Source organism: Rhizobium sp. 2MFCol3.1 (assembly GCF_000377565.1).
GTDB lineage: Bacteria > Pseudomonadota > Alphaproteobacteria > Rhizobiales > Rhizobiaceae > Rhizobium.
The window spans coordinates 115,344-164,905 of record NZ_KB898366.1 but is presented as its reverse complement, the minus strand read 5'-3'; the positions used below and the strand labels follow the sequence as shown (position 1 = coordinate 164,905).

Sequence of the window (49,562 nt, the reverse complement as noted above, 5' to 3'; positions counted from 1 at the left end):
GGACCTGGCTTCGACTGAGGTCGAGCCGTTCGGCTGCCTGGACGACGCTCAGACGTTCGTCACGGATCTTCTGGATGAATTCGAGGCGATGCAATTCTTTCTGCGACATGGTGATCAAAAAGGACATGACGACTCCGACCGCTCATGGTCTCGACCAGACTGAAGATCGTCATCCTTGCTCCCAACGTTGGCTTTGACCAGTGCGTCGAGAGGCGAGACTGTCGCATCTCTAACTGGCCCAACTGTCGCATTACTAAATAGCCCTTACACAACGTTATCGCATAAGATAGATTATGGAACATAGTCGCGCGGAAATACTGGACGTGGGTGCTGGCCGCCTCCATACACGACGCTCCGAATAGCACGCGAATAGCACGCACATAGCGAACGCCAAACGCTTCGTCGTGCCGCTATTGAAACCGCTGCTCCTTGCCCGCAACCGGTGAGACAAACAGGCTTTCGCCGATCTCGACCCGGCGATCGCCATCGGTGCGGACAACCAATGACGGCAATCCGGGAACATCCAGATACACGATCGCGTCGGCACCGAGCCGTTCGACATAGCGGACAGCGCCTTTCCATTTGCCGTCGGTGGTCGAAAGCGTCAGATGCTCCGGGCGGATGCCGTAGATCCGGCATCCCTCTTCTGCGGCGATCTGGCCTTCGAAGAGGTTCGTCTTCGGAGAGCCGATGAAGCCGGCGACGAAAGGCGTGGCGGGATTGTTGTAGAGCGTCATCGGCGAGCCGACCTGTTCAATGGTGCCGCCGTTCAAGACGACGATCTTGTCGGCCATGGTCATCGCCTCCACCTGGTCATGGGTGACGTAGATCATGGTCGCGCCGAGCTTCGCGTGGAGTTCGGTGAGCTCGATGCGCATTTGTGAGCGCAGGGAGGCGTCGAGGTTTGAGAGCGGTTCGTCGAACAGGAAGACCTTCGGATTGCGAATGATCGCCCGGCCGATCGCGACGCGCTGGCGCTGCCCGCCTGAAAGCGCCTTCGGCTTGCGATCGAGGAGATGCGAGAGCTGCAGTGTTTCTGCTGTCTGCTTGACCTTCTCCGCGATCTCAGCCTTGGGCCGCCGGGCGAGCGACAGGCCGAAGCCGATGTTTTCGGCGACGGTCAGGTGCGGATAAAGCGCGTAGGACTGAAACACCATCGCGATGCCGCGCTCGGATGGTTCGGCTGCCGTCACGTCCTTGCCGTCGATGAACATCTTGCCCGAAGTCGATGTCTCGAGCCCGGAGATCATGCGCAGCAGCGTCGATTTTCCGCAACCGGACGGGCCTACGAAGACGCAGAATTCACCCGCTTCGATCTTGAGATCGATGCCCTTGATGACATCAAGGCTGCCGAAGCTCTTGCGGACATCCTGAAGCACGACACTAGTCATGAATTACCCTTTCACGGCGCCGGCGGTCATGCCCGCCACGATCTGCCGGTTGAAGAAGATGAAGACGATGAGCGGCGGGATGGTCACCAGCAGGATGTTCATGAACAACAGATTGAATTGTGTCTGAAACTGCCCCTGAAAATTATAGAGGGTGAGCTGCACGGTAACGTTTTCGCGGCCTGGAAGATAATAGAGCGGGTTGGTGAAGTCGTTGAAGATCGCAATCGACTGCACGACGATCACGGTGACGGTCACTGGTTTCAGTAGTGGCAGCACGACGCGGAAGAAGATCTGCAGCGGCTTGGCACCATCGACGATCGCCGCTTCGTCGAGATCACGCGGGATGGCGGCGATGAAGCTTCGAAACAAAAGGACCGTGAACGACAGGCCGTAAGCGACCTGAATGAGGATCATGCCGGATATGGTCTTGAAGAGATCGAGCGACTGCAGCACCCAGATCGTCGGAACCACTGCGGGGGGGATCATCAGACCGGCCAGCACGAAGCCGTAGATCACGGTGTTCCAGCGCGAAGGACGCCGCTGCACGACATAGCCGACCATGGCGCCGAAAAGCACAAGCAGTGTTACCGCGACGACTGTGATGACCGTCGAGTTGAAGTAGGCCAGGAAGAGCATGTAGTTCCGAGCTTCGATCACATCCATGAAGTTTTGCCAAAGTTGCCATTCGCCCGGCCATGTGAAGGTCAGCGCCTGGGCCTCCTGCCTTGTCTTGGCGGCGGTCAGAAAGACGAACAGAAATGGCAAGACGAAGATCACGCCGCAGGCGAGCATCGCCGCGATCCCGCTATAGAGTTGGCGCCGCGTCAAAGGTCGATCTCCTTGCGGTTGAACCAGGCGGTGAGAGGCAAAACGATCAAGCCGATCAGCAGGAAGAGAATGACGTTTCCGGCGGTGGAAAGGCCATAGAAGCCCGCCTGGTACTGCTTGTAGATGACGCTTGCCAGAACATCCGAGGAGAAGCCGGGGCCGCCCTTGGTCATGGCCCAGATCAGGTCGAAGCTGCGCAACCCGCCGATCAGCGACAGCGTGACCACGGTTACGGTTGCCGGCTTGGAGAGCGGCACGGTTACGCGGAAGAACATCTGCCGGCGTGTCGCGCCATCGATGCGCGCAGCTTCGTAGTAGTCAGGGCTGATGGAAGCGAGGCCGGCGATATAGATGACGGTCGCAAGGCCGATCCCCTTCCAGACATCGACGAAGACTATGGAATAGAGCGCCAGCGCCGGATCTGTGAGCCAGCCGGGGCCGTGAATGCCGAGCGCCGCCAGAGCGACGTTGATCAGGCCACGGGTCGGATGCATCAGAACGGAAAAGGTGATGCCGACGCCGATGGTGGAGACGAGAACGGGGAAAAAGATGATCGTGCGCAGCGCGCCTTGCGCCCATATCCCCGACGTCAGCAAAACGGCGAGCAACAGACCGAGTACGGTCTTGGCTGCGGATGTCGTTATGGCATAGATCACAGTGTTGAGCAGCCCCTTGATCAGGAACGGCTCGCGGAAGAACTGCTTGTAGTTCTCCAGCCCGATAAACTCGGTATTGAAGAGATCCCAGCGCGTGAGGCTGAACCAGAAGGATGCGATGGTGGGCGCCAGAAAGAGCGTGGTAAAGACCACCGCCGCTGGAAGCACGAACCAGTAGGGATAGGGGGATTTGCGCGCGACCATGGCGGTTCCTTGAGCAACTGACCCACATCCCGCGGCATGGCCATCGGGATGTGGGCCGCAGTGGTTACCAGTTCGGCAGGCCGAGCTGCTTTGCCTGCTTTTCCACGTCCTGGTCATAAAGTGCTGCGGCATCCTTGGCCGAGCGGATGCCCGTCCCGACCTCGACGGCGATCTGCTCCAGCGCCGGGCCCTTGACCGGCGAGAGAAACTCGAGAGCCGGGCCGGCGCGGCCTTCGGTCTCGAAATAGGGCAGCATGTCGCTGACCGCCTGCGGGACATCCTTCGGCAGTTCGCAGCCCTTGATCAGATAGGGGCCAGACGGCACGGCCTTGGCCATCAGCTCGCAGCCTTCCTTGGAGGCGACGAAGTCGAGGAAATTCTTCGCTTCGTCGAGATGCTCGCCCTTGGCCGAGAGATAGAGTGCCGCCGGCATCCAGATCGTCAGCCCGTTCTTGGCCGCATCGGTGCCGGGAACCGCGAAGAAGCCGACGTCCTGCAGATTGTCGGGGAAGTTCTGCTGGATGTTGCCGATGCCGAAGGTGAGGCTCGGATAGTGTGCCGCCTCGCCTGTCGATACCATGCGCATGCCGTCATCGAAGGTGGCGGCGCCGAAATCCTCATTGAAGAATCCGGCCTTGGCGACTTCCTCCACGTGTTCGAAGCCACGCAAAGCGGCCGGCGTGGTCGCGTACTTCACTTTGTTGGCCGTATAATCCGTGGCGAAATCAGGCACTTCGGATTGAACGTTGAAGAAGTCGGCCAACACGAAGATCTGTGACGTCCAGGTCGTCCCATAGGTCTGCGCCAAACCTACCTTGCCGGCGGCCTTGATCTTCTGGTTGTTGGCAATGAAATCGGCCCAGGTCTTCGGCGGCTGGAGGCCGAGTTCGGCATAGATCTTCCTGTTGTAGAAGATGCCGCCGCCCATGGCCGGTCCGAAGGGGATGCCGCGAACATGGCCATCGGAAGCGCTGACGACCTTCTTGAACGTGTCCAGGATGCCTGCGGCCGAGGGAAGATCGGAAAGGTCGGCAATGGTCTGCTCCGGCTTCAGTGCCTGGAACAGCGAGCCGCTGTTATACTGGAAGATATCCGGCATCTCGCCGGTCGCGAGCCGCGTCTTGATGATGTTGTCGCCTTCCGACCCGCCGGCACGCTGCTCGACGTCGAATGTGACCTCGGGATGCTTCTCGCTATAGGCCTTGGAGACGGCGTCGAACGAAGCAATCGTCTCCGGATTGGTGTCGATCAGGACGCCGAGCGTGACGTCGGCCCAGGCGGCGCTGGCGGACAGGGCCAGCATGCTTGCGGCGACAATGCTATATCTCGTCATTCTCATGGTCAGTTCCTCCTCTTGAAGACCAGAATGATTTCAGCTTTTGGTTGTGGCAAGGCCAAAACCCGATATCAGATCGAAAACTCGATCACATGTCGACCGGCGGGTATCGCAGCCGAGGTGCCGGGCGCAACGGCTTGCCCGTCGATGCGCAGTGCGCGGCGCTCCGGTGTGGCGTTCATCCGCGCGGTCATGCCCTCGGGGATGACGAGGTCGCAGGTCGCCTGCCCTGCCTCAAGCATCCACTTTACCTCCACCCGGCCGAAGCCCGTGTCGTGCCAAGCCGAAACCGGCGACAGTGCCGGAAGAATCGCCGGGTCGAACAACACCTCGCGGAATGCCGGGTTCTCCTCCCGCGGCTTGATGCCGGCGACATCCTCGAACAGCCACTGGCAGACAGCGCCATAGGCGTAGTGGTTGTAGCTGTTCATATCTGGATCGTAGATCGTGCCATCCTCGGCCAGCGCGTCCCAACGTTCCCAAATCGTGGTTGCGCCGCGCTCGACCTGATAGAGCCAGCCGGGAACCTTGCGGTTGAGAAACATCTTTTCGGCGAGATCATGCATGCCAAGGCGGGTAAGCGCCGGCAGCAGCGCCGGGGTTCCGATGAAACCGGTGCCGATGACGCCGTCGGTCTCCTCGGCCACCGTGCGGAAGTACGCACGACCCGCTTCCTCATATTCGGCAGGCACGAGCCCGTAGAGAAACGCCAGCGCCCAGGACGTCTGGTCGTTATGGGCGATGCGGCCCGATGGCGAGAAAAACTCGTGCTTGAAGGCCTGCCTGATCTCGGTCGCCCTCGCCTCCAGCTGTTCGGCTTCACGCTCCTTGCCGATGACGCGGGCGATCTTCGCCGCGAGTTCGGTCGAGATGAAGTGATAGAGCGTGGCCGCGCAATCATCCGCCACGGTCGGGCGTGGCTTGCGGTTGTCGCCAACCGGCTGCAGCCAGTCGCCGAAGGTAAATCCATGCTCGCCCCACACGGCCGGCGGGCGAATGACCGGTCCCTCGGAGATGTTCCAGAGATAGTCGAGCCAGCGCAGCATCGCCGGGAAGCACTCCTCAAGTGCTGCCTTGTCGCCATAGTGCAGATAAAGCTGCCATGGGATGATGACGATCGCGTCGCCCCAGCCGGTGGAGCCTGCCCAATCGCCGCGACCCTTGATCGGGTGAAGGCGCGTCGGATCGGGAGAAAAGTGCGGGACGGCGCCGTTCGGGCGCTGATCATGTATCACATCGCGAAGATATTTGCGCAAGAAGGACTGGCTGTCGGCAAGCCAGCATGCCGTTCCGGCAAACACCTGCGCATCGCCGGTCCAGCCAAGCCGCTCGTCACGCTGCGGACAATCCGTCGGGATTTCGATGAAGTTCGAGCGCTGCGACCAAATGGTGTTCTCGACCAGCTGATTGACCGCCTCGACTCCGCAGGTGAAGCCGCCGGCAACGACGGGCACCGAGGAGATTGGTACCATCTCGATTGCCAGCAACTCGACGTGTCCCGCCAAGCTGACGCGGGAATAGCGGAAGCCCATGAAGGTGAAGAGCGGCGCGTAGACCTCTTCTCCTTCGCCGCTCAGCGTGTAGACAAGCTCGGCGCGGGCGCTGCGATAGTTGCGATTGTCAAAATGACGGTCCGGACCGAGCACTTCCGAATGCTCGACGCGGACCTCTGCCCCCGCCTCGCCGCGCACGCGGATGCGGACATAGGCGCCGGCGTTCTGGCCGAAGTCATAGACCATGCGGCCGTCGCCTTCCTGCCATGTGTCGACCGGCTTGAGGGCGGAGAGTTCGCAGACGGCAGCCGTTTCATGCGGCACCAGCGTCGCCTTGTCGAAGGAAAGAATCTCCACGCCGCTGCTGTCGCGAACATCAATACGCGCGTCATAGTCCTCGCCGAAATAGATGCCGTTGCGCACGACAGGCGTGAAGCCGCTTCGCCAGGTGCCGTCGGTCTGCAGAAGGACAGTGTCGCCGCTTCGGAGATCCGCCAACGCCCCGACCCTGTCTCCCCAGCAATTGACGATCGGGTTGGAGGCCCACATCAGCTGGCTGCGGTACCAGCCGTCGCCAAGCCAGATCTCGATCCGGTTTTCACCGGCAACCAGGAGATCGGAGACCTCATAGGTCTGGTAGGCGATCCTGTCGTCGTAGCAGGTCCAGCCTGGCGTCAGGAGGTCAGTGCCGACGCGCTTGCCGTTGATAAAGGCCCGGTAGAGGCCGAGCGCCGATATGCGCAGTGTGGCCGTTTGCGGAATGTCTTGGAGGCTGAAGGCGCGCGAAACGAAGGTGCCGGTCGTCCCCTGCCCGGCGTCGCAGGACGGCGCGATCATGGATGCGCCGGACCAGACGTGGCTGTCGGCGGACACGGTTGTGCCCTGTGTCGCGATATTCACACTTGATCCTCCTCCAACCGTGCTCCCACACGGTGTATATCGTTCTATGTATATCATTCTACAAATCGAATTGCGTGGCAAGCGCTTTTTGCCTATACTTGCAAACGACACCGGAGAGAGAACATTTCTGCATGGATTTTCAGGACGTTAGCAAACCCAAGGACCGCATCACCATCCGCGATGTGGCTGTTGATGCCGGGGTTTCGGTGGCCGCCGTCTCAAAGGTCTTGCGCAGCGCCTACGGCGTCAGCGAGAGCTTGCGTCAGAAGGTCGAGACATCGATCGAAAAGCTCAACTATCGACCATCTGTCGCTGCGCGCGCGATGCGCGGGCGAACCAGCACGGTGGGCGTTCTGGTTATCGAACTCGCAAACCCGTTTCTCGCCGGCGTCGTCGAGAGCGCTCATGCAGCGCTGCTTGGTAGCGGCTACAAATCGCTGATCGGGATCGGGCATTCCGCCAGTTCCATCGAGAGCTCGATGATCGAATCAATGATCGACAACCGCATGGACGGGGTGCTGATCATCGCGCCGCGCATATCGGGCAAGGTGCTCGATCGCTATGCCAAGCAGATCCCGATCGTCGTCATCGCGCACCATGAAAGCGATGCGCAGACCTATGATTCCGTCAATTCGGATGACCGCAAGGGAGCTTTCATCGCGGTGGAGGCGGCCGTCGCGAAGGGATACAGCGATATTGCCATGCTCGGCTACGACCTGTTGGATTCGCCGCCGACCGTCGTCGCCATGCAGCGCGAACGCGGCTATCTCGAAGCCGCCGAGCGCTTCGGGCTGCAAGGCCGCATCATTCGCCTGCCGCCGGTGTCCTCGGATCGGCATGCGGAAATGGCGGCGTTCCTGGAAATGCCGGATCGGCCGCGTGCTGTTTTCGTCTGGTCGGATCTCGACGCCGTGCCGCTCGTCAACATGGCCCGCATGCGTGGGGTCAGGGTCCCTGAGGATCTGGCGATCATAGGCTACGACAACTCACCCGTCGCCTCGATTCCGCTGGTCGGTCTCGACAGCATTGACCAGAATCCGGCCGAACTTGGCCGCATGGCGGCCGAAATGCTGCTCAGCCGCATCAACGGCCGCGGCCACGCCGAGCATTGCCTCATCGAACCGCGGGTCGCGGCGCGGGGTAGCCTCTAACTCCGCTATCGGTGGCTGGGGTCGTTGGGCACCAGCGGCTCCTCGTCCTTTACCTTTGCGCGGCGGCAGATGAACAGGCCGGCGAGCACGATGACGGCGGCGCCGAGCACGAAGAACGCGCCGAGGGAGCGGATCAGGAGCACTTGACCGAGGGAAAAGCTCGCCACCAAGAGGTGCATGCAGCCGCCAAAGACACTGCCTCACGAGTATTCTCGGGCGCCTTAGCCGTCCGCTGTAAGAATAGTAACATTACCGCAAAGACGTTACCCCGGTAACCTGGACGTGTTTCCCGGCTAGACAGGCCACACGGAACAAAAGTTAACGCCTATCGTTGTTTCCCCGAGATGTATTCCGGAGGTGGCGATGGCCATGACCTTTAAGATAGTAGCACCGTTTTTCGCGACCGCTGTTTTGGTCGCCTCGTCCATTGGAACGGCCCACGCTTTCAGCATGACAGGTGCCGCCGATGGAATGCAGGCGCGGTCGCAAGGCGCCATTGCCGCGTATACGCAGGAAGGCGCTGTCGGGGATAGCGACAATTCCGTTTTGTCTCCCGCTGAGATCAGCCATATCCGCTGGTGTGCCGAGCGTTATCTCTCCTACCACGCGACCGATAACACCTATGAAAGCTCGGCCGGCAAGCGCTCGGCCTGTGTTTCCCGTTGAGGCATTCCAGATAGGTGCCCGGCGTAGCGAGCGCCTGGGAAAATTCTCAAGCTTCGCCAGGCATTCGCCGGAACGCTCGTTGCGCGCTATGAGATCGCCGACGACCCCCGAAAGCACGACCGAATGTTCGCTCGGCAAGCCATTGATGGAGATTTACAACCCTGTGCTTCAGCCCTGGTCCGGCCAGGCCGTCGCAGTTCTCGAATTTTACGAGACGGCCGAAGGGCTGCGTGAAAGCCTGACGCGGGCGAGATTGTGGAGCTGGTTTGGCGTCGCAGGTCTCACTTCCGTGTTCTTCGCCGTCCTTTCAGGGCTGGTTTTTCGCGGGAGCCAGACAATCCAGGACCGACAAATCACGATGCCCCTCATATTCAAATACGCCTCATCGGGAGGCGCGAGTAGATGCCTGAAACGCCTCAACGTTCCAAGCCGTTATCTAGGGCTGGTTTTTGCCGCTCCAAGCTGCGCGACAGCCTGGCGAGCGAGCCAATCGGCGTGGTCCCGATCGCGGCAGATGCCTCTCTTATAGGTTGCTAATCATGAAGGCGTAGCGTATAACGCGTGTACCGGCGCTCTCCAGTGCGACGAAAGGCGCCGATCTCCACGAGCTGCTGAAGGTCGCGTATAGCTGTGGCGCGCGATACGCCCGTGATCGAGATGTAATTCTCCGCGCTGAGACCGCCTTTGAAACCGGCAATACCCTCCCGGAAAATGCGTGCAACAACCTTCTCTTGTCTCCCACTAAGTCGGCCTCGAAATTGATCGTAGAACTTTGCCTTGCGAATGAAGAAAGCTGTTCGATCGATCGTCGCTTGTTGAGCTTCAAGGATCGTCTGGGAAAAATACGCTACCCAACCGTCGATATCGAGCGACCGCTGGTGACGCTCGAGTTCCAGATAGTAGGCTTTCCGATGCTTCTCGATTGTGAACGCAAGCGAGATGAGGCTTGGTTGTCCCACGTTTTGAGCGAGTGACTTCTCAGCAAGAGCGCGCCCAATCCTGCCGTTGCCATCCTCAAAAGGATGTATGCTCTCGAAGTAGAGATGTCCGATGGCTGCGCGCGTCAATGCCGGCAGTTGGAGCTGCCCATTTGGCCGCGATTGGTTGAACCACGCGTCGAAATGCTCCATTTCCTGGGCAAGCCGGCAAGATGCAGGCGCCTCGAAGTGGATCGTCGGTTTGTCCAGTCGACCCGACACGATCTGCATTGCGTCTTCATGCCGGCGATAGGCACCGATCACGTCTAGATGTCGATTGCCTGCCATCAGCATCGTGTGCCAGTTGAAAAGCTCTTCTTTGACCAGATCCCCACGCCAGTTTCGATAGACATCTGCCATCATCTCCGCAATCCCACGCTCCTGAGGACGTACGGGGCGGTCGTCGGCACTCAGTCCGAACTGCCGACGAAGCGAGCCTTTGCCCGATCAAGATATTCACCTTCAATTTCGGAGGTTTTGATAGCTTCGTCGCTCAGCAGCTCTATGCGCAGATGACTGCTGTCATCGTCATTAAGGTGTCGAACGGCTCCTATCAGCTCGCCGGAAGCCTGCAGAAATCTCTGCTCCGATGCGAGCATGGCGGAAGCATCATACTTGAAATTCGGCCAGTCGGCGTTCTGCCAATTCCACTGCATGAGTTATAAGCGCCTTTTCTATAGCTCATAAATATCGAATTTCTTGAGTTATTGCAATCGCGGCTATCGCTCATGCCTCGAACGCCGACTGGAAGCGATGGACCGGCTCCATGCCGCCGGTGGCTATCGGCTGAGCGCCTGAGGACGGCCAACGCGACCTAGTTCACGAGCCGCTCCGGCCGCAACAGTCAGGCCTGACGAAACAGTCCGCGCATGAAAAATCTGATCAAAGGCGTCGTTGACAGAGGGCTGACCTTGTCTTTCATGAGACGAAGCGCCACCTATCCGTCCCACCTCACGGCTCGCTTTGCTGCAATTGATAGGCTCATCATGTTTCACCTAGTCTTCGGGCTGCCCTGGCTCGTCGTAGTTTTGCGCTTCCTTATGCCTTTGCCATGGCTGTGGTCCCTCAAGGTGATAATCGCGGCCATCCTGTTGATCGCATCTCAGTATCATCTGGTCAGCCGCATTTCCTCAGGGTCCGTCTTCTCCCCCGAATTTCCACGTGCACTGGTGATCGCCTTCAACGTCCTATTCGGCGCGATCGTCATGCTCGCTGTCTTTCAGATCGCACTCGACATCGTTTCGCTCGGCGTAGCGCTTGTAAACAGGAGCTTCCCGTCCGTTCCACCTGAGGTCAGATACGCGATTGGCATTGTCGCATTTCTGCTCTCCGGCTTTGCGGTCAGTCAGGCCGTCCGCGTTCCTCCGCTGAAGACCGTCGAGATCGCGATACCGAGCCTCCCAGGCGCGTTCGAAGGCTATCGGATGCTCCAGCTCACCGATCTCCACATCAGCCGCCTGTTTCCAAGATCGTGGGCCGAGGAAGTGGTCAGGCGCTCCAACGATCTCCAGCCGGACATTACACTTGTGACCGGAGATTTCATCGATGGCAGTCTCGATGCGCGCCGCGAGGACATTGCACCGATCGCCGGGCTCGAAGCTCGAGACGGTGTTTTTGCGATACCCGGCAATCACGAATACTACTTCGGTTACGAAGGGTGGATGAAACATGATGCGGGCATGGGGATCCGCATGCTCCTCAATCAACACGCCGTCATCGAACGCGGAGGCGATAAAATTATCGTCGCTGGCCTTACCGATCTCGCGGCGTTCGGCACCAACCTTCCCAGACCTGATCTCGACAAAGCATTGAAGGGAGCGCCAGCTGGGGTGCCGATCATACTGATGGAACATCAGCCGAGACTGGCGAAGCGCTCGGCTGCGCAAGGTGTGGCACTCCAACTTTCCGGCCACACCCACGGAGGTATGGTCCGCGGCTTGGACCTTCTCGTTTCCCGCGCCAACGATGGCTACGTCTCAGGTCTCTACCGCGTCGGAGATATGCAGCTTTACGTCAACAACGGCACCGGACTTTGGCCAGGCTTCGCGCTTCGTCTCGGACGGCCGTCCGAGTTGACCCTCATTACCCTGCGCCGAGCCCCGTAGCCCGATCTCATGGCTCGACTGCCCGCCAGTCAAGACGATGCTCACACCATGCTGTTAACGCGCAGATTGATCGTGTGGCAATTGGGTCGCGCTCACAATATATGATTTTTATAATCAACTTTACGATTGCGTCCGTCTGCTCCCAGATGGTAGCAGCCTTTCATGACCAGCGCTCATCGCCCCGAAATTCTCGATACGTTTCTCCATGTGCGCACGCGTCTTTCGGCCGTCATCTACCGGCGAGTTCAATGCTCTGCGACCACCGCGGACTTACTGCAGGACACGTTCCTTCGATTTTGGGAGCGGCGGTCGTTGTTGCGGGAAGTCGCCGATCTGGCTGGCTACTTTATGACAACAGGTCGCAATCTCGCCCTCGACCATCAGCGGCGCAAGAGGATCGCGCCTTTCGTGGATGGAATCGATGGATTGGAGGCCGTATCTGACCCATCTCCATCCGCCGAGCAAATCGCGATCGGAGTGCATGAGCTGAGGCGCATCGCCGCGATCATCGACGACATGCCGCCCCGCGCCAGACAGGTCTTCCTGATGTCCCGCGTCGATGGCCTCAGCTATGCGGAGATCGGGACCCATCTCGGGATTTCCTCAAAGACGGTTTTCAGCCATATGGTGGTTGCGCTTGAACGTCTGCGAAGCGAGATGCTTTCAGACAATTAATCACCGGCGACCGGATCGACACTATAGCGGGCGGAAACCGTGAGAAATATGCACGACCCCATCGGAAAATCGCAGCAAGCATCAGCCAATGCGTCTCGAAGCGCCGCCGAATGGTTTGCGCGTTTGCTGGATGACAGTGCAACACCGAATGATCTGGCAGATTTCAGAGCATGGCTGGAAGCCGATCCGTCGCACGCAGCAGCCTATGCCGACATTGAGCGGCTTTGGCTCGGCGCCGGCATGGTGCCGGACAGATCGGAACCGGTGCGCCTTTCGCGTCGCAAGCTGTTGAAGACGGGCGGCGCGCTTCTGGTAGTTGCCTCATCCGCCCTCGCTACGGCCGCCTACATGCGCCCCCTGCCCGCGGACTTCAGGACAGGGAAAGGCGAGACCAGAACCGTCACGCTACCGGATGGATCGACCGCCGAGCTTTCCACTGCATCGGCCATCTCGCTTGCCTACACGGCGACACAGCGCGTCGTCACCCTGGTGGAGGGAGAGGCATTTTTCACAGTCGCAAGCGACAGCTCTCGCCCCTTTGTCGTTAGTGCCGGGACGCTCAAGACCGTTGCACTCGGAACGCAGTTCTCGGTTTCCGAAGAAGACGATCGCATCATTGTCGCTGTTGCCGAACATTCGGTCCGCGTGTCCTCACCCTTTGAGGCCACCGAAGTGCAGGAGGGTCAATCCGTCGTGTTTGCCAACGACAGGATCTCCAAGCCATCCGAAACCGATGTCGGGTCCCGGCTTTCCTGGCGCGACGGCAAGCTGGTCTTCATCTCGACGCCCCTGGAAGACGCCGTTCGAGCGTTGTCGAAATGGCGCCGCGGCAAGATGATCGTCATGGACAGCGGGCTTGCAAGACGGCCGGTCACTTTGATCGTCGACATCAGGCGGGCGGGCAATATCCTTCAAACATTGGAGCATGGCCTGCCCATTCGCGTAGACACCTATTCTCCCTGGTTGGCGCTGATCTACCCACGATAAAAAATATTCAAAACGCACTCAGGTTTTTTCCGATCTCGTTCGTCCCCTTGTTTGAAGCCCCGCATCACCGGGGTCCGACTTTGTTTCCAAGGGGGCGTGAGTGTCTGTGTTGAACTATTTCGGAAGAGATCGTCGAAGCAAGCTGAAGATGGCGCGTGGGGTTCTTCTGGCGACCTGTGTCGTCTTTTTCCCGATTACGGCATCGACGACGCTTCATGCCCAAACCGCCGGCAAAAGCTATCAATTCTCGATACCGAGCCAGTCGCTATCGGCCGCGCTCGTCCGCTACTCATCGATCACGGGCGTCGACGTCGTTTTCGATGGCGCAATGCCTGGCAACCTGCGCACGTCAGGGCTCTCGGGTGACATGCCTGCCGAAGCCGGGCTGTCGCGACTTCTGGCTGGAACGGGTCTGTCCTACCACTTCTCGTCAGCGAATACTGTCGTCCTGGTCAACCCGGCCGGAGGCGTCAGTGTTGCTCCCTCGGATGGGTCGACCATGCTTCAGCCGATCAGCGTGACTGGTGAGAATGCGCTCGGCCCCGTCGACGGCATTGTTGCCAGACAGAGCGCGACTGGAACGAAGACCGACACGTCGCTCAAGGAGACACCGCAGGCCATCAACGTGGTCACCAAGGATCAAATGACGGCGCAAGGCTCCGCGACACTGACGCAGGCGCTGCGCTATACGCCTGGCGTCATCAGCCAGTTTGGCGACGATTCGCGCTACGATTGGTTCACCATCCGCGGCTTCCGCCCGGGGCGTTATCTCGACGGCCTTCGCTTGCCCTTCGGCTCGCGTGGCTATGCGCAGCCACGCGTGGAGCCCTACAGCCTGGAGCGAGCGGAAGTCCTGAAGGGCCCCTCGTCCGTCCTTTATGGCCAAGGCGAGCCGGGTGGCTTGATCAACATGGTGTCGAAGCGACCGAGTGCAACAGCCAAGAACGAGGTCGAGCTGCAGCTGGGGACCGATAATCGCGTCCAGACGGCATTTGATCTCGGCGGCCCAGTCGGCGGTGACGATGCCTTCCTCTACCGCATCGTCGGCGTCGGCCGCATCACCGATACCCAGTACGATTTCGTCAAGGAACGGAAGGCCTACATCGCGCCGTCGTTCACGTTCCAGCCGGACGCAGCAACGTCCCTTACGGTTCACGCCGACTATCAGAAGATCTATTCGCCGGGCGGTGGTGGCGCGCCAGCGCTGCCCGCAAACGGCACGCTTTACACCAGCATCTATCCCGAGTTGTCGCGCGGCGCCTTTCCCGGCGCACCCGGCTACGACTATTACAAGAGCGACCAGGCATCGGTCGGATACGAATTCGAGCACGAGTTCGATGATACGTGGACCGTTCGCCAGAACCTGCGTTATTCCTACATCGGAACCGACACGCAGCGCGTCCAGCCCTATTGCCCGACCGCGGTGTGCAATCCCGCAGGCTTCTATCGCTACGCCTGGGCTTTCCCCGAAAGTGCGCGCGCGGCCACCGTCGACAACCAGGCCGTTGCCAAATTTTCGACTGGTGCGCTTGAACACACCGCTCTCTTCGGGCTCGACTACTCCTACGAAAGCAGCCGCTACGAGGAATCCGCGCTTGCGGGCATCCTGACGCCTTTCAACGCCTACGATCCCAACTACGGCGCCAGCACCGTCATGAGACCGCCTATCGCGACGAGAATTGATCAACATCGCAGCCAGCTCGGCATCTATGCCCAGGACCAGATCGAGTGGGACCGCTTCGCGTTTTCCATCGGTGGCCGCTATGACTGGGCCAACACCGATACGCGGACGCGGACAAGTTCGTCCAACACCCTCGTCGACCAGACCGACGGACGTTTCACCTGGAAGACGGGCGTCGTCTATAATTTCGACAATGGAATTTCGCCCTACGCGGGCTACTCGACATCCTTCAACCCCGCCAGCGGTACGGATCGGCTCGGAAATGCCTTCAATCCGACGACGGGCGAGCAGTTCGAAGTCGGCGTGAAATACCAGCCTGAAGGCATGAACAGCTTCGTTACGCTGTCCGCATATCACCTCACTCAAGACAATGTGCTGTCGCCAGATCCGATCAATACGAATTTCCGGGTCCAGACGGGCCAGGTCACGATGAAGGGCGTCGAGATCGAAGGAAAGGCCGAGCTGAGCGATGCCTTCTCGGTGATCGCCTCCTACGCCTATACCGACAGCGAAATCACCAAGGATAATCCGAATGCTGCAGGTGTCAGCAACGAAGGCAACCGCTTTGCCTTCGTGCCACGCAACCAGGCGTCCGTTTGGCTCGACTACGCCTTGCAGAGCTCGACCAACTGGGACGGCCTGAGCCTGGGCGCCGGCGCGCGCTACACGGGCCAGACATTCGGCGACAATGCCAACAAGTTCGACATCCCGAGCTATACCGTCTTCGACGCCGCCGTGCGTTATGACTTCGGCAAGGCCAATCCAAAGCTGGAGGGCCTGAAGGCATCGATCAACGTCAGCAACCTGTTCGATCGCAAATACGTGTCGACCTGCATTGCGGCGACCGGATGCTATTGGGGCGAAGGGCGCACCGTCTACGCCACCTTGAAATACAGCTGGTGACGGTGGCGAAGTCCCCACAACCCTATCCCGGTCAACTGACGCGGCGGCAATTTGCCGCCGCGTTCGCGGCGTTCATGATGCCGCGTGTTTCGTCGGCCGCGCCTAGTGCCCCCAAAATCGCGGTCCTGGATTGGGGCTGGGCCGAAAGCCTTCTTGCGATCGACGTCGCACCGCAGGCTGTCGCGGAAGCGCCGCTTTATGGTGACCGCGTTGTCGTGCCAGCGCTTCCGAAAGGCACGATCGATCTTGGCCTTCGTTCGTGGCCCAATATGGAGCTGCTGAGGTCGCTGCAACCGGACCTGATCTTGTCGCAGGCCAATTACGGCGTCTCTGAAGCGCGATTGCAGGACATCGCGCCGACCATGGCGCTGCCGCTTTATACCGCCGAACAGCAGCCCTTGCGGCGATCGCACGAGGCGTTGATTGCGATCGGCCAGCGTATCGCGCACAGCGCAGCAGCCGAAGCGTTCCTTGATCGCAGCTATACGAGGCTCGACGCCATCAAGACAGAAATGCGCACCTATGACGGGCGCCCGTTGCTGATCATCAAATTCACGGATGACCGCGTTATCGATATCTACGGCGCCGGAAGCCTGTTCGACGACGTGTTGGCAACGATCAGCATCACAAATGCCTGGAACGAGCCCACCAACAATTGGGGCTTTGCGACCGCCGGCCTCGACGCCATCGCCCGACACCCTGAGGCGCGACTGCTGATCATCGAACCCGGCCCTCCCGATGCGTTCCTTAAAAGCGCGCTCTGGCGGTCGCTGCCTGCGGTGCAACGTGGCGATGTCGCCAGCATTGCGCCGACCTGGGTGTTCGGGGCGTTCCCATCGGCCATGCGCTTTGCCGACGTTCTTCGAAAGGCCCTTGGTTTTGCGTAGGAACCCATTCTTGACGCCTGCCCGCGCCTATTGCCTTGCCATGCTGGTGGCGCTTGTTCTCTGCCTGATGGGCCAACTGAGATATGTCTCACTTGATCGCCTTTTCGGGGCGTTTTTCGATCCAGACCTCACACTCTTTGGCCAGGCCTATGTGCACTTCTCCCTGCTGCCTCGCATGGCGGTTGCCGTTCTTGCCGGAACCGCCCTCGGTTTCACGGGCACGATCTTCCAGCAGCTCCTGAAAAATCCGCTGGCAGAACCGTCGACGCTCGGCGTTCTCTCGGGCGCTCAACTGGCGGTCACGGTCGCTTCCCTCACCGTTGCCAGCGTCTCTGCCGAGCAGCGCGAAGTTGCCGGCATCATTGGTGCATTGGCGGCCGTCGCTCTCGTTTGCGGACTTGCGGCCAGGAGCGGTTTTGCGCCCGTCACGCTGCTTCTATCGGGAATGATCGTCAGCTTTGCGGCCGGCTCCGCGTCGGTCGTTATGGCGCTGTTCAATCACGAGTATCTGCGAAGCGTGTTCATCTGGGGAAGTGGCTCGCTTATCCAGAACGACTTTTCCAATGCCGCCGCACTGTCATTGCGGATGCTGGTTCTGATCCCAGCGCTCCTGCTTTTCGTGCGACCGCTTGCGACCGCCGGGCTTGACGATGCCGGCGCTCGCAGCCTTGGGGTATCGCCTTCGAAGCTGCGCTTGGCCGTTCTTGTTCTGGCGACGGTGCTGTCGGCGATGGTCGTTGCTCGCATTGGCGTGATCGCGTTCATTGGCCTGGCCGCCCCTCACATCGCGCGGCTCGCCGGTGCGCGCACGTTTACGCAAAGGCTTCTCTGGGGAGCCGTGATGGGTGGTGCCTTGTTGCTGATGGCGGATGGTATCGTCCTCGTAGTTACGCCCGCCATAGGAGAAGTGCCGACTGGAGCGATAACCGCGCTCGCCGGTGCGCTCGCGATGCTGTTCATGCTGCGCGAGGTGCCGCCGGCTCCACTCCAGGCAAGCGCCGAAGGTAGCCACCGGATGATGGCCCCGATCACCCGAAACCTCGCACTGCCGCTGTCGGCCGTGTTGATGGTTGTCGTCGCCGGCCTGTCGCTGACCGAGCATGTTTTCTCAAATACCCTCGACATGTCGGTCCTCGTGAACGGCCGTTGGCCGCGTGTTCTCACGTCGCTGTCCGCCGGCGCGATGTTGGCCTTGGCGGGAGCCGTTCTGCAGGCAGTTGCGAGGAATCCCATGGCCAGCCCGGAAGGCTTGGGTGTGAGCGGCGGTGCTGGCTTGGGCATAATTGCAGCCCTCTTTCTCGGCGGCATTAGTTCGCCGATCATGCCATTGGCAGGCGGCATCCTCGGGGCGCTCGCGGCGCTGATCATCATCCTTATTGTCGCCAAGCGTCACAATTTCGCACCCGGCCCGGTCATGCTCGCGGGCGTGGCGGTCGGCGCACTGGTCACCTCGGTCATATCAGTCATCGTCGCCAGCGGCGATCCACGCGCAACATACGTTCTCGCATGGACGATGGGGCCGACGTTTCGCGCCACCGGCGTAGTCGCAATCATCGCCGCCTTAATTGCCGGCCTCTCGCTGCTGCTTTCTCCTCTTTTTCGGCGTTGGATCGAGATCCTGCCGATGGGCGACGCGCTTGCACAATCGATCGGCATGCGCCCCGTGCGCGCTCGCGCAACGCTTTTGTTGTTTTCCGCAACATTGACAGCGGCCGCCACGCTCATCGTTGGGCCACTGAGCTTTGTCGGCCTCATGGCTCCGCACATGGCAAGGATGACCCGCTCACAAGGCCCCGGATTGTTCATGCTGATGTCGAGCGTCATCGGAGGGTTGCTGATGATGCTAGCAGACTGGATCGGCCGAAGTGTCGACTTTCCCTATGAAATCCCCGCAGGTGTGCTAGCTGCCTTTATCGGATGCCCCTACTTCATCCTCCTGGTTTTCCGCCGGGGCGCCAATAGTCGGTAGGCAGCCGGGGGACCAAACCGGAGAAGCACAAATGAACCAACGTTTTCGGCGCCTGTGACCCGCTGCCACAAACGGCAGTTTCACGAGTAACTCATATATCTACTAACTCAACCAGTTCGTTTGGGCGTCATGATGCCGCCACAGAATTCGGACCAATCATGCGTAAACATTGGATGACACCGAATGAAATTGTTGGCCTTCATCTTCTCAATGGTTCTGCTGGCAGCGGTTCAGGCCGAGGCACAAGTCTATGCCCCCTATGATGGATACGACGGATCCGGCGGATATGGATACGACGATCCATACGGTTCCTATCCTCCGCCTTATTACGAGCAAGAGCCTCAATATCAGGAACCCGAGTACAGGGAGCGGCGCGATCAATCACCATACCAGGAGCGCCGCCAACCGAGGTTCCAGGCGGGTACGGGGACCATTACGATTTCAACGCGCCAGCACACACTCATTTACACGACATCACAAGGCGAGGAGTTCGCATACCCGATTGCTGTCGGCCGCGAAGGCAAGCAGTGGTTTGGAACGACGCGCGTGGTGTCAAAGCGAGAGCATCCCGAATGGCGACCAACGGCCAGCATGAGGGCAAAGAACCCAAGACTTCCGGCGGTGGTGAAGGCAGGCCCTCAAAACCCACTTGGGACCAGAGCAATTTATCTGTCTGATGGCCTATTGCGCATTCATGGCACCAATGATCCCTCCTCGATTAGAACGAATGCCTCCAGCGGCTGCTTCCGGATGTACAGGCAGGATGTCGAGGAGCTATACGAGATGGTCCAACCTGGGACGCGCGTGATCGTGAGGTAGGTCGCGCAAGGCGGTGACGAGGAACTCGAACGCGTAACAGACGGAAGCGCCACGCGCGAACGACATGACTGGTTAGTAAGGCGGTTGACGTTCGAAACGAGACCTTCAACAATTAACCAGCGCTCATCGCCTCGCCAATCGCGTAGTAATGCCCGCCCGCGACGTGGTGGATCGTTCGCCATTTCGGATCAGCAGTTTCGAAGTGCCAGCGGCCGTCCGTGAACACTCTGTCGTCAGCCCAGGCCGCGGAAACCTCTCCGACAAACAGGTCGTAGGCTTCTTGAATGTGAGGCTCGGGTACAAGTCGGCACTCCAGCCAAGCCGAGCAACCTTCAACGAAGGGCAGATTGTGACCCGGGACTTCGAACAGCTTGACGCCAGCCGAGATCAGCTTGTCAGGAATATCATGCATGCTTCGCGTGCCGAGCGCTTGGGCCAAGGCGAGCTGGTCAGCCGTTGGAATTTGCACCATGAACCGGCCAGTGCTTTCGATGAGCGACCGGGTGTGAGCGATCTTGTCGATGACCACAGTGAGTTTCGGGGGCTCGAAATCAAGCCCGCAGCACCAGGCCGCTGTCATGACATTGTGAACGTCACCATGCCGTGCCGATATCAGCACCGTTGGCCCGTGATTGACGAGCCGATAGGCTTTGGAAAGGTCAACTGGTTGGAAATGCTCGTTCACGGGAGCTCCATCGTGTTATCAAGAGACGGCCTTTGTCACGCCCCGGCAGAAGTCTATATGGTTAGAATTGGAGCTGGAACAGCCGCGGCCACGACCCGTTGCGGCTTTCATGCGGCCTCAACCTCGAGAACCCGTTGTTTCTTGTCGGAGTTCCACCGCTCGACAAATGCGGCTAGTTCCTTAGCCACCACGGGCTTGCTGAAATAGAACCCCTGCACTTGGTCGCATCCTTGTTGTCGCAGAAACGCAGCCTGCTCGGATGTCTCGACGCCCTCAGCCGTCGTGACCATTTTGAGGCTTTGTCCCAGGCTGATCACCGATTTGACGATCGCGCCCGATTTCTCAGTGTCGCTCAGGTCGCCGATGAAGGAACGATCGATCTTGATCTTGTCGAACGGAAACGAGTTGAGATATCCGAGCGACGAATAGCCGGTGCCGAAATCATCCATGGCAATCTTGACGCCAAGCGACTTCAGTCCATTCAGGATTTCGAGCGCCGCGGCAGCATCGTTGATCAAGATGCTTTCGGTAATCTCAAGTTCCAATCGGTCAGGGTCCAATCCCGTCCTTTGAAGAACCTGCCGCACCGTTTCGACGAGCTCACGATTGCGAAATTGAACCGGAGAGAGATTGACGGCAATACGCAAACGATCCCAGTCCAGCGCTTGGCTGCAGGCTGTTTCCAGCACCCATTCTCCAATTGCTACGATCAACCCGGTTTCCTCAGCCAGCGGAATGAAGTCGGCCGGCGAAACAAGTCCGCGCATCGGATGGCGCCATCGCACCAGCGCCTCTACCGCAGCAACAGTTTGGTTCTCCAAGTCAATGAGTGGCTGATAGTGAAGCTCAAGCTCGTTCTTCAGGACCGCCTGGCGCAGATCGTACTCGAGACCGCGCCGTTCCTGGAGCTCGGCATCCATTTGTGCTTCGAATATCCGGTAGGTGGCCCGTCCGCCCTGCTTGGCGCGGTAAAGCGCAATGTCTGCGTTTTTCAACAACCGCTCGGGCGCGCCGTCCGTCGTGTCCGCCAGTGCGATGCCAACGCTGACGCCTATGTGAAGCGTGTGCCCTTCGACAATGAAGGGCGTCCGAATGCTATCTATCAGCTTTCTGCTGAGCTCTTCGGCATCGTGCGGCTGGCTGGAACCGATCTGGATAACAGCGAACTCGTCGCCTCCCAAACGCGCGACCGTATCGTTGTAGGAGATACACGACCTGAGACGTTCCGACACTTGCTGCAGAAGCTGGTCACCTGCCGCATGGCCCAGGCTGTCGTTGACCTCCTTGAAATTATCGAGATCTAGGCAAATCACCGCAATCTGGGACGTCTGAGCTAATGGTGAGAGTGCTGTATCCAGCCGCTCTCTAAACAAGACCCGGTTGGGGAGGCTCGTCAGGGCATCATAGTGCGCGAGGTGGCTTACGCGAGTGGCAGACTCCTCCAAGGCGGTCGTTGATCTGCGCGCGTTGCGCACAACCAGCACCGAGAATGCCGCGAGCACCAGCAGTGCCATACCTAGAGGCGGCACGATGAAGCTAAGCAGCTGGTTGCCCGGCTTGGGCGGCGACCACGAAATGGTGCCGAGGTACATCCGGTTTTGCGTCATGAGCGGGATGGAGGCTTCCTTGCCATGCTGCTCATCGAACGAGATGGTAAGATCACTTAGCAAGTAATCATGTCCCATTCTGTCGAGAAATTTCTGATCCAGTCGTTTGGCGAAGACCAGCATCGTGAGATCGCGCGGATTGATCGTCGAACGATCAATCGACGGCGGAAGAATTCCATTGGCGGCAACGACATAGACGTCGCTGCCTGACTTGATGAGGCTTGTGGTCGGATCCGGCTGAATTGCCGCCACGTGAAGAAGATCACGCAGACCACGAGGCATCAGCTCAATTGCGTCCGCTTTCGTGGGCACGCCATCGATCAGACTGTAAATCGTCTTGTCCCCGGGCGCGACGACAAAGACCATTTCGTAGCCGAGTTCGCTGTAGAGGGTGCCGCCAATATTCCCGTCGGTGACAGCCCATCCGAGGTCTATGCCATCATGAAGGTTTTCATGGACGTCTGGCCGTATCGTATAGTCGCGAAGGTTCCGACCCACTTCACGGGCCTTCACCTGCAAGGCCGTCGTAGCGAGCCGCATCGAGCCGTCGATCTCCAGTCGATTTTGCTGGCGAGCGGAGAGGATCAGGAAACCGATCACCACGATGATCATGAGGATCATTATCCCAGCCATGGGATAGACGATGCGCTGTGTGAACTGCCGCCCTGAGAAACGGCTCATATCAGAATTGAGACTGCGCATGCCATCCTCCGCTAGGGTTGCGAAGGACGCTACGGTTCCAATAACAAATGAGTGGTTAAATCTAATTGTTCCGTTTCGATACAGTTAATAGAAACGCTAAAATCAGTGGCTAAAAATGGTAACTGATGTGCCCGAGCCTGTCGCACGTTTAACCGGCAACAAAACGCTCTGGATCTCGCGCTCGTTTTCTATCGACGATCGTCCAACTCGTCATGCACCGCGGTCAGCACGGTGACAACGCGGCTGATCGACCGCAGGGGAACGGCAAAGCCATGCCCGCAGGTCGAAACCCGCCATGAACGTCATGTTCATGGCGGGCAATTGCTGGACCGGCGTTTATGTCAACGCCACGATAACAAGGACCGATCCAGCACCAATCACGCTACAGGGTCGCAAGCAGAGACTGGTTACCCCTTTAGGGCAGGCCCCGCTTCTGTTCCGTTGATGTTCGTGTCCTGTCTGTCACACCCCTTAAAACTATGGGGGTTCTGTGGACTAAATCCCAAAGTGAGCTGAGGCCAGATCGAATTGGACCCAGCCTTCGCAAACCGTCGGCGACGGCCGCAGGGAGCCTGTGCAAGCACGGCGGGATCTCCCGTTCCCGGCGTGTCGAAAACAAACGTCAAGGTCGTCCAACAAGACAAACTCTTTGCATGGTGGCAACACGCGTTTTGATCTCGGAGCAGGGTGAGCGGGTGCTGCTCGAGATCATGTCCGCTATCGCATTCGCCTCGATGACGATCTGTCGCAACAGCCCAGTCGTGGCCGGCTTGAAGCCACAGAAATACAGCTCGTCGCGAGCACGATAGCGTCACAGTCGAACGACTGAGCGCACTCAAACTGGAGCACCGGCTCTTTATAGACGAGACGCGGTCGTTGTTCGCTTGGACCGAGGAATATACCCCCTGCTGCCATCGAGCAGGGTTTTCGTATAGGGGTGCTCGACATCGTCTCCCAGCAGTTGCTCACGCGTTGCGATCTCGACGAACACGCCGTCCTGCATGACAGCCACGCGGTTGCAGAGATGCGCGATGACAGCCATGTCGTGGCTGACGAGGATGTAGGTCAGCTTCGAGCGTTCACGCAGATCCTTCAGGAGATTGAGAATTTCCGCCTGGATCGAGACGTCGAGCGCCGATGTCGGTTCGTCGAGCAGGAGGATCTTTGGCTCGAGGATGAGCGCGCGGGCGATTGCCACGCGCTGCCGCTGGCCGCCGGAGAGCTGGTGCGGGAAGCGATGCCGGAAGCCGGGTGGCAGGCCGACGTCGCGCAGCACCTGATCGACACGCTCCTGCTTGCGATCCAGCCCATGGATCTCGAGCGGCTCCAGCAGCGTGCGCCCGATCGTGTGGCGCGGATGCAGGGAGCCGAAAGGATCCTGAAACACCATCTGCTGCTTGGCGAGTTGCGCGCGCGACCGTTTCGGGCCGACCACGTCGCCGTCGATCGAAACAGCACCGCTCCACTCCTTGATACGTCCAGCAAGCGCGCCAAGCACCGTCGACTTGCCGCATCCGCTTTCGCCGACCAGACCGAATGTTTCGCCTGGCGCGACCTCGAAGGCGACGCTTTTGACGACCTGCTTGAAATCATTGCCGCTGCCGAAGGACACGGCGAGATCGTTTACCGATATGATGGACATGTCACGCCTCCGCCCAGCTTGCCTGACGCTTCAGCACTTCCAGCCGATCCCTGGGATGATCGAGACTTGGCAGCGCCTCAAGCAGGCCGCGTGTATAGGGATGGGTTGCTTCGTCGAGCCTGGAAGCTTCGATTGTTTCCACGATCCGGCCCGCATACATGATGATGACGCGGTCGCAGAAGCTCTTCACGAGGTTGAGGTCGTGAGAGATGAAGATCAGGCCGATATTGCGTTCGGTAATCAGGTCGTCGAGGATCGACAGCACCTGCTGGCGCACGGTCACATCGAGTGCGGATGTCGGCTCGTCGGCGATGATCAGCGATGGCGAGGAGATCAGCATCATCGAAATCATGATGCGCTGGCCCATGCCGCCTGAGACTTCGTGCGGGTAGAGATTGAAGACGCGCTGCGGGTCGCGGATGTTCACTCGCTCCAGCATGGCGAGCGTACGCTCGCGCGCCGCCTTCTTGCCGAGGCGCTCATGCAGGATGACGGTTTCGGCGATCTGCTCGCCGACGGTCATGACGGGATTGAGCGAATATTTCGGGTCCTGCAGGATCATCGAAATCCGGCTACCGCGGATCGCGCGCATGTCGGCCTCGCTGGCGGCCAGGAGATCGACGTCCTCGAAGCGCAACTCATCGGCAACGACGCGGGCCGTGCCCGGCTGCAGCCGCATGATCGCGCGCCCGGTCGTGCTTTTACCCGAGCCGGATTCGCCGATGATGCCCACTTTCTCGCGGCCGACATCGAAGCTTACATTCTTGACGGCGTTGACCACGCCGGACAGCGTCGGAAACTGCACCGACATGTTCTTGACCGAGAGGATCGGTTTTGACTGTTCAGGCATTGCGGGGATCCATGATGTCGCGCAGTCCGTCGCCGAGCAGATTGAAGGCGAGACTGACCAGGAGAATGGCGATGCCGGGAACCGTCGTCAGCCACCAGGCATCGAGAAGATACTGCCGACCAGAGGCTGCCATGGCCCCCCATTCCGGCATCGGCGGCTGCGCGCCAAGCCCGAGGAAGCCAAGACCGGCGGCCGTCAGGATGACGCTCGACATGTTGAGCGTCAGGCGGATGATGATCGACGGCGCGCAGAGCGACACGATATGGCGAAACAGAATGCGTCCCATGCCAGCGCCCTGCAGCTCGGCTGCGACGACGAAATCGGCGGCACGGAACGTCAGCGTTTCGGCGCGCGCCAAGCGCGCGATCGGCGGCCAGACGGTGAGCGCGATGGCGATGACGGCATTCTCGATCCCTGGACCAAGGGCCGCGGAAAAGGCGAGCGCCAGAACGAGACTTGGGAAGGACAGGAAGATATCGGTGATGCGCATCAGGACCACATCGACCCAGCCGCCGAGATAGCCGGCGGTCGCGCCGATCGCAAAGCCGATGGGCGCCACGATGACCGTTACCAGAATGCTGATATAGAGCGTCGTGCGCGCGCCGTAGACGAGGCGCGAATAGACGTCGCGGCCGAATTCATCGGTGCCGAACCAGTTGGCCGACGATGGTGGCTTAAGCGCCATGGTCAGATCCTGGACGATCGGATCATGGTTGGCGAGCAGCGGCGCGAAGGTCGCGATCAGAACGAGCAGCAGCACGACGACGAAGCCGGCGAATGCCAGTGGATTGGCAATCAGGTTCAGCCACAGGACATAGGCCTTGTGGAGCCGCGCCTGACGCGTCGAGGAGAACTCCTCGTTGATCAGCCAATTGTGCAGATCGTTGAAATAACGTGTCGCCATGATGTCACCGGGTACGCGGATCGAGGAACCGATAGGTCAGGTCCGACAGGAGGTTGATGGCAATCGAGATGATGCCGATGAGGAGGACGCTGCCGAGCACCGCGTTCATGTCTGCGAAGAACAGCGCCGAGGTCAGATACTGGCCAAGGCCGGGCCATGCGAAAACCGTCTCGATAAGAACGGTGCCGTCGAGCAGGCCGCAATAGGCGAGTGCCACGATCGTCAGCAGCTGCACGCGAATGTTGCGAAACGCGTGGCGCCAGACGATCGCCCGCTGACCGAGGCCCTTGGCCTTGGCGGTCAGCACATATTCCTGACGCAGCTGCTCGAGCATGAAGCTGCGGCTCATGCGGCTGAGATAGGCCATCGCAGCATAGCCGAGGATCAGCGCGGGAGCCGCAACATGCAGCAGGGCATCCCGGAAGACCTCCCATTCGCCGGCGAGGATTGCATCGACGAGGATGGAGTTGGTCGGCCCTTCGACCAGCCCTTCATTATAGACATCGAGGCGGCCGCTGCCGGGTATGAGACCAAACTTCGCGTAGAATACGAGGATGACGATCGTGCCCAGCCAGAAGATCGGCGTCGAATGGCCGAGCAGACCGACGACACGCGCGAGGTGATCGACCCAGGTGCCTTTGCGCACAGCGGAGATGATGCCGAGCGGGATGCCGAAGCCGGCGCCGATGATCGTTGCCAGCGTGGCGAGCTCGAGCGTTGCCGGAAAGACGCGGGCAAGATCGCTGGCGACGGGGTTTTTCGTCACGTGTGACTGGCCGAAATCCAGATGCGCGACATTGCCGAGATAGGTGGCGAATTGCACATAGAGCGGCTTATCCAGCCCCATTTCCTTGTAGACGCGCTCGTAGGTCTCGTGATCGGCCTGGTCGCCGATGACGGCGATAACCGGATCGGCGGGAACCATGCGGCCGACGACGAAGGTGATCACGAGCAGGCCGAGCAGCGTTGTCAGGATGACGGCAAACGATGCCGTCACCTTACGCAGCGCGCCGAGCGCAGCCCGTGCGCCTGCCGGCGCGTTTCCAGATGTCTGTGAGATACTCACGTCATTCTCCTCGACAGGAAAGGCTTATTCGCCCTTCGAGACGGTGTCCCACCGGGTGAGCCAGGTCGAATGGCCGACATAGCCCTTGACTTCCTTCCGCACCGCCTTCGCGTCCGTGCGCTGGAAGGAGGTGATCAGGGCCGGTGAAGCATCCAGATAGGCCTTGTTGATCTTGGCGTAGAGATCGGCGCGCTTCTGCTGGTCGGTCTCGTGCGCGGCCGCCATCACCATGTCCTGGATGTCCTTCGGAACCTCCCAGGCGGAGCGCCAGGCGATCAGGCCAGAGAGTTTCGCATCGTCGGCATTGTTCGGGTTCGTGGCATAGGATGCCAGAACCGCATGCGGATCGGGCAGGCGTTCGCCGGTGCGCGCCGAGAAGATCTCGAATTCGCGGTTGCGGAACTTGCCGATATGATCGCCACCCTGGAGATCGAGCTTGATGCCGGCCTTGGCGGCGTTCGCCTGCAGCGACTGCGCGACTTCGTACTCCGGCGTCACGGGCGTCGCGTAATAGACCTTGGAGAAGCCATCGGGATATCCGGCTTCCGCCAGCAGCTGCTTGGCCTTTTCGATATCGAGCTTGTAGGGGTTCTCGGTGCTGGCGCCCGGCAGGCCGCCGGGAATGATCGTCTGCTGCTTGATGCCGTAATATTTCATGACGGTGTTGGCGAGACCGTCATAGTCGATGAGATAGCGGAATGCCTCGCGGACCTTCGGCTTGGAGAGGACTTCGTCTTTCTGGTTGAGCGCCAGATAATAGAAGCCGAAGCCCGGCGTCTTCTGAATATCGGCCTTGCCGCCGGCCTCGATCGCCGCCAGATCGGTGGAGGAAAGACGCGTCGCGACATCGACGTCGCCTGCTTCCAGCTGCAGGCGCTGGCCTGAGGATTCCGGCATATGGCGAAGGATGACCCGGCGCATCTTCGGCGCGCCCTGCCAGTATTCCTTGAAGGCCTCGGCGATCAGAAGATCGTTGACGCGCCAGGTGCGCAGCGAATAGGGCCCGGATCCGGCATCGTTGGTCTGCAGAAATTCGCGGCCCATGTCGCCGTTCTTCTCGTTCTTGGCGAGAAGCTGGCTATCCAGGATCGAGGTCGAGAAGCTGGCGAGCGAGAAGAGGATCAGGTTCGGGTTCCAGACCTCGGGCGTCTGCAGCACGACGGTTGAATCATCCGTCGCCTTGATCAGCTCATCAACATTCTTGTCGGTGATGCCCCACTGGCGAAGATCGACGGAGGGCGCCAGCCCGAGCTTCACCAGGCGACGAAGCGACCACTCGACATCCTTGGCGGTCAGCGCATTGCCGGAATGGAATGTGACGCCGGAGCGAATCTTGAAGGTGAAGGTTTTGCCGTCGTCGGATACCGTCCAGCTTTCGGCGATGCCCGGCTGCGGCTTTGTGATGTCATCGGCGGCGAGCACGATCAGGCGCTCATAGAGGTTGGCGACGATTTCCGCCGATTCCAGCTGGTTGAGCTCATTCGGGTCGAGACCGCGCATGGAGGACATGTTGGTGGCGATCACCAGCTGGTCCTTCGGCGTTGCCGCCTGCACTGCGAGCGGCATGGCAAGCGTCGACGCCACCATAGCCGATGCCATCAGAAAACTGCGTCTTTTCATCGTCCTATCTCCTCCCTGGTGCGCCGGACCTCGCCCCGAGCGCGAATTTTCATATCGACATCGATCTGAAATCTGGTATATCAGATCTCACAAAACGATTTTGTCGTCAACGGGGGAATTTTCGGGACATGCAAAAAGAGGCATCGACGCAGCCTGGCGCAGACCGCATCGAGAAGATCGACCCGCGTTTTCTGACGACATTGCGCGACCATGTGCACAAGACGCTGCGCACCGCGATCCTATCCGGCCGCTTTGCGCCAGATGAGCGCGTCAATGAGCGCCAGCTCGCCGAGCAGCTTGGCGTCAGCACGACACCCATCAAGGAAGCCCTGCGTCAGCTTGAAACCGAAGGTCTCGTCGAAACACTGCCACGTCGCGGCGTGCTGATCCGCTTCAACGCGAACTGGGCCGAAGAGATGATCCTGGCGCGCGCCGCGCTGGAATCGATGATCGCCCACCTTGCCGCCAAGCGCATCGAGAAGACCGAAGCGGCCAAGCTGGACGACATCGTCGCACTGATGCGCAAGGCGACCGAGGACGGCGTGGCCGACGACCTGATCTCGCTCAACGAGACGTTTCACGAGCAGATCCACATCGCCTCGCGATGCCAGTATCTCTCGCGCATGATCGAACGGCAGCAGTTCTACGACGGCAGCATCCGCCGCGTCATCCATTCCGATCCGCTCGAGCGCGGCAAGGCGCTGGCCGAACATGCCGCGATCGCCGCCGCCATCATCTCCAGCGACAGCGACAAGGCCGAACGCGTGATGCGCGACCACGTCGTCCGTTCCGGCGAAACCTACCTCAACATCGTGTTCAAGAAGAAGGAGGACATCTGACGTGACCGAGGCAATGGAAAAGATCCGCAAGGCCCTGACGGGCATATCGGGCGTGCCCGTGACCCCCTATAAAGCGGATGGCAGCGTCGATATCGCCAAGCTCTCGGCCCTGATCACCCGCCTCGCCCATGCGCGGGTCCACAACCTGATGGCCGCCGGCAACACCGGTGAGTTCTTCACCCTAACCATGGACGAAGTGCGCGCGGTCCACGCCGCGACGATCAAGGCCGCCGGCGGCAAATCGCTGGTCAGCGCTGCGGTCGGTCGGTCGCTGACCGAAGCCAAGGCACTAGCCCGTGACGCCATCGCCGAAGGCGCCGATGCAATCATGGGCCATCACCCGATGGACCCCTTCGCCGGGCCAAGCTACCAAGCCCGCTACTTCCTTGAGCTTGCCGACGCCAGCACCGTCCCCGTCATCGCCTATGTGCGCAGCGACACCTTCTCCGTAGCCGATTTCCGCAAGCTTGCGCTGCACCCGAATATCGCCGGCATCAAGTTTGCCTCCAGCAATCTCATGCTGCTCGCAGAAGTGATCCGCGCGACCAAGGATGCGCCGGCGATCTGGGTCTGCGGCCTTGCCGAGGGTTGGGCGCCGGCCTTTTACGCGATGGGCGCCCGTGGCTTCACCTCCGGCCTCGTCAATGTCTTCCCGGAACGCTCGCACGCCATCCACCAGGCGCTGGAAACTGGTGACTACGCGGCCGCTCGCGCGCTCATCGACGATATCGCCGGCTTCGAGGCGCTGCGCACCAAATACCTCAACGGCGCAAATGTCACCGTCGTGAAGGAAGCGCTGGGCATGCTTGGAACCGAGGTCGGCCCCGTGCGCGTTCCCGGCGTCGAGAGCCTGACCGAAGCCGAGCGCGCGGACCTGCGCGCCATCGTCGACAATGTCGCCGAAAAGAGCCGCGCGGCCTGAGGAAGATCCCATGCATATCACCGGCATCAAGACCTACATGCAGCGCGTGGACGATCGCCCTCGCCTGCTTCTGAAAATCGAGACCAGCGAGGGCATCTCCGGCTGGGGCGAATGCTACAACCACGGCCCGGACTGGGCGCTGCCGCCGCTTCTCGACTACCTCTTTCACCAGATCGAGGGCGAGGATCCGCGTCGCGTGGAATTCCTCGTGCTCAAGCTGAACCAGCAATGCCGCTTCCCGCCAGGCGCGCTGGGGCTTGCAGCGATCTCGGCGATCGACCACGCGCTCTGGGATATCGCCGGCAAGGCCGCCGGTCTGCCCGTCTACATGCTGCTCGGCGGCAATGTGCGCGATCGCGTCAAGGTCTATTGTGGCGTCTATACCGCGCCGGACCCGGAAGCCGCGCGCGATCAGTCGCTGGAGCTGAACGAAAAATACGGCTACACCGCCTTCAAGCTCAGCCCCTATCGCCGCGATCTTCATACCGGCCGCTGGGGCGAACTCGTCAAGGAGACGGGCGACTGGTTCGGCAAAATCCGCGAGATCACGCCATCGCATTTCGATTACGCCTTCGACGCCCATGCGAAGATCTTCGAACCCTATCAGGCCGTGCAGCTTGCAGCCGCCATCGCGCCAAACGATCCGCTGTTCTACGAGGAGCCGATCCGGCCGGAACACATCCCGGCATGGACGGAGCTGAAGTCGAAGGTGACCGTTCCGCTCGCAACCGGTGAATCGCTCTATTCGCGCTTCGAGTTCCTGGCGCTGCTATCAGCTCGTGGCGCCGACATCATCCAGCCTGACATCTGCGTGGTCGGCGGTGTCAGCGAAATCCGGCGAATCGCTGCCATTGCCGAGGCGCATTATGTGACGGTGGCGCCGCACAACCCAATGGGTCCGCTGGCAACCGCTGTCAACATCCACTTCTGCGCGGCCCAGCCGAACTTCAAGGTGCTGGAATTCAAGCCGCACGTCCATGCGCCCTGGGCAGCCGACCCCTATATGCCCGTTGATGGGCATATGGAGCTACGTCCGGATCGCCCTGGCTGGGGTCTGGAGATCGACGAGAAAGCACTGCAGACGGAGGACTACATCCACTGGGAGCGGAAGATCACCCGCAAGCCCGATGGATCGACGGCCTATCCCTGATATGCTCTAGTTGGCTGCGGCGAGGGAGTGCGCCGCGGCCAGCGTTCGATCCAGAGATGGGGATTTATCGCTCTTGAGAGAAATCGGACCGAACGCTCCAGAAAGTCGATCGATCGATTGGTAAGCGCAAGTTCAGGGCAATGTGACTGCAGCGGAAAAGTTCTAAGCATAGATCTCGGCACACAGCGGCAGCGCGCACATCGGATGCCAAATAATATTCTACTAAATCTATAGACAATAAAAAATCGACCTTTCTCAGAAGCTGATGGTTTCCCTAAGCTCACAGTCAAGCGGTCGGCGATGGGATTTCGTCCGATCCGCCTTCACCATCCGGCTGTAAGGGGACACCAATGCGCAAATCGACAATCCTATCCGACCTTTCCGTAAATCGTCGCGGGGCGCTTGCGCTGTCAGGCGCCTTGGCTCTCAGCTCGCTGCTGTCTGTCCAAGGATTTTCGCCGGTGGCCCTTGCCGAGACCGATGACCGAAAGACGGTGACGATCACCGACGAACTTGGCCGTGAGGTCAGCGTCAAGACGCCGATCAGGGCCGTCTACACCGACCTCTGGTACCAGGCGGAGATCGTTCGGGCGATCGGCGCCGGCGACACGATCGTCTCGATCGACCAGAGCACCAATCCCGCCAAGAACCCGGCGAACAAGGACTATTTCGCCAAATTCGCCAGCCTTCCGGATGCCGGCAATTACAATGGCCCCAACTGGGAGACGATTGCCGCCTCCGGCGCGGAAGTGTTTTTCACTCGCCGCAACGCGCCATGGCAGGATGCGATCGAGAAGCTGAAACCCTTCGGCATCGAGGTTGTCGTTGTCAGCACCTGGGACCCGAAGGTTCTGCGCGCGCAGCTGCCCAACCTCGGCAAAATCTTCGGCCAAGAAAAGGGCGCGGCGGATCTCGCAGCGCTCTATGACGATATCGATGCGGTGCTTGCCCAGCATCTGAAGGGTGTCGAGCCGAAGAAAGTCTATTTCGAAAACAATGCGGATTTCGCGACCTCGCTTCCCGGCTCCGGCTTCCACGACACGATCGTGCTTGGCGGCGGCAAGAACATCTTCGGCGACATCACCATTGCCAATACTGGCAGCGCATCGGTCCACACCTACACGGTCGATCCGGTCGAGATCATCAACCGCAACCCGGATGTGATCATCCACAACGGCGTCGACGGCTTGGCGGCCGGCTATGCGCCGTGGGACCAGACGCAGTTCGCGGCGCAGGCGCAGCGCATCATCGATCGCCCCGGCTGGAGCGCGATCAAGGCGGTTCAGGACAAGAACGTCATCGTCTTCAGCAACTTCTTCTTCTCCGCCCTCGGCAAGCAGCTCGGCGCGCTCGCCGTCGCCAAATGGCTTTATCCCGATCGCCTCGCGGATGTCGATGTCGATGCCTATTTCGCCCGCTGGCTGAAGGCTCAGGGTGTCGAGGCCCGCTCGGTCGCCGACTACGCCTACAGGCTCGACGGCAAGGTCTGAGATACCGCGACGCGCCTCGGCGCTATGACACCCCATTCAGTTTCGAGGAAAAGATGAGTTCAGTCCAAACGGAATCCCATTCGCCGCCTTTGCCGCATTCCCTGCCGACCAATACCCGCAAACCGCGTGACCGCTATACCGGCCAGAAGCTTGCAATCGGCCTCGGGATCGCCGCCGTCGTCATCACCGCTCTTGTCGGCATCCAGATCGGAACTTCCGGGGCGACGCTGGTCAATGTCCTGCAGACCTTCTGGGCCAAGATCACGGGCACGGTACCTACGGATCGCACCACGCTTCTGATGCATAACGTCGTCTGGGAACTGCGCCTGCCGCGCGTGCTTCTCGCCATTCTCGGCGGGGCGGCGCTCGCCGTCGCGGGCACGCTGTTTCAGGGCCTGTTGCGCAATCCGCTGGTCAGCCCCTACACACTGGGCATCGCGCCTGCAGCAGCCTTCGGCGCTTCGCTGGCGATCGTCGTCTTCGGCGCGACGGCCGGAAGTGCGGCGGTGTCGCTTGTTATCGGCGCGCTTCTGTTTTCCTTTATCAACACAGCGCTGGTGCTCTCGCTCGCATCGTCGCGCAATCTCCATGCAACGACGCTCATCCTCGTCGGCATCGCGCTGTCGCAGCTCTTCGGCGCGCTGACGGCCTGCATCCAGTATTTTGCCGAGGACGAGGTGCTTGCGGCAATCGTGCGCTGGACATGGGGTTCGGTCAACAATTCGGCCTGGTATCAGGTGCTCGCGCTCTTCGCGCTGCTTGCCCTCGCCTTCCCCTATATCCGCTTCCGCTCAAGCGCCCTTAATGCGATCGCTTTCGCCGGCGACGATTCGGCCAAGAGCCTCGGCGTCGCCGTCTCGACGGTACGGCTGCAGACGATCGCGATCGCGGCGACGCTTACGGCGGTGACCATCGCGTTTACCGGCATCATCGGCTTCGTCGGCCTCGTCGCGCCGCATATCGCGCGACTGGTCGTCGGTCCCAACCACCGCTTCCTCATTGCGTTCTCGGCCATCATCGGCGCCCTGCTCCTCGTCGTAGCCGATGCCGTCGGCAGGCTCGTCATCTCTCCTGGCGTCATTCCCGTTGGGATCATCGATGCCTTGGTTGGCGCGCCGATCTTCCTCTACCTCATCCTCTCTCGACAAAAGGCAATCGAATGACCCTCCAGATTTCCTCACTCGAAGTCGGCTATGGCAAAAGACAGGTCGTCAAGGGCGCGAACCTGACGATCGGAAAAGGCGAGCTTGTTGGCCTTCTCGGCTCGAACGGCTCGGGCAAGTCGACGTTGATCAAGACCATCGCCGGGATCAACACGCCGACATCAGGCTCAATCACCTGGAACGGCGATGCTGACCTCACAAAGCTCGCACGCCGCGATCTCGCCCGCATCGTCGCCTATGTGCCGCAATCGATCGGACTGTCCTTCGGGCTCGACATCCGCGAAGCCGTGCTCCTAGGGCGCACGCCCTACTTCGGCACCCGCCCGCGGGACGAGGACTGGGCGCATGTCGATGCCGCCATGCAGCGCATGGGCCTTGAGGATCTCGGCGAGCGGGCAGTGACGGAGCTCTCCGGCGGCCAGGGACAACGTGTGCTGATTGCCCGCGCCCTTGCCCAGGATCCGGAAATCCTGCTTCTGGACGAACCGACCAGCGCTCTCGATATACGCTATCAGTGGCAGACGCTGGCTGTTGCCCGTGACGTCACCCGCAAGAACAACGTGGCGGCCGTGATCGCCATTCACGATCTCAACCAGGCCGCTCGCTTCACCGACCGTGTGGTCTTCCTGCAGGACGGGGTGGTGATTGCCGAAGGGCGACCAGCGGATGTGTATTCGCCCGAACTGATCAAGCGCGTCTACGGCGTGGAGGTGGAACTGTCGTTGCACAAGGGCTTCGTGCAGGTCCACCCGTTGTCGGAGCGCGACCAGTCTGCTCCCGGTCTGCACTCCACGCCACCGGAGCCCACTCACGAAGTGCGCACCGTTGAACAGCGCGGCTACGCGACTGCCTGACACTTTTCCTAGGGATAATCGACATGACGAACAAATGGGCGGGTCGCAGCAGTGAACGCGGCACAGGACTGGTGCTCGGCCTGCTTCTGGGCGGAACCGGACAGACGAAGAAGAAGGGCCGCGACGGCCCGACCGACAACCTCCTCGATATAGACGCCTATGTCGAGCAGGCGCAGCACGCCGAACGCGGCAAGATCCACACGGTCTTCCTTGCCGACGCGCTGGTGACCAGCGACACCGCACCGAAGCCGGGGCTGGAACCGGTGACGCTGCTCAGCGCGCTTGCCGCAAAGACGTCGCGCATCGGCCTGATCGGCTCGATTTCGACCTCCTTCACCGAGCCCTACAATCTCGCTCGGCAGGTTCTGTCGCTTGATCACATCTCCAAGGGCCGCGCCGGCTGGAACCTCGTCACCTCCTCGGCCGGGGAGAAGAATTTCGGCAAGCCGCTTCCTGCGCATGACGATCGCTATGCGATCGCCGAGGAGTTTGCGGGCGTGGTTCAGGCACTATGGGAAAGCTGGGAGCCAGACGCCGTGAGCTATGACGACAGCGGCCGCCAGGTCATCGATGCGGGCAAGGTACACCGCATCGACTGGAACAGCCGCCACTTCTCCGTCCAGGGACCGCTCAACGTTTCACGCAGCCCGCAGGACAAGCCCATTCTTGCCCAGGCCGGCTCGTCCAGCGAAGGAAGGCAGCTCGGCGCGCGTGTTGCCGACGTCATCTTCACCACGGGGCTTACCGAGGCCGAGCCGTCGATCGATCTCTATCGAGACTTCAAGCAACGCGCGACCGCCTATGGGCGATCACCGGATGCGATCAAGATCCTGCCGGGGGTGGCGCCGGTCATCGGCTCTACCGACGAAGAGGCCAAGCGCTTCTGGCAAAAGGTGATCGACGACATCGATTTCGAGGAGGGGCGCAAGTCGCTCGCCGGCCAGTTCGGCGGCATCGATTTCGAAGGCATCGACCTCGACGCGGAGATCCCGCTCAAAGACCTGCCGCAAACGGCCAATGTCCAGGGACGCCGGTCGCGCTTCGGTGTCTTCCGCGAGCTTATCGAGAGCGGCAAGGTCCGCACGGTGCGCGATCTCATCATCTATCACTCCAGCGGTGCCGGCCACTGGTTCCCGATCGGCTCGGTGGAGAACATCGCCGACCAGTTGCAGGACCGCTATGAAAGGGGTGCAAGCGATGGCTTCAACTTCCTGGCCTTCACCCTGAAATACGAGCTCGGTCTCTCCGCCGTCACCGATCACCTGATCCCGGAACTGCAGAGGCGCGGCATATTCCATCACGACTATCAGCATGAAACCCTCAGGCAGAACCTGGGCGTCTGATCAAGGACTACGACATGACACGCTATGTAATCATCGGAGCCGGCGCGGTCGGTGCAAGCCTTGCAGCGCAGTTCGAACTGTCCGGCATTCCCTACGCCCTGGTTGGTCGCGGCGCGCAGATCAGCCACATCAGTCAACACGGATTGAGCTACCGGCGGCCGACGGGGACGCAGCAGCTGAAACTCAACGCTTTCGATCTCTCGAATCCGCCCGAACTGACGCCCGGCGATATCCTGCTCCTGACCGTCAAGTCGCAGGATGCGGCGGGCGCGCTTGCCTTCTGGTCATGGCGCAGCGTTTCAGGCACCACCGATCCGGCGGCCGCCATCGTTCCAATCGTCACCTTCCAGAACGGTCTGGCAACCGAGGCGCTGGCGCTTCGAACCTTCGCCCATGTCTATGGCGCCAGCATCATGACGCCGGCCCGGTTTACCGAAACCGGCAATGTCGTGTGCGGTGGCGACCCTGAAGTTGGCGTCGTGACGACTGGCCGCTTTCCCAGGGGGCGTGACGAGACGAGCAACCGCATTGCGGCGGACCTCAGCCGGGCCGGTTACCTCGCTGAAACGACGGGCGAGATAACCGGATGGAAATCGGCCAAGCTGCTTCACAATGCCCGCAACGTGCTAGAACTGTTTCACGGCCCTGCGGATCTCAGGAGCGAGATTGGAGAAGCTCTGGTGGAAGAAGCGCGGCTTGCACTTCAGGCAGCCGGCTACACGCTTGCCGCGCCCTCCGAGCGCAACATTGATATTTCAAACTGGCGGGTGGCTGAGAACAGCGGCATCCATCCCGGCCAGCAATCGACCTGGCAAAGCTTCACCCGTGGCGCATCGAGCGAGGTCGACTTCCTCAACGGCGAGATCGTCCTGCTCGGCCGCCTGCACGGCATAGCGACACCCTATAACGAAGCCGTCCAGCGTATCGCCGGACGGCTTGCACAAAACGGCGAGTTCTCCAACCCGCTTCCTCTCGAAGACTTGCTGGCAGATGTCGGCATGCGCCACCAGCGAGGCTTTAATGAATTGCCACAGCCCGAACAAAACCTTAGGGCAGTGAGTTAGCGACTTCATGGAGGCGTCAGCGAATGGTGCCTCTGCGCAGCCGCGCCGAGGCCGACAGCCAGCCAAGCCAAGGAACCGGCCAGTTGCGACGCCACCTCGCTCTAGGCATCAAAAAGCGAGAACGCCGCCAGGACAAGCGGCGACCCAGCCGAACTCTTGGCAATGGCGGTAAAAGAAGCCCTCGCAGGAGAACGAGGGCTCGAATTTTATCCGTCCAAAGGGGGTGACGGTAAACGCACGCTTCTTTTGTGCATGCGATTATATTCGAAACTGCTTAATAAAATGAAAGTTCCAAAGACGCCGACGATCGCAGCGGGAGCGAGGGGGCGGCAGAGGCGGTTTTGAAACAGTTCTTTTCCGCCCTCATTGGTGGACTTCTCGCCATCGTCACAGCACCGTCATAAAATCAGGCGACATCTTGCGTTCGATTAATCTTGGATGCTGGCATGGATTATTTCAGACGCTTTAACTTCCTGTTCGCGACACCTTCTTTCGACAGCGAGAATCTGGAGGGCGTTCGTTACAATCAGATCATCCAAGAGATCGAGCGTTCCGGCTTTGAAGTGGTGCGTGCCCGCAATCTCGACGACGCCGAGATCGTCGTTCAGACCGACGCCGCTATCGGCTGCATGATGGTCGACTGGGGCAAAAAGGGTCTCGAGGGCAAAACCTCTCACCTCATAAACCTGATGCGGCGCCGCGGACTGGATTTTCCCATCATCCTGCTCATTCGTGGAAAGCGCTTCGAGGACGTGCCTGTCGAAGTGCTCGACTTCATCGACGGTTATGTTTTCCTGTCAGAGGAAACACCGGCCTTCATCGCCAAAAACCTCATCAGCCGTCTGAAGCAATACGCCGAGACGCTGAAAACGCCATTCTTTGGTGCTCTTGTCGACTATGCCGAAGAAGGCAACCATCTCTGGACCTGTCCCGGCCACAATGGCGGCGTGTTCTACAGCCGCAGCCCGATCGGCCGAGTGTTCATGGAGCACCTCGGCGAAGCTGTTTTCCGCGACGACCTCGACAATTCCGTGCTCGACCTCGGTGACCTCCTGACCCACGAAGGTCCGGCGCTGGCGGCGCAGAAGGAGGCGGCGAAAATCTTCGGTGCAGAGAAGACCTATTTCGTGCTGAACGGAACATCCACGTCAAACAAGGTTGCGCTTTCCGCCCTCGTCACAGATGGCGACCTCGTCCTGTTCGACCGTAACAACCATAAAGCCGCTCATCATGGCGCGCTGATGATATCGGGTGGCATTCCCATCTACCTGCCGACCAAACGCAATGCGCACGGTCTCATTGGCCCGATCGACTATGCGGCATTGGACGAGACGGCGCTGCGAGAGCGCATCCGCGCCAATCCCCTCGTCAAGGATCCTGACGCCTGGCAGAAGCCGCGGCCGTTCCGGGTCGCCGTCGTCGAGCAATGCACCTATGACGGCACGATCCACAATGCAGAGATGATCCTCAAATCCATCGGTCACCTTTGCGACTATATCCTGTTCGACGAGGCCTGGGCCGGCTTCATGAAGTTCCACCCGCTTTATGCTGGTCGTTTCGCCATGGGGCTTGCCGATCTCGGCTCGGACTCGCCCGGCATCATTGCGACGCAGTCAACCCACAAACAGCTTGCTAGCTTTTCCCAGGCGTCGCAGATCCACATGAAGGATCGCCATATTGAAGGGCAAAAACGGCGCGTGGAGCATCGGCGTTTCAACGAAAGCTTCATGCAGCACGCCTCGACGTCGCCCTTCTACCCGCTGTTCGCCTCGCTCGATGTCGGCGCGCAGATGATGAAGGGCCGTTCCGGCGAAGTCCTTTGGGACGATACGATCCGCCTTGGGATCGAACTCAGAAAGAAAATGCGCGCCGTGCGCCGGGAATTCGAGGACAAGGAGCCACGTGCGGAACGTCGATGGTTTTTCGAGCCATTCGTTCCTGATCGCGTTTCGATCCCGGATGTTGCAAGCCCCGGCGCCTCGCACGATGTGCCATGGGAGAGCATTGCCACCGACCAGCTGGCGACTAACCCGGCTTTCTGGCACCTCACTCCCGGTGCATCCTGGCATGGTTTCAGTGGCATGGAGCAGGGGTTTGCCATGACGGACCCCAACAAGCTGACGGTGCTGACACCAGGCTTCGACCGCAAGACGGGTCTCTATCCCGAGCACGGCATTCCTGCCCCGATCGTGGCGCAATATCTTCGTGAGAACCGTATCGTTGCCGAGAAAAACGACCTCAACTCCTTGCTCTTCCTGCTGACACCCGGCGTCGAGGCAAGCAAGGCGGGCACCCTGATCAGCGGGCTCGTCGCCTTCAAGAAGCTACATGACGACAATGCGTTGCTCGAAGAGGTGATCCCGGAATTCTACCGCCGGCGCCCGGGCCGCTATGCCGGGGTGCGCCTGCGCGATCTTTGCGGCGATCTCCACCGCTTCTTCCGCGATGCCAATGTCAGCGCGCTCCAGACAAAGCAGTTTTCCGCCGCTCACCTCCCGCCAATGGCCATGTCGCCGCACGACGCGGCACGCAGCCTCATGCGCAATGACGTCGAATACCTGCCGATCGACGAGATCGCCGGGCGCATTGCGACCACCCCGTTCGTGGTCTATCCGCCGGGGATCGCAACGATCGTGCCAGGCGAGCGCCTAACGGACGCGGCAAAGCCGATGATCGACTATCTCAAGATGTTCGAATCCTGCTTCAACACCTTCCCGGGGTTTGATGTCGAAATCCAAGGTGTCTACCGCGAGACCGATTCATCGGGCCGAGTGCGGCTCTACACCTATGTGGTCGCGGAATAATTGCGCACGCCAGGATCGATAATGGAACAGGACAACGGATTGACCATTCGCCCTTCAAGGGACGCGGATGTGGAACCTATGCTGGCGATTTATCGCCGGCATATTCGCCGAGGGGTCGAAGAGGGCGTGGACGACAGCGATACGCCGGAGCCGGATGACCTGCGCGAGCGGCGCAAGAATCTGAAGAGCAGGCGCTTTCCGCATATCGTTGCGACCATCAACGGGACGGTGGTCGGTTATGCATATGTAGTGCTCTTCCGCAAACGCCCTGCCTACCGCTATACCGTCAAGCATTCGATCTATGTGCATCACGACCATATCGGCAAGGGGGTCGGAAGCCAGCTGCTGCGCGGTCTGATCGACGCCTGTGCTGCGGCAGGATTCCGACAGATCATCGGTTACATCGACGCCGACAACGCGGCGTCGCTTGCCTTGCACGAAAGGTTCAATTTCGTGCGCGTCGGCCTGTTGCCAGCCGTCGCATATCGCTACGGCCGCTGGGCCGACAGTGTCATGGTGCAGCGTTCGCTGGGAACGGGTTCGACCACATCCCCTCCACCGCCGCCTCTATCCACCCGCTGAAGGTTTGCGAGCGGCTTGTTCCAAGGTGGCTGAACCGCATTTCAAGATATGCAGCCAGGCTTGGTTTGCGAGTGAGGTTCTTGTGGCCACCGGTGCGGCTTCACCAGCACGACCTTTGACTGAATACTAACCATTCGCGCACGATGGTGCTTGGCGATTTAACGGGCCACCTGCCGAACGCTGCTTGGGCCCTACATCCTGACGTGCAGGTTGTCACATCTGAGAATCGCCTTCCGTTATTTTCTATATGTTAAAAGACCTGCAGCTAATGTATGCACTCAGAAAGTGCTTTGTCGTCTTGATTCTATTTTATGGAAAGTGACAGGGGCCGCCGACCAATGAGAGAACCCCAATCCAATTGGCCGGCTTCTGCGTCGGACACGGACCGCACGGGGAGCACTAGCAGGGTCGATTATTTTGATCGGCACCTGAATCTCGTTGAAGCTTCCACAATCTTCGCCAAAACAACCAGCGTCATGCCTGTTGTGGGCCTTGAGGACCTACATCCTCACCTGGATAAAGCCGAAGTCGTCAAATACCTTCAGGAAGAGAGAACAGCGCCTCTCCGGCTTGTCTGCGATCTCGGTAATGGGCGAATGATAGAGCAGATAATTTTCCCGATTGGTGATCTCATTGGAGTGATTGAAGGCGACCGAGCGTCAGATAGTGAAGAACGCACAAAACTGCTGCACCAGGCAACGCACGATCCACTCACAGGATTACCAAACCGGCGTCAATTTTCATCCGACCTTTCCCAGGCTCTACAGGCCATAAGCGGTCGCACCGACGCCGTTAGCCTGATGCAATTGGATCTGGACGACTTCAAGCCTGTCAACGATACGCTTGGGCACCCAGCAGGCGACAAGCTACTACAACTCGCCGCCGGCAGGATTACAAGCTGTCTTAGCGACGACGATCGAGCTTACAGGCTGGCCGGAGACGAATTTGCGGTGATCTCTTTGGGGCAAGGCCGCTCGGGGCGAAGTCGTGAGCTTGGCGAACGGCTTGTTCGAGCCTTCAAGGCACCATTCACGCTGGACGGGATTGCCGTTTTTGTTGGAATCAGCGTCGGGATTGCGGTGGCTCCGAGCGATGGCAACGACCCCGAGAAGTTGATGAAAGCGTCCGACGTCGCCCTGTATGCAGCGAAGACCGACGGCCGAGGGCGGGCAAGCGCATTTGAAGCGAATATGCTTCACGTTATCGAGCATCGTGAGATGCTCCGACGTAGTTTGCGAATGGCTCTGCAAAGGCAGGAGTTTTCGATCGACTATCAGCCGATCGTTGGTGACAAAGGGGTCGCGGGGTTCGAAGCGCTGCTTAGGTGGGACCATCCCCTGTTGGGCACCATCCCGCCTTCTGTTTTTATACCCATGGCCGAGAGCGACGGTCTGATGCCTGAGATCGGCTCGTGGGTGCTGGACCAGGCATGCCGTGAGGCGCTGGAGTGGCCTGAGGAATTCACTCTCGCTGTGAACGTGTCTCCTGCCGAGTTTCTCACCGACGGATTGACCGATCGCATATCGCAGACGCTTGACGAGATAGGTTTGGCCGCCGATCGGCTCGAGGTGGAAATTACCGAGGGTGTTCTGCTTGAGCGTACCGTCGACAATCTCGACACGCTCAACACGCTCAGCGTTCTGGGAATCCGTATTTCGCTAGACGACTTCGGGACGATGTACTCGTCCCTCAGCTACCTCAAGAACTTCCCGTTCGATACGATCAAAATCGACAAGTACTTCGTCTCGGATCTTGAGAACAATGAAAAGAGCCAGGCGATCGTCCGATCTGTCATCGTGCTCGCGCATGCCCTGGAAATGGCCGTCACAGCAGAGGGCGTTGAAACGCCTGCGCAGGCGCAGTGGTTAAACGATCTCGGATGCGATCGCATCCAGGGATACGTCATCAGCCCACCGCTGAAGGTCAACGCGATGAAGAGCTTTCTGACGACGTTGAAGCAGGGCCCGGGGGGAGGCACGCCAGTCTCCAACGACAAAGCCAGCCAGGATTGGTTGGGAACGGATATCGAAAGCCGGACCTAATGTAGTGTGGGAGCCATCGATGTCAGTAGCCGCTGACGCAAAGTCTGAAAGACGGTACGGGCCAATGGCAACGTTGGAGCTCGATGCCGCGCTTCTCAAATCGCAATGGGAACTGTGTGATAGAGTCTCCGAATATCTGTCGCGCATCGTTGGTCAGATCCATGGCGACCCCGCTAGGTATTCCAATTTCTTGGCCGTGACGGTCAACGAACTTGTCGAATTGGCCTTTAAGGCCTCCACCGAGGTTGGCCAAGTGAAGTTCGAGCTCGACAAGGAGCCTGGGTGCGTACGCGTGAAACTTAGCTTTGATTGCCCAGAGGACACTCAAGCGGCCATCTGTAAGGAAATTGGCGGGACAATTAACGGGGAAGTTGTCGCCCGAAGAACTAGCGGCTGGATCGCCAAGGACGTCGATCGTCTCGCTAGGTTTGCGGACGCTTGCCAGGTCGAATTAACGGCGGCTGAAGTGTCTCCCAACAGGATCGCCCTCACGGCCGCATTCCTCTGGCAAGAGGAGCTTGCGTGAATCTCAACATACCCCAGTTCGCAGCAGCTTTTGATCCGACAAATCAAGAAGTGACTCTCGTTGGGAAGCTGAGGCCGCATGCCTCATCCGATATGAGGGATCTCTTGGAGCTCATGGTCGAAAGCTTCGGCCGCTGCAAAGGGGTTGCCTATCTCAATGTAAAACGTCTCACACAGATTAACGGAACCGCCTTTGAAGCGTTGGAAAGTAGCCTTGTTTCTATCTGTGCGGACCTCCGAATTGTCATCGTAACGTCTAGTGTAATCGCATGGTCAGCCAAGCTGTTCGCAACCCTTGCAGCTGCCGGGGAAAATCTGACGGTAGAGGTCTACGATTCTGCGTTCTATCCAGGGCAATCGTTCTTGGAGGACGAGAGCTTCATCCCAATTCTGCGCACTCAGACTAAAATGACTTGGCGACACGAGCGTCAGATGCTTCCACGCCATGGTCTCGAGCGGGGGGCGAGGATCGCGGACATCTGTTGCGGCATCGGCGATTTTGCGTTGTTGGTACAGAAGGAGTTCAATCCCGGCCGAATGGTCGCGCTCGACCATTCCAAGCGCAGTTTGGAGTACGCACGTCGCGTCGCCAAGGATTTTGGTCTGACGGAAGTCGAATATACTTACGGCGACGCCTCACAGATGCTCTTGGCAGACGATGAATTCGATTTCGTTACCTGCCGTCACTCTCTTCAGATATTTGATCGGCCTGAGGTTCTATTGCGGGAACTCTACCGCATATGTCGGCCAGGCGGGCGGGTCTACATCACCAACGAAAAGAACTCTCATTGCCTCGGCGAGCCACACGCGGACTCAATCGCCTGGACATACGCTGAGGTTGCCAAGCTTTTCGCCCATTTCGACATGGACGTGGAGATGGGCCCCAAGAGCCGGCGGCTGCTGACCGAAGCTGGTTTCGACGAAATCAAGGTCGAGAGTTTCATGGTCACCAACATGGATGGTGATCCTCAGGACTTTGCGGACGTAATCGACGCCTGGGAGAACGTCTACGCCGGAGAGATGGCCGCGCGAAGGGGAGATACGCCCGAGTTCATCAGAAAATTCAGGCAGGGCTTCGTCGACCATCGAACAGCAGCATTACATCCCAAAGGCTATGCAGGTTGGCCCATTTGGGCGGCTTCGGGGAGAAAGCCTTACTGATGGATCAGACAACCGCGAAGCCTTCGATGCGCTGGGGTTCATTTCGGGCCAAGTTCGTTCTTTTGGTCGGCGGTGCCGTCTTGTTTGATCTTGTCGTCAGCGGCGGGCTCGCTCTTTGGAATGTTCAAAGGCTCTCTCGAGATGCCGCGACCGAGGTCGGCCATGGTCTGGAGAGCGCCAGCCAAGACTATCTAAAGTCATATGTCACTTCCACGGCATCACAAGTGTCTTTGCTTCTCGCCCAAGTCCACAGCGACGTCACGGTTCTTGCTGGCATAATGCAAAGCCAGATCGCGGATCCCGCGCTGCGCTCGGAGATCGGATTATCGGCCGCGAAAGCCTACCCCGGGAGTACTCAGGTCAGCTATGACCCAAAAGGCCGGTGGGCGCAAAACGCTCCTGGAACCGCCTCCGTGGTCAGTGTCTGGGGTTATCTTTTGGGTCCGGATCATTTGCCGCGAGCCGATGTTCAGTCCGAGATCGACTCCAGTGCGGTTTTGAACATCGTTGCCCCCAGCCTGTTGAGCAGTGGCTCGTCGAAGCTGCAGATGTATTACATCGGCCCCAAGGAGAGGCCGATCTTCCGCACCGCCCCCTATACGGACCAGGCGCAGACTTTCGATCGCCTCTATCCGGGGCACAACGACGCCAATTTTTGGGAGTTCTTCTTTCCAGGCCTTTATGAATCGTGGCAGGCTTGGGCAAGAGAACCCACGACACGCCCTACCCCCTCCGACATTACCCAGACTGCTCCATACACGGACGCAATCACTGGCAAGTTGATCGTCAGCTTTTTCCACCCGCTCTGGTCATCCGACAGGAAGGATGTCGTCGGTACGGTCGGTGCGGACATCACGCTCGACCAGCTGGCGCAGATCGTCGAAAACGTCAAAGTGGCACAGAGCGGATTTGGTTTCCTGGCAATGTCCGATGGCAACGTCATCGCGATCAACAAAGTAGGTGAGAACACAATCGGGATTAATGCCGCAAGCGAAGGAAAGGGGAGCGGTGTCACCGGCGTCGAGAGGTCGCTGAAAACGAGTACGCAGCCGGCGATAGCAAAACTGGCGCTAGATCAACAAGAGGGCATCCAGCACCTGCTCCTTAACGTGGCCGGAAACCAGGTGCCGTTTATGCTCATCATGAAGAAGCTTCCCGCGACCAACCTATGGTCGACGGGGCCGGTGCGATCCGAAACCATGTCTCTAGGCATCGTCGTTCCGGAACAGGAAATTTACGCCTCTCTTGTCACCGCACAGAGCAAGATCACGGATGCCACAAACCGGATTGTTGCCTACCAGATATTGGCCATTCTCGGATCGCTGTTGATCGTCACCGTGGCCGTCCTTGCTGCGTCGAAGCGGATAACCGCTGGCGTCAGTGCACTTGCGAGCGCCGCGCAAAGGATCCAAGCCAAGGACTACTCGGCACGCGTGGCCGTAACCAGCCGGGACGAGGTTGGCGCAGCGGCCGAGGCTTTCAACAGGATGGCTCAAGACATCAGCTTCCACACCGAAAACCTCGAACAGCTTGTTGAAGAGCGCACTGCCGAAATCGAGGACGCGAAAGAGGAAATCTCCGCTCTCAATGCCCAACTCGAGCGGGAAAACCGTCGCCTGGGATCGGAGCTGGCGGTTGCCGAGCGTATCCAGATGATGGTTTTACCATTGGAGGCGGAGCTAAAATCCGCGCGAACGCTTGAAGTGGCCGCCTACATGCGCGCCGCAGACGAGGTCGGCGGCGATTATTACGACGTCCTTGAAAGCGGAGACCGTCTAAAGATCGGCATCGGTGACGTCACCGGTCACGGCCTGGAAAGCGGCGTCCTCATGCTGATGGTGCAGTCTGTCGCGAGAGCACTTCAGGAGGCGGGAAACACAGACCCTGTGAAGTTCCTGACCGACTTGAACAGCGCTCTTTACAAAAACATCGAGAGAACCAAGATCGACAAGCACGTCACGCTGGCCTTTCTCGATTACGATGGCAAGGAGATGATCCTGTCCGGCCAGCACGAAGAAGTTATCGTGATCCGTTCCAACGGGAAGCTCGAACGGATCGACACCATGGATCTCGGCCTCCCCATCGGACTTGAAGCTGATATTTCGCCGTTCGTGAATTCCATCAGAATTCCGTTCGAACAGGACGATATTATCGTCCTTCATACCGATGGCGTGACAGAGGCCGAAAACAGCGCCGGGGAGCTTTTCGGAATCGACCGCCTGTGCGCGGAAGCTCTTCGCTTGAAGGACAGAAGTGCCGACGCAATTGTCTTGGGGATCACAAATACCCTGATGGAATACGTCGGATCCCATAAGATACACGACGACATCACCCTTCTCGTACTTAGGCGCAGGTGACGGATGGCGAGCAAAATCTACGGTTCTTGCGATTTAGTGGATGTAAACTTCGATGGCGGTGCGCGGCTCACGCTGATCGATGGTCCATTGCAACTAGGATGGAAACATTCGGGGATCACGTCAGACTTCATCGCGGAAGTCATGGCGATGCCGTTCGCGTCGAGAAAGGACAGTTACAATGACGTTCACCACAGCATCAGCTACCTGACCAACGAATTGATCGAGAACGCGGTTAAGTTCAGGTTGCCCGCGGAGATCAAAATCGAGGCTTGCCTTGGCGATGCTGAATTTCTTCTGCGCGTTCGCAATCCGATAGATCCGGAAACCTCGTCGGTATTTCAGCGGAAACTCGATCAAATCCTGGACGATAATCCGGGCGATCTTCTGATCCAACAGATTGAGGCGAATGCTCTCTCCGACGGCAGTACTTCCGGCTTGGGGTTGCTGACGCTGCTCAGTGACTATGGTGCCAAAATGACGTGGGAGTTTTGCCCTCATGAGATGGACAGCGTAATGTTGACGACCACGGCCGCCGTTGCAGTTCCCTTGACCTCAAATCTGTGAGTTAACGATGGAAATCAGAGACGAAGACTTCAGAGTGTGGGCGGAAGGAAACGAAGTGTTTTTCGACGGTGTCTTGCGGTTGGCAGGGCCGGATGCCTATGCCCCCATCTTTTCGTTGGCTTCAGCTATGTTGGGAGCCGAGCATGAGCGCGTCATCCTCAATCTGACCGGATTGGAGTTCCTCAATTCGTCCGGCATCAACCTTCTGGCAAAACTGACGATCGAGGCTCGGAAAAAACCTGACGTTCAGTTGGTCATAAAGGGGACAAGCCAGTATCCTTGGCAATCAAAGTCGCTCCCGAACTTGAAGAAACTCTACCCGCAGCTAGACCTTCGACTAGCTTGATCCCATTTTGCAACCGCGCAGATCGTCGTCCACGGACATATGGCGGATCACGCAGCGGTCCTCGCGCGAACCGTCGGCGTTTGTGCAGGAGAAACGAGCGTGATGACACCCATGCCAGCCTCGGTCACCGCCCGAATGAGCGCGGCCCTGGCGTTCTCAGCGGTGCTTTGTCCTCTTATCGCATCAAGACATTCTTTCACGGCGATCACGTATTCTTCGCCGTCATCTTCGTCCCAATGGGTGAGCAGTGCGTTTGCGGCATCGAGCAATGTCCTAATTCTGATCGTTCTTTGCCGGACGACCAAGATCAGCGGCAGGAAACTCTGCGATCTGTAGCATTCCATGACGCTTCTCCCAGAAAATGCTAATGTATCTTTCCTTTGCAAGAAGCGGACCAGGTAAAACTTTACGAAGCGCCAAACTTACGACACTGTACTTCTCAGCGCCGATCATCACCGTCTTCCTGTCTATTCTCGTGCTGAAGGAAACAGTCGGAACCGGGCGGTGGATCGCGTGCGCCGGCGGTTTCGTAGGCGTCATCATCGCGGCCAAGCTCACCCCCTCCCCCAACTTAGCGTTATCGCAGTTACACTGTGACGTCGCGGCTTGCATAAATATGAAGTTCCCCTAGACTTACCAAGTCGCTGAGGGGGACGAAGCCGAATGCAATCCAAAAACAAGGGGCCAGTTGCTGCCATATGCGCAATCGTCGTGGGTGTCGCGGGTTTCTTCCTTTTCCTATATTTAACCGGACACGATCCCGACGAGCGGCCACTCACGCTCTTTGAATGGGTCCTAGCTGGTATCCTTGTTGGGCCAGGGTTCGGTCTCTTGTTGAAGTGGCGAAGAGCGAAAGAGCGCTAGGGGCGCGCAGGTTTTGGAGAGCCTCGCATCATGGCAGCAGCCAGCTGCGGCGCAAGGAGGATACGTGAGTTCGATCTGTACACCTGAGGACGTCTATAACTTCTGGTTCAAGAAGTGCGGGCGCGACGACTGGTTCCGTGGCGCCACTGAGCTCGACGCCGAAATCAAGAACCAGTTCCGCGACACCCATCTTGCGCTCGCAGCTGGTCCGAGCCCCGAATGGCGGGAAAACGCCGCAAACCATCTCGCGCTGATTGTCGTGCTCGATCAGTTTGCCCGCAACATCTACCGCGGAACAGCGCTCGCATTCGCGACTGACGGCCTTGCCTTGGCCGAAGCCGAATTGGCGCTCAGATCGGGCCACGACAAGCTTGTCCCGCCGGAACTCCGCGTTTTCTTCTACATGCCGTTCGAACATGCGGAGGATATCGCGCATCAGGATCGCTCCGTTGCACTGTTCAGCGAGCTGGGCGATGAAGAATACCTCGACTATGCGATCCGCCACCGAGAGGTGATCAGGTCATATGGCCGCTTCCCGCATCGCAATCGGTCACTTGGCCGACAGTCGACGGTCGCCGAACTTGAATACTTGGCGCAGCCGGGAGCAGGATTTTGAATGCGTTGTCAACAATTGCTCCCAGAATTTCGTCGACGTCCTCCGGCGCACACGCAACGCTCAGGGCCTTGTCTTCACGCTAATCATCCGGATCTCAACGGGTTGTGAGAAAGTGCCGAACTTGATCTTGGTGGACCCGGGCTGTAGAGAGGCTGCTCGAATAACGCATGGA

The 49,562-nt window shown here is 59.4% G+C and carries 43 protein-coding genes and 2 pseudogenes; 28 read left to right on the top strand and 17 right to left on the bottom strand.

The window, feature by feature from the left end; all coding sequences use genetic code 11:
• The 6 genes from D460_RS36105 to D460_RS0123395 all read right to left on the bottom strand — a co-directional run.
• On the bottom strand, window positions 1-127 hold a 127-nt coding region (locus D460_RS36105; RefSeq protein ID WP_155947704.1), incomplete at its 3' end, for a helix-turn-helix domain-containing protein.
• A gap of 283 nt (window positions 128-410) precedes the next feature.
• Window positions 411-1,391, bottom strand: coding sequence for an ABC transporter ATP-binding protein (locus tag D460_RS0123415; protein WP_026283450.1), 981 nt, complete (start codon window positions 1,389-1,391; stop codon window positions 411-413).
• Window positions 1,392-1,394: 3 nt separating this feature from the next.
• A complete protein-coding gene (locus tag D460_RS0123410; RefSeq protein WP_196809366.1) occupies window positions 1,395-2,183 on the bottom strand; it encodes a carbohydrate ABC transporter permease in 789 nt (262 codons plus the stop codon).
• Window positions 2,184-2,215: 32 nt separating this feature from the next.
• A complete protein-coding gene (locus tag D460_RS0123405) occupies window positions 2,216-3,079 on the bottom strand; it encodes a sugar ABC transporter permease (RefSeq protein WP_018901030.1) in 864 nt (287 codons plus the stop codon).
• A 64-nt stretch (window positions 3,080-3,143) separates the two neighbouring features.
• Window positions 3,144-4,418, bottom strand: a complete 1,275-nt coding sequence (locus D460_RS0123400; RefSeq protein ID WP_026283449.1) for an extracellular solute-binding protein — start codon at window positions 4,416-4,418, stop codon at window positions 3,144-3,146.
• A 68-nt stretch (window positions 4,419-4,486) separates the two neighbouring features.
• Window positions 4,487-6,745 (bottom strand): alpha-L-rhamnosidase, encoded by a 2,259-nt coding sequence (locus D460_RS0123395; RefSeq protein ID WP_081619964.1) that lies wholly within the window; start codon window positions 6,743-6,745, stop codon window positions 4,487-4,489.
• A gap of 194 nt (window positions 6,746-6,939) precedes the next feature.
• On the opposite strand from D460_RS0123395, the gene D460_RS0123390 reads away from it, so the two are divergent.
• Window positions 6,940-7,959 carry a LacI family DNA-binding transcriptional regulator gene (locus D460_RS0123390; protein WP_018901027.1) on the top strand — a complete coding sequence of 340 codons (1,020 nt, stop codon included), beginning with the start codon at window positions 6,940-6,942 and terminating at the stop codon, window positions 7,957-7,959.
• Between the two features lie 5 nt (window positions 7,960-7,964).
• Here D460_RS0123390 and D460_RS36490 read toward each other — a convergent pair whose 3' ends face one another.
• On the bottom strand, window positions 7,965-8,138 hold the full coding sequence (locus tag D460_RS36490) for a hypothetical protein (RefSeq protein WP_018901026.1): 174 nt from the start codon (window positions 8,136-8,138) through the stop codon (window positions 7,965-7,967).
• Window positions 8,139-8,328: 190 nt separating this feature from the next.
• Between D460_RS36490 and D460_RS0123380 the strand changes: the two genes are divergently transcribed.
• Both D460_RS0123380 and D460_RS35355 read left to right on the top strand, forming a co-directional pair.
• Window positions 8,329-8,625: a BA14K family protein gene (locus D460_RS0123380; protein ID WP_196809365.1), complete on the top strand. Its 297-nt coding sequence runs from the start codon at window positions 8,329-8,331 to the stop codon at window positions 8,623-8,625.
• A 48-nt stretch (window positions 8,626-8,673) separates the two neighbouring features.
• A pseudogene (locus tag D460_RS35355) lies at window positions 8,674-8,968 on the top strand (sensor histidine kinase); the annotation flags it as partial.
• 190 nt (window positions 8,969-9,158) lie between these two features.
• Here D460_RS35355 and D460_RS33685 read toward each other — a convergent pair.
• A pseudogene (locus tag D460_RS33685) lies at window positions 9,159-10,258 on the bottom strand (Fic family protein).
• A gap of 330 nt (window positions 10,259-10,588) precedes the next feature.
• On the opposite strand from D460_RS33685, the gene D460_RS0123365 reads away from it, so the two are divergent.
• From D460_RS0123365 to D460_RS0123335, 7 genes are all read left to right on the top strand, one after another.
• Window positions 10,589-11,707: a metallophosphoesterase gene (locus tag D460_RS0123365; RefSeq protein ID WP_026283446.1), complete on the top strand. Its 1,119-nt coding sequence runs from the start codon at window positions 10,589-10,591 to the stop codon at window positions 11,705-11,707.
• 162 nt (window positions 11,708-11,869) lie between these two features.
• Window positions 11,870-12,382: an RNA polymerase sigma factor gene (locus tag D460_RS0123360; RefSeq protein WP_026283445.1), complete on the top strand. Its 513-nt coding sequence runs from the start codon at window positions 11,870-11,872 to the stop codon at window positions 12,380-12,382.
• Window positions 12,383-12,430: 48 nt separating this feature from the next.
• Window positions 12,431-13,369 carry a FecR family protein gene (locus tag D460_RS0123355; protein WP_018901022.1) on the top strand — a complete coding sequence of 313 codons (939 nt, stop codon included), beginning with the start codon at window positions 12,431-12,433 and terminating at the stop codon, window positions 13,367-13,369.
• Window positions 13,370-13,469: 100 nt separating this feature from the next.
• A complete protein-coding gene (locus tag D460_RS0123350; RefSeq protein WP_245267790.1) occupies window positions 13,470-15,953 on the top strand; it encodes a TonB-dependent siderophore receptor in 2,484 nt (827 codons plus the stop codon).
• Between the two features lie 77 nt (window positions 15,954-16,030).
• Window positions 16,031-16,840 (top strand): ABC transporter substrate-binding protein, encoded by an 810-nt coding sequence (locus D460_RS0123345; protein WP_245267789.1) that lies wholly within the window; start codon window positions 16,031-16,033, stop codon window positions 16,838-16,840.
• 10 nt (window positions 16,841-16,850) lie between these two features.
• The gene (gene fhuB / locus D460_RS0123340) at window positions 16,851-18,809 is read left to right on the top strand and encodes a Fe(3+)-hydroxamate ABC transporter permease FhuB (protein ID WP_018901019.1); all 1,959 of its coding nucleotides are present in this window, start codon (window positions 16,851-16,853) and stop codon (window positions 18,807-18,809) included.
• 183 nt (window positions 18,810-18,992) lie between these two features.
• Window positions 18,993-19,628: a L,D-transpeptidase gene (locus D460_RS0123335; RefSeq protein WP_018901018.1), complete on the top strand. Its 636-nt coding sequence runs from the start codon at window positions 18,993-18,995 to the stop codon at window positions 19,626-19,628.
• Between the two features lie 112 nt (window positions 19,629-19,740).
• On the opposite strand, the gene D460_RS0123330 is transcribed toward D460_RS0123335, so the two are convergent.
• The 7 genes from D460_RS0123330 to D460_RS0123300 form a co-directional block, all read right to left on the bottom strand.
• Entirely contained in the window at window positions 19,741-20,313 is a 573-nt protein-coding gene (locus tag D460_RS0123330; protein WP_018901017.1) for a flavin reductase family protein, read from the bottom strand.
• Between the two features lie 107 nt (window positions 20,314-20,420).
• Window positions 20,421-22,622: an EAL domain-containing protein gene (locus D460_RS0123325; RefSeq protein ID WP_018901016.1), complete on the bottom strand. Its 2,202-nt coding sequence runs from the start codon at window positions 22,620-22,622 to the stop codon at window positions 20,421-20,423.
• Window positions 22,623-23,478: 856 nt separating this feature from the next.
• Window positions 23,479-24,264 carry an ABC transporter ATP-binding protein gene (locus tag D460_RS33680; RefSeq protein WP_018901015.1) on the bottom strand — a complete coding sequence of 262 codons (786 nt, stop codon included), beginning with the start codon at window positions 24,262-24,264 and terminating at the stop codon, window positions 23,479-23,481.
• A gap of 1 nt (window position 24,265) precedes the next feature.
• Window positions 24,266-25,114 (bottom strand): ABC transporter ATP-binding protein, encoded by an 849-nt coding sequence (locus tag D460_RS0123315; RefSeq protein ID WP_018901014.1) that lies wholly within the window; start codon window positions 25,112-25,114, stop codon window positions 24,266-24,268.
• Complete coding sequence (locus D460_RS0123310) at window positions 25,107-26,018, bottom strand: ABC transporter permease (RefSeq protein ID WP_018901013.1); 912 nt, start codon at window positions 26,016-26,018, stop codon at window positions 25,107-25,109. Before D460_RS0123310 ends, D460_RS0123315 begins: the two co-directional genes overlap by 8 nt.
• Window positions 26,019-26,022: 4 nt before the next feature.
• On the bottom strand, window positions 26,023-27,084 hold the full coding sequence (locus D460_RS0123305) for an ABC transporter permease (RefSeq protein WP_018901012.1): 1,062 nt from the start codon (window positions 27,082-27,084) through the stop codon (window positions 26,023-26,025).
• Between the two features lie 24 nt (window positions 27,085-27,108).
• A complete protein-coding gene (locus tag D460_RS0123300) occupies window positions 27,109-28,704 on the bottom strand; it encodes an ABC transporter substrate-binding protein (RefSeq protein ID WP_026283443.1) in 1,596 nt (531 codons plus the stop codon).
• Between the two features lie 128 nt (window positions 28,705-28,832).
• Here D460_RS0123300 and D460_RS0123295 point away from each other — a divergent pair, with 128 nt between their 5' ends.
• From D460_RS0123295 to D460_RS0123220, 16 genes are all read left to right on the top strand, one after another.
• The gene (locus tag D460_RS0123295) at window positions 28,833-29,543 is read left to right on the top strand and encodes a GntR family transcriptional regulator (protein WP_018901010.1); all 711 of its coding nucleotides are present in this window, start codon (window positions 28,833-28,835) and stop codon (window positions 29,541-29,543) included.
• Window positions 29,544-29,556: 13 nt separating this feature from the next.
• Window positions 29,557-30,465, top strand: a complete 909-nt coding sequence (locus D460_RS0123290; RefSeq protein ID WP_018901009.1) for a dihydrodipicolinate synthase family protein — start codon at window positions 29,557-29,559, stop codon at window positions 30,463-30,465.
• A gap of 10 nt (window positions 30,466-30,475) precedes the next feature.
• The gene (locus tag D460_RS0123285; RefSeq protein WP_018901008.1) at window positions 30,476-31,615 is read left to right on the top strand and encodes a mandelate racemase/muconate lactonizing enzyme family protein; all 1,140 of its coding nucleotides are present in this window, start codon (window positions 30,476-30,478) and stop codon (window positions 31,613-31,615) included.
• A 350-nt stretch (window positions 31,616-31,965) separates the two neighbouring features.
• Window positions 31,966-33,105, top strand: coding sequence for an ABC transporter substrate-binding protein (locus D460_RS0123280; RefSeq protein WP_018901007.1), 1,140 nt, complete (start codon window positions 31,966-31,968; stop codon window positions 33,103-33,105).
• A gap of 53 nt (window positions 33,106-33,158) precedes the next feature.
• A complete protein-coding gene (locus tag D460_RS0123275) occupies window positions 33,159-34,268 on the top strand; it encodes an iron ABC transporter permease (protein ID WP_018901006.1) in 1,110 nt (369 codons plus the stop codon).
• Window positions 34,265-35,122, top strand: coding sequence for an ABC transporter ATP-binding protein (locus D460_RS0123270; RefSeq protein ID WP_018901005.1), 858 nt, complete (start codon window positions 34,265-34,267; stop codon window positions 35,120-35,122). Before D460_RS0123275 ends, D460_RS0123270 begins: the two co-directional genes overlap by 4 nt.
• Before the next feature lie 23 nt (window positions 35,123-35,145).
• Entirely contained in the window at window positions 35,146-36,465 is a 1,320-nt protein-coding gene (locus D460_RS0123265) for an NtaA/DmoA family FMN-dependent monooxygenase (protein WP_018901004.1), read from the top strand.
• 14 nt (window positions 36,466-36,479) lie between these two features.
• Window positions 36,480-37,529: a 2-dehydropantoate 2-reductase N-terminal domain-containing protein gene (locus D460_RS0123260; RefSeq protein ID WP_018901003.1), complete on the top strand. Its 1,050-nt coding sequence runs from the start codon at window positions 36,480-36,482 to the stop codon at window positions 37,527-37,529.
• Window positions 37,530-37,975: 446 nt separating this feature from the next.
• The gene (locus tag D460_RS0123255; RefSeq protein ID WP_018901002.1) at window positions 37,976-40,333 is read left to right on the top strand and encodes an Orn/Lys/Arg decarboxylase N-terminal domain-containing protein; all 2,358 of its coding nucleotides are present in this window, start codon (window positions 37,976-37,978) and stop codon (window positions 40,331-40,333) included.
• A gap of 21 nt (window positions 40,334-40,354) precedes the next feature.
• Entirely contained in the window at window positions 40,355-40,915 is a 561-nt protein-coding gene (locus tag D460_RS0123250) for a GNAT family N-acetyltransferase (RefSeq protein WP_026283441.1), read from the top strand.
• Between the two features lie 338 nt (window positions 40,916-41,253).
• Window positions 41,254-42,957, top strand: a complete 1,704-nt coding sequence (locus D460_RS0123245; RefSeq protein WP_018901000.1) for an EAL domain-containing protein — start codon at window positions 41,254-41,256, stop codon at window positions 42,955-42,957.
• Window positions 42,958-42,976: 19 nt separating this feature from the next.
• Window positions 42,977-43,483, top strand: coding sequence for a hypothetical protein (locus tag D460_RS34665; RefSeq protein WP_155947841.1), 507 nt, complete (start codon window positions 42,977-42,979; stop codon window positions 43,481-43,483).
• A 113-nt stretch (window positions 43,484-43,596) separates the two neighbouring features.
• The gene (locus tag D460_RS0123235; protein WP_081619963.1) at window positions 43,597-44,643 is read left to right on the top strand and encodes a class I SAM-dependent methyltransferase; all 1,047 of its coding nucleotides are present in this window, start codon (window positions 43,597-43,599) and stop codon (window positions 44,641-44,643) included.
• Window positions 44,643-47,000: a SpoIIE family protein phosphatase gene (locus tag D460_RS0123230; RefSeq protein ID WP_018900997.1), complete on the top strand. Its 2,358-nt coding sequence runs from the start codon at window positions 44,643-44,645 to the stop codon at window positions 46,998-47,000. The genes D460_RS0123235 and D460_RS0123230 overlap by 1 nt, the downstream gene beginning before the upstream one ends.
• Window positions 47,001-47,003: 3 nt before the next feature.
• Complete coding sequence (locus D460_RS0123225) at window positions 47,004-47,564, top strand: hypothetical protein (protein WP_018900996.1); 561 nt, start codon at window positions 47,004-47,006, stop codon at window positions 47,562-47,564.
• 7 nt (window positions 47,565-47,571) lie between these two features.
• Entirely contained in the window at window positions 47,572-47,910 is a 339-nt protein-coding gene (locus D460_RS0123220; protein ID WP_018900995.1) for an STAS domain-containing protein, read from the top strand.
• Between the two features lie 47 nt (window positions 47,911-47,957).
• Here the strand turns inward: D460_RS0123220 and D460_RS33670 are convergent, their stop codons facing one another.
• Window positions 47,958-48,179 (bottom strand): DUF982 domain-containing protein, encoded by a 222-nt coding sequence (locus tag D460_RS33670; RefSeq protein ID WP_245267788.1) that lies wholly within the window; start codon window positions 48,177-48,179, stop codon window positions 47,958-47,960.
• 4 nt (window positions 48,180-48,183) lie between these two features.
• Window positions 48,184-48,363: a hypothetical protein gene (locus tag D460_RS36850; RefSeq protein WP_245267791.1), complete on the bottom strand. Its 180-nt coding sequence runs from the start codon at window positions 48,361-48,363 to the stop codon at window positions 48,184-48,186.
• Here D460_RS36850 and D460_RS37185 point away from each other — a divergent pair.
• Together D460_RS37185 and D460_RS0123205 are read left to right on the top strand one after the other, a co-directional pair.
• Complete coding sequence (locus D460_RS37185) at window positions 48,278-48,541, top strand: EamA family transporter (RefSeq protein WP_018900993.1); 264 nt, start codon at window positions 48,278-48,280, stop codon at window positions 48,539-48,541. The two genes, D460_RS36850 and D460_RS37185, sit on opposite strands and share 86 nt — an antisense overlap.
• A 297-nt stretch (window positions 48,542-48,838) precedes the next feature.
• Entirely contained in the window at window positions 48,839-49,390 is a 552-nt protein-coding gene (locus D460_RS0123205) for a DUF924 family protein (protein WP_018900991.1), read from the top strand.
• Window positions 49,391-49,562: the final 172 nt, after the last annotated feature.

What these genes read in the sequence shown, in the direction of transcription:
- D460_RS0123415 (WP_026283450.1), bottom strand. Translation starts at nt 1,391, where the DNA reads ATGACTAGTGTCGTGCTTCAGGATGTCCGCAAGAGCTTCGGCAGCCTT.
- D460_RS0123410 (WP_196809366.1), bottom strand. Translation starts at nt 2,183, where the DNA reads ATGCTCGCCTGCGGCGTGATCTTCGTCTTGCCATTTCTGTTCGTCTTT.
- D460_RS0123405 (WP_018901030.1), bottom strand. Translation starts at nt 3,079, where the DNA reads ATGGTCGCGCGCAAATCCCCCTATCCCTACTGGTTCGTGCTTCCAGCG.
- D460_RS0123400 (WP_026283449.1), bottom strand. Translation starts at nt 4,418, where the DNA reads ATGAGAATGACGAGATATAGCATTGTCGCCGCAAGCATGCTGGCCCTG.
- D460_RS0123395 (WP_081619964.1), bottom strand. Translation starts at nt 6,745, where the DNA reads ATGATCGCGCCGTCCTGCGACGCCGGGCAGGGGACGACCGGCACCTTC.
- D460_RS0123390 (WP_018901027.1), top strand. Translation starts at nt 6,940, where the DNA reads ATGGATTTTCAGGACGTTAGCAAACCCAAGGACCGCATCACCATCCGC.
- D460_RS36490 (WP_018901026.1), bottom strand. Translation starts at nt 8,138, where the DNA reads ATGCACCTCTTGGTGGCGAGCTTTTCCCTCGGTCAAGTGCTCCTGATC.
- D460_RS0123380 (WP_196809365.1), top strand. Translation starts at nt 8,329, where the DNA reads ATGACCTTTAAGATAGTAGCACCGTTTTTCGCGACCGCTGTTTTGGTC.
- D460_RS0123365 (WP_026283446.1), top strand. Translation starts at nt 10,589, where the DNA reads ATGTTTCACCTAGTCTTCGGGCTGCCCTGGCTCGTCGTAGTTTTGCGC.
- D460_RS0123360 (WP_026283445.1), top strand. Translation starts at nt 11,870, where the DNA reads ATGACCAGCGCTCATCGCCCCGAAATTCTCGATACGTTTCTCCATGTG.
- D460_RS0123355 (WP_018901022.1), top strand. Translation starts at nt 12,431, where the DNA reads ATGCACGACCCCATCGGAAAATCGCAGCAAGCATCAGCCAATGCGTCT.
- D460_RS0123345 (WP_245267789.1), top strand. Translation starts at nt 16,031, where the DNA reads ATGCCGCGTGTTTCGTCGGCCGCGCCTAGTGCCCCCAAAATCGCGGTC.
- D460_RS0123335 (WP_018901018.1), top strand. Translation starts at nt 18,993, where the DNA reads ATGAAATTGTTGGCCTTCATCTTCTCAATGGTTCTGCTGGCAGCGGTT.
- D460_RS0123325 (WP_018901016.1), bottom strand. Translation starts at nt 22,622, where the DNA reads ATGCGCAGTCTCAATTCTGATATGAGCCGTTTCTCAGGGCGGCAGTTC.
- D460_RS33680 (WP_018901015.1), bottom strand. Translation starts at nt 24,264, where the DNA reads ATGTCCATCATATCGGTAAACGATCTCGCCGTGTCCTTCGGCAGCGGC.
- D460_RS0123315 (WP_018901014.1), bottom strand. Translation starts at nt 25,114, where the DNA reads ATGCCTGAACAGTCAAAACCGATCCTCTCGGTCAAGAACATGTCGGTG.
- D460_RS0123310 (WP_018901013.1), bottom strand. Translation starts at nt 26,018, where the DNA reads ATGGCGACACGTTATTTCAACGATCTGCACAATTGGCTGATCAACGAG.
- D460_RS0123300 (WP_026283443.1), bottom strand. Translation starts at nt 28,704, where the DNA reads ATGAAAAGACGCAGTTTTCTGATGGCATCGGCTATGGTGGCGTCGACG.
- D460_RS0123295 (WP_018901010.1), top strand. Translation starts at nt 28,833, where the DNA reads ATGCAAAAAGAGGCATCGACGCAGCCTGGCGCAGACCGCATCGAGAAG.
- D460_RS0123290 (WP_018901009.1), top strand. Translation starts at nt 29,557, where the DNA reads ATGGAAAAGATCCGCAAGGCCCTGACGGGCATATCGGGCGTGCCCGTG.
- D460_RS0123285 (WP_018901008.1), top strand. Translation starts at nt 30,476, where the DNA reads ATGCATATCACCGGCATCAAGACCTACATGCAGCGCGTGGACGATCGC.
- D460_RS0123280 (WP_018901007.1), top strand. Translation starts at nt 31,966, where the DNA reads ATGCGCAAATCGACAATCCTATCCGACCTTTCCGTAAATCGTCGCGGG.
- D460_RS0123275 (WP_018901006.1), top strand. Translation starts at nt 33,159, where the DNA reads ATGAGTTCAGTCCAAACGGAATCCCATTCGCCGCCTTTGCCGCATTCC.
- D460_RS0123270 (WP_018901005.1), top strand. Translation starts at nt 34,265, where the DNA reads ATGACCCTCCAGATTTCCTCACTCGAAGTCGGCTATGGCAAAAGACAG.
- D460_RS0123265 (WP_018901004.1), top strand. Translation starts at nt 35,146, where the DNA reads ATGACGAACAAATGGGCGGGTCGCAGCAGTGAACGCGGCACAGGACTG.
- D460_RS0123260 (WP_018901003.1), top strand. Translation starts at nt 36,480, where the DNA reads ATGACACGCTATGTAATCATCGGAGCCGGCGCGGTCGGTGCAAGCCTT.
- D460_RS0123255 (WP_018901002.1), top strand. Translation starts at nt 37,976, where the DNA reads ATGGATTATTTCAGACGCTTTAACTTCCTGTTCGCGACACCTTCTTTC.
- D460_RS0123250 (WP_026283441.1), top strand. Translation starts at nt 40,355, where the DNA reads ATGGAACAGGACAACGGATTGACCATTCGCCCTTCAAGGGACGCGGAT.
- D460_RS0123245 (WP_018901000.1), top strand. Translation starts at nt 41,254, where the DNA reads ATGAGAGAACCCCAATCCAATTGGCCGGCTTCTGCGTCGGACACGGAC.
- D460_RS34665 (WP_155947841.1), top strand. Translation starts at nt 42,977, where the DNA reads ATGTCAGTAGCCGCTGACGCAAAGTCTGAAAGACGGTACGGGCCAATG.
- D460_RS0123235 (WP_081619963.1), top strand. Translation starts at nt 43,597, where the DNA reads ATGGTCGAAAGCTTCGGCCGCTGCAAAGGGGTTGCCTATCTCAATGTA.
- D460_RS0123230 (WP_018900997.1), top strand. Translation starts at nt 44,643, where the DNA reads ATGGATCAGACAACCGCGAAGCCTTCGATGCGCTGGGGTTCATTTCGG.
- D460_RS0123225 (WP_018900996.1), top strand. Translation starts at nt 47,004, where the DNA reads ATGGCGAGCAAAATCTACGGTTCTTGCGATTTAGTGGATGTAAACTTC.
- D460_RS0123220 (WP_018900995.1), top strand. Translation starts at nt 47,572, where the DNA reads ATGGAAATCAGAGACGAAGACTTCAGAGTGTGGGCGGAAGGAAACGAA.
- D460_RS37185 (WP_018900993.1), top strand. Translation starts at nt 48,278, where the DNA reads ATGTATCTTTCCTTTGCAAGAAGCGGACCAGGTAAAACTTTACGAAGC.
- D460_RS36850 (WP_245267791.1), bottom strand. Translation starts at nt 48,363, where the DNA reads ATGATCGGCGCTGAGAAGTACAGTGTCGTAAGTTTGGCGCTTCGTAAA.